Genomic DNA, 57,671 nt, shown 5'->3' on the forward strand with positions numbered 1-57,671 from the left:
TTGTAGCTGCGATTTAGTTTAAGTCACTTTGCATAATAAATTTGTTGGCATAAGAAATGGGACACGGTTTCTGCTTTGAAGCCCGGCAAAAACGTATCTTGATTGATGAAGATTACTTCTTTGCCGACCTTGTGTTCTATCATCGCATCTTGAAATGCCATGTCATTGTGGAATTGAAGATAGACAAGTTCCGACATGAGTATGCTTCACAACTGAATATGTACCTTAACTACTTTAAAGCGGAAGTGATGCAGCCAGACGATAATCCACCTGTCGGTATTCTGCTTTGTACCGAAAAGGGAGATGCTTTAGTAAAGTATGCTACAGCCGGATTAGACCCGAATATATTCGTACAGAAGTATATGATAGAACTGCCTTCGGAAGAAGACATCAAGAAATTTATTTTAAATGTCAAGTAGTAAAGCCATGCAATATCCTTTAATATCCGAATACATAGAAGCTATCCATTCTGCAGAATATAATTTCGATAGACTTAAAAATCTTCGTCCTGTTTTGGATGATGCAGGCATTCCCATAATGAGTAGCGGCAACTTTGCCGTGGTATTCAAAATGACGGACGGGAACAACTATTATGCACTTAAATGTTTTCTTCGAGAACAAAAGGGGCGTGAAGAATCATATAGATTGATAACAGAATATTTAAACACTTATGAAAAGCCATCTTATTTAATATCTGTTACTTATTACGAAAAAGAATTGTTTGTGGATTCTACACAAACAAAAGAAACTGAATTTCCGGTTCTTCTTATGGATTGGGTAGAAGGATTATGCTTGGAAGAATATATACAAAGTATAATTAACAATAAAATGAAATTGAGAAAGTTGGCTGACGATTTTCAGAAATTTATTTGTTGGTTATTACCACAGCATATTGCACATGGCGATTTAAAGCCCGATAATATTATCATCAAATCGGACGGGAGCATCGTTTTAATAGATTATGATGGTATGTTTGTTCCAGTCATGTTCGGACAAAAAGCACGTGAACAAGGAACTCCTATGTTTCAATATAGAGGTCGAAGTATGGATGACTTTGACGAGTATATTGATGATTATCCAGCGGTACTAATATTATTATTATTAAAAGTAATATCAATCCATCCATCAACTATTGATAAATATTTAACACCAAACAATATTGATTTTATTCGACAGTTTGACAATTATTTAGAAGATAAGCGAATTGCACCATTAATATCTGCATATATAATGGTATCCTCTTTTGGCAGGCTTGATAGACAAATTATAAGCAGCTTACTATCTGACAACTCTGCATTTGATACTCGTAAGGAATCACAATTAATACATGCAGCACATAAAGGTGATACTAAAGCAATGATAAAATTAGGAGACTTATATTATTATGGAATTTATGTCCCTAAAAGTTATTCGAAGGCTATACAATGGTATGAACTTGCTATTTCATTAGGAGATATAAAAGCTTCTTGTGGATTATGCAAATGCTATTTTTATGGAGATGATTTTAATAATGAGAAAAACCTATTCATAGACAAATTAGAGAAAAATAAAATCGGCTTTGCTATTTGTCGTAAAGGAGAAGAATTATTAAATATGGATAATGTAAAAGCCAAACAATATTTTTCTTTAGGACATGAAATAAATTTTTCACATGCGACATCATGGCTAGCTTATATTTACGATCAGAACGGAGACGAATGTACAGCGGCAAATCTCTATCAAGAATCAGCATTACAAGGAGACCCCCTTTCCCAATCTAAATTAGGATGGAAATATTACTTTGGAAGAGGCTTAGAAATAAACTATAAAAATGCCGTTAAGTGGTGGACGAAAGCAGCAGAACAAGATGACACCTATGCACAATCAATGTTAGGAGTTTGTTATGAACGTGGAAACGGAGTTCAAAAAGATATATCAAAATCTTTTAAATATTATTCTAAAGCGGCATATAACGGCGATTCATATGCTGAATATAAACTAGAACAATATAACAGACTATACCAGATGAATGATGTAGTCAATATACAACATCATGAATTGCCTTCATCAGTCGGTGAAAGTAATACTGGGACATATAGTATTGATGGAAAAAGATTCTTATGCTACTGGGGTACTTATGGGGAAGAATTTACAGTAAAAGAAGGTACAGAAATATTATGCAATGAATGTTTCAATGATTTGTATAATGAAATAGATGGACATTATTTAAAAACTCTATATTTGCCAAGTTCATTAAAAAGAATTGGCAGTAATGTATTTTGTGCAAGCATTTCAAATATCATATGTAAATCAAAGAGTTTTATAGTTGAAAATGACTATTTTTTATCAGCTGATAAAAAAACACTTATTCGATATTTGGGGAATAAAGATACCATAAACATCCCTGATGGAGTAAAGTATATCAAGGGAGGAGCTTTTAGTGAAATGAACATAATAGAAGTAACTATTCCTAAATCAGTTATTGGTATAGGAGATAATCCTTTTGCAGGAACCAGCGAATTAAAAATAACATCTCTTTCTGACGAAATTAAAATATTGAACGACATACTATATGATATAAAAGAAAAAAGACTTATTTCTTATTTGGGAGATGATGAAAATATTTGCATCCCTAATGGGGTAAAACTTTTAGGCGCAAATTCTTTTTTTGGGAAAACTATGAGACAAATAAAGTTACCACAATCTTTAGAATATATAGATGAAACAGCTTTTTATTGGTGCTTTAACTTGGAACAGATAATAGTACCTAAAGGGATGAAAAATATATCAAGGCTCATTCCAGCCTATCTTCAAAAACTAATAAGAGAAATCTAAAAAAATAATTATGAAATTAGATGACTATGCAATACAGCAATTAGCACCATATATGACTGGTCATACAGATCATGGTGCAAACTTCACAGGAAGGGAACTTATCAGTATTTTTAATAAATATGGTAATTTTCGAGATGTATATGCCAACGGGCTTCCACCAATTAAGGAAGGACAAAACACAGCAAAAAAAACATACGCTGAAGACAGATTAAAAAAAATGAATGAAAATGAAGGTCTCTCCTCATTAATAGAAGAAGTAATTTCAAAATCTACTTGGAAAGAAAAATGTGCAGCAGAAATAAATGATATTATTTCTGCTTGTGGATATAATATAGAAAACAACGATGGGGCTTTTAAAATTACCGGCTTGAGAATTTGTAAAACACCTATTATAAAAAATACTGCCGTTTTTCAAAAAATACAGAATGATATACTCCAAACTTTAGACAAGGCACAAATATCTATAGTTGTTGCCGTTGCTTGGTTTACAAATGATGTCCTGTATAAAAAGTTAATAGAAAAGAAAAATCAAGGAGTTGATGTTCGTGTTGTTATAAATAACGATGGCATAAATAAGAAACATGGTATAGACATTTCTGGCTTAAATGCGGTAAAAGTTAGAAGCGAACAAGGTGGCATAATGCATGAAAAGTTTTGCGTTATTGATAACCAGATAGTTATTAGTGGAAGTTATAATTGGACAGACAATGCGGAGTTAAGAAATGCCGAGCATATTAATATAACTGAGAATGACAACCAGTTAGCTACTAGATTTTCTTTAGAGTTCAACAAATTATATGCTTTAGGAAACAAGAAAAAATAATTAATAATAAAATGATTATCATAGCCTCCAAACGAAAGAAGTCTGAAAGTATTTTGGAGAAATATCCAGATGCAATCATCGCCGATGTTACTTCACAGGCAAAAGATGGACTAGTGAAATTAAGTCCATTTTATCCTCACCATGACATTCCTGTACCTTTTAGCGAAGGTTGGACAGCCTCTTGTGTGGAAGCCATTTGGCAAGGTTTAAAAGTGTTTGAAACCGCTGATGTGGATACAAACCTATTTTTCAACGATACAATGAAGAATATTAAACGGACAGTCAGAAAATACGGTATCCCCTTGGGACATCGCAAGGGAGTTGAGGGGACAGAACTTTTGGGGTATATTGAAGCACGTAAGCTGATATATATCCCCACTTACCGTTGGGTGTTGGAGCATAAAGTTGAAAATATCATTAAGCGTTTAAGTGAAGCAAGTTATACAAAGACAATTGTACTACTCGATTATGAAACGAATAGTGATGTGGAAGATGCAAGTAAACCTCTTTCGCATGCTTTTTTGATTAAGGCATACGTGGAAGGTTTGTATCCATATAACAATATGGCAAACAGAATTTGTCCCCCAACTGATAACACTACGATACAACTTTCATTGTTTGACTAATAAAAATAAATATGGAAAAGAAAACAAACTGGCAAGAATATAAGGCTATACTCGAACAACATGGTATAAAGAAATTATACCACTTTACAGATCGTGATAATTTAGAATCCATAATCAGAAATGGTGGACTATACTCATGGGCAGATTGTGATTCGAAAGGTATCAAAATAGAAAAAACAGGTGGAAGTCAAATATCCAAAACTCTGGATTTACGAGATGGGCTACAGAATTTTGTACGTGTGAGTTTCGTCACACAGCATCCTATGATGTATGCTGCTATGAACGATGGACGTATTTCAAATCCTATCATTCTTGAAATAGACCCAGAGGTGATTTATTGGCAAGAAACATTATATGCAGACCGCAATGCTACTAAAAGCGGAGCTAAAATAGGAGGCAAAATAGAAAATTTTAAGGATATAAATTTTAATGCCGTAAAAGCGAAGAAACATTTCGATTTACCTGAAGAAGAACAAATGTATTACCAAGCAGAGGTGCTTATTAAGAACCATATTCCTTTGCAATACATTAAGAACATCGGAAATTTCGGCATTCCTGTTTCCAATAAGCCTAAACAACTTCTAAGTAAAGCAGCTTATACAGCACAAATTACTCGTAATACGCCTACTGCATTCATTTTTCTTGTAGACCATTCTGTCAGTATGCAAAAGAAAACAATATTGTTTGGAGAAGAAATGACAATGGCAGAAGCAGCTTCTCGTATCGTGAACAGACAAATCAATGAACTAGTGTTACGTTGTATTAAATCCAACGAAGTACGCTATTACTATAGCATTGCCGTCATCGGATATGGAACAGAGGCTTACAGCGGATGGAACGGATGTTTGAAAGGTCGTGATTTCGTTTCGCCAGAAGAGTTACGTAACAATCCGTATAAGAAAATCACTATACGAGAAGAAAAGAGAACTCGAAAAGGAACTGTAGAGAAAGAAGTAGAAAAAGTTCAGTGGGTAGAAGCACGTCACGATGGCAGTTGGACGCATCTACATAAGGCTTTCGGGCGCGCAAAAATGCTACTTGACCAATGGATGGAACAACATAAAGAAAAAGATTGCTATCCTCCTACTATCATTAATATCACAGACGGAGAGTTTAATGGTGCAAGTAAAGACACTGTTCTACAAAATGCCAATGAGCTGAAATCCATGTTTACCAATGATGGTAATGTAATCTTGTTCAATATCCATTTCACCGCAAGCAAGTCTTCCGAAGAAATAATTTGCCCAATAGATAAACGAGAACTCAACGGTAATAGCTATGCAGAAACTCTCTTTGAAATATCGAGTCTGTTACCCTTGCGCTACAATGCAGATATTGAGAAGTATTTAAACGACAATCGTCAGGGACGGCATGTGGCAATGGGCGTGAATGTGGATGCTACCACATTAATCAAACTTATGGATATAGGAACACCAACCAACATTAACCAAAATCAATGAAAAGTAAGTGTATATCCATTAGTAAATTTGAACAAAATTGCATTAACGAAGATGCAGTTTTAGCAAAAGAAAAACGAATTGCTATTTCAGATGGAGCCGGAGGAGGAGGTTTATTTGCTGAGCGTTGGTCACAGTACCTACTTGCACATCTGCCGGATATTCCAATAGAAAATGTGGAAAAGTTTAATACGTGGATTGAACAAATTTGGGAGCCTTTTTATAATGAATGTGAAACAGATGCCAAACAATTAGGTGGGCTTTTGCTAGACAAGTTTTACGATGAAGGCTCGTTTGCCACTATAGTTGCCGTATGGAAAACATCGGAAAATGAGTGCCAATGGATGAGTTTTGGCGATAGCGTAGCTTTCCATTACAACTATATCACACATAAATTACAACATTCATTCACTTCATTGGCTGACTTTAACAAACCGCCTTATTTAATTAATTGCAAGGACGAACTTCTTAAAGATGGTTTTAAGAGTGGCGTATTTAATATTGGCAAACAGTCTGTTGTATTTGTTGCGAGTGATGCATTGGCACATTACATTTTGATGATGTATGAAATAGCCCATTGCGAAGAGTTCGCCCAGGAATTGAATATTGCAGAATCTTATTACACAAAAAATAGTAATTATATCAGAATGGCAAGAAACATCCATTCCATCTATTTTGAACGTGATATACTTGGGAAACTACTAAATTGCGTTGGGCATTCAACAAATTTCCATCGTCATTTAAGTGCTTTAATTCGTAAAGGATTAATTGCTCATGACGATTATTCATTGGCGGTCTTAGAAAATGCTTGGAAAAATAATTACACGAAAAGCAAGATGCTAAGTCAAGATTATAATCACGAATAAGGTTAACAAAACTCAAATTTGGCCTATATGAACTCTTGATTTGAAACTTGAACGTCCTTAAAGACAAAAAGAAGAGTCGCGTCATTACTCAAAACAGAGTTTGATACGACTCTTTTAGGTTCTATAGTTATAATCTGTAATTTTTCCAGCGAGGGGGGCACGAATTTATTATTTACATGCTATACGTACTCCCTCCATATATATAGAATCAGTTACAATTCAACACTATGAATTTATCATTATGTTACTAATATACAGTTGAATATATTATATCGAACTCACGTTATAATATATTTCTAAGAAATTATGGCTTTAACTCTTCTGCCTCCTGCTGCAACAACCTAGCCTTTTCCAACTTTTCAGCTCTTATCCGTGTACGGTATTCAAAATCTTCCACATCATTACGGATGTTTTTAATGACGGTTTTATCCCTGTCCCGATGGAATATCACTTCCAGCGTATCCAATTGATTGCCTGAAATGCCACCATACATTTTGATAAGGCGATATTTCAAATCATTGTCCGACAAGTCCATGTTCCTCTTGAACTGCCAAGCATTGCCGACCAAAAGAAGCAGAATTATCATAGACATGACAGCCTGCCATAAAAAAGGACGTGAAGTCTTAAAGTCAATAACGTGTGTATGGTTATTCTGGACTTTCAGGCTTTGAATCCGTTGCAGTTCCTCGCTGATTCGTTCCTGTCCGGCAAAGATTCTCTCGTTGGTTGTACTCAATGCCGAATACACTTCATTGATTTCTTTGAACCGCAAATTTATGGCAGCGCGGAGTTTATCCCGTCCTTCCCTGTCGGAAGACAGTCCAAGTTTCAATTCCACTATTTCGGCTTGAAGCCGTTGCAGATTGTCGGAAAGCAGGATAACTCCCTCGTTACTTTCTTCTTCATTAGGTGTTTCAACCGAAGTTATCCGTTCCTTAATTTCGGAACAGAGGTTATATACCGCATCCAGCGTGTGGATGAAATCGTTATTCTCCATTTCTTTCATTTTCGTATCTGTTTTTGAATGATTACCAGTTGATTCTTCTCTTTTTCTTCTTTTTCAAATTCCGCCAAAAGGCTGCTTCCGCATTCTCATCGGCATGGTTGTGTGCAGGGTTGAACAGTCCGCCAAACGCTCCGGCAATGCTTTCCACTACATTACCGCCTGAATTACAGGTATTCTCACGCTGCATTGCAGGTTGGCTGCTGGTCGCTATTCCGATACCTTGTTGGTATTGGCTATTGGTTTCTCCCAACTGCCTGTCTAATTTTGAATAGCTGAAACTCCTGTCAATGTCCGAAGCCTTGAACGTAATGCCGTCTTTGGTAAAGGACAAGCCTTGTATGACATTGCTCCTGCCACTATATTTGAACTCCGCTTTTATCCCCTGCTTGGATAGTTCGGAAAAGAATTGTTTCCAGCTATCGGATTTGGTCAGTAAGTTCTTGACGGCATGGTAAATCTCGTACTTCGTCCTATCGTTCCCTTTCAGACGGTGCATCCTTACCCTGTCCTTGCCTTTGCCGAAATAAAGTCCGTACTTTTCTTTCAATTCCTTGCAGACCTTGACATTCCGATAGCAGTCGTTCCTGTCGCTGATGGTGCGCCCGTTGTTGTCCACCCGGTTGAAAACGATATGGACGTGCGGATGCTTTTGGTCATTGTGCCGGGCGATGATATACTGGGTATCTCTGATTCCCATTTTCTGCATATACTCCTTTGCCAGACTGACAAGCATCTCATCCGTCGTTCTCGAAACGTCCTCGGGCGCATAGCTGAGCGAGATATGTCCCACAGGCTGACGGATATTCGGCTTCATCATCCGCTGGGCTTGAAAGCAGTCCGTTATACTCTGAATGCTGTCCGTCAGTACTCCTTCCGCAGCCAGCAGTCTTGCATCGGGTTTGCCCAATACATAATTGACACAGCCCTTGAATCCCGCTCCCTTACTTATTTTTCCAATCATCGGACAACTGCTTTATGATTTGGACTATCTTTTTCTTCAACATCATCAGTTCGGCTGCCACTCCGGCAAATCCTCCAACATTGGCTTTATGGGCAAGCTGATTGATGTTGTTGGCTTCTCCTGCCAATTTACGAAGTATGTCCGCATCCGCCTTGCTAATGCGCTGAACTACTTTACCCGTTAGCAATACGGAATGTACAAACCTGCTGAGGGAAACGCCTGCATCTTTCCTGCGTTTCTCCACCGCTTGGTATTCAATATCTGTAAATCTTGCGCTGACCACACGCACCTTATTGCGTTTGGTCGGTCGTGGTTGTTGTCTATCTTTTTCCATTCTGAAATTCCTTTTTGGCTGCGACCAACGGGAGCGGACTGTCTTTGCCTTTTGGCAAAGCAAGGTCGGAAATGTATACATTTCCATAACCTTGCTCCCTCAGACAATACACCCCACATCGGTACAGCGGTGATACATAATTGATGTTACAGACTTCGCCCTTTCGATTTCTTGGGCGGTGCAATCTGTACGGTTTTCTTCCCCTGCATGGAGCGTTGCCGGACGAGATACTCGTTCAAGTCTTTACAGTCCTTGTAAGTATGGGATGCGTCACGGACACGGTAGGAATACTCGTTTGCAAGTCTTTGGAAAGCTTCCGTTCCGGCACGGTCATTGTCGAAAAAACAATGGATGCGCTCATAGACCGCCAACCCGTCAATCGCCTTGCGGAGATTGGAAACCGAGTTCAATATGATATAGTCCTGCCAGTCCAGACACGGTATCTTGGGACACTTCTCCGTCCGTATGGTCAGAAACGAGAGATAGTCCATAAATCCCTCGAACACGAAACAGGTATCATTCCTTCTGCCTTCATGCCGGATATGGGTGATATCTTTCGGCGCGATGCAGCCCTTGAAGTATCGGTTGCGTATCTCGTAACCTCCATTCATATTCCGAAAACCGATGGCAAAATAACGCTTGCCGTTGTTCTCGAAATGTACCTCATTGCATTCTCTTTTCGCCAGTTCCAAGTTTATTTCCCTGCCTTGCAGATAAGAAAGCAGGACGGGAGAATCAAGTTTCCTTACTTCCATACGCTGAAAATTCGGCTCTGTGGAGGACTGCTTCCGAAAAGAGAAAGACACGGGGCTGATGTGCGGTGTCTGTTCCGCAATCCGTTGCAGCAGGTATGGAACGTAGACAGAACAGTAGAGCTCTGAAGCCAGTGCGATGATGTTGCCACCTTGTCCCAGTCCGAAGTCATACCATTTATTGATTTCGGTATTCACCTTGAAAGACGCTTCGGTCTCTTCCCGAAACGGTGATTTGTACCATAGGTTCACTCCCTGTTGTTTGACAGGAGCATAACCCAAACTGTGCAGATAATCCGCCAGCCTTATATTCTTAGCTTCTTCGATAGTCATTTTCTATACGGATTTGATAGTGAGTAAAAAGCGTTGAATTGTTGAGAGTATCTTGTATCAAGTTGGAAGACAAAGCGGTACCCCCTCAACAGCGGCTCAACAAATGCCTGTGAAAAGAGAAACTATTATTTTTCTTTTCAACAGCGCATCTTGAATGTTGAGCGTTTGTTGAGAATACTACAAGTTAAGTATCAACAGATTACTTCCTTGTTTCAACAATTCAACAAAATAATCAGAGTTCGTCTAGCAAAGTCCTGCTGACGGTGTAAAAGCGTCCCACCCTCTTGATAGGTGCAAATCTGCGTTCCTTATTGTATGCAAACTGGTAGGAAGTATAGGTCAGCCCGTTGGGGGCAGGTGTCAGTTTCCAGCTTTCCGTAACGATTCTGCGCAGTTGGTGCTTTTCGATTTTAACGCCCGAAAGATTCAGCAGGTTAAGCAGGTCGTTCAGGCAAAAAGAGAAACTTTCAATTTCCATGTTGTCCATTATCTCCCTTATCAGCTCCATTGCCTCCACTTCGTGCTTGCCACGGTTACATCGGATAATCCTCTGCAAAGTCGGAGTTTCCGTCAGCTTCGGGGAAAACCACATGCGGCTTTCCTGCCGGGTGGTCAGTTTTCGATGTTGGAGAAAATAAAGGAAAGCCGGAATTTCCGCTGTCAGCTTTTGCAGAAAGTTCGTATCGTCACTTTCAAGGCGGTAGATTTTCCGTACCCAATAGCGTGTCTCGCCCGGGTCAATGATGACGGGCAGGCTCTCGTTATTGGAGCAAAGCACGAACTTGGCGAAGAAAGCAATCTCGTCACGGTCTTTGCCTTTGGCTTCCACCTTGTAGGAAAGCGTGGTGCTCAAATTCTTCAGCCTTTCGCTGTCCTCCCTGCGGTTCAAAAGTACTTCATCCACCACGATGACAAGCTTGCCAGTCCAATCCGCATTGAACTGGCTGCGGAAATCTTCGTTGGTGTTGAAGGTCACGTTGTTGCGGAACACGGCTTTCAGGAAGTTCAGGAACGTACTCTTTCCCGTATTGCGTTCTTCCGATACCAGTAACAGGATAGGCAGCTTTTGTACTGGCTGCAAATAAAGGAGTTGCAGATAGTCCATGCCCAGTTCGTACTGTTCACCGAAGATGTGGCGCACCAATGTCTGAATGTGGGAGAAGTCTCCTTCTTTTGGCTCGTGTCCTATCGGCTCGTACAGATTCAGGAAGTTGTCTATTACCTGACAATAGTTCACATGGTCGGGAACGGTACAGAAACCGTCATACTTTGGAACGTCAGCCAGATAGTCCTTGCCATAATCCTGACGAAGTGTTTCGTTGTTCCAGACAATGCGCTTCTTGATGTGTCCCCCGTTCAATCGGGGCTGGCTCACTATCTTGTAGAGCGTTGTGCCAACTCGGACAAACGGATTTTCGCTTGTCGGTATATCTCTGTTCATAACCTATCGTTTTGCGGGATGATTCATAATATACCGCTGCGCTTCCTGCTCTATCTGCGTTTTCGTCTTGATAGGATTCTGACGAAGCCACGCTTCCAGTTCCGATTTCTCGAAATAGAGCATTTTCCCCTGTGGCTTGTAATGGGGTATAAGGTTACCTGCTGTCAGCTTGTACAGGTAACTCTTTGAGAGATTCAAGAATGTGCTTGCTTCGTCAAAGCTCAACACGTTCTTGGTCAGGAACAACATTCTTTCGAGTTCTTCCACTCGCATTTCCAAAGTCTTTTCCATATTGCTTGAAACTTTTTTGGTGAAACAATATGAAGGTGCGCACCCTCGTTTTATTTTTTGATGAAGCAAAAATCGGCATTCTCCAAAACATCAATACACAAGTTACGAGTGATTCACGTGAAATATTTTTTGTTTTGACCAATGCTGACATCTGTATGCCGCATCATTTTGTTAACGAGGGCAAAGTTAAAGACTTGAAAATGAAGTCTAATTGACCTTTGTTTGAGCGTTCAACCTATGCTCAACCTTTTTTCAGTTGCTTGATGTATTTGTCTATGATTTCGTATCCTTTCGGATAGATGCTTTTAGCTTGGTCTGTCGCGCTCGACAGGTCAGTACGTGTAAGCGGTTCTCCTTTTAACTTGCCCAATACCAGTTTGTTGTGTGCAACGACAGACTGCCATTCGTATGCGATATAGTTGTAGCAACTCAACTGCATCATCAGATAAGCGAACAATCGGGTATTATTGACTTTCAATACTCCGTTCAATTTACAGTTGAAGAAGTCAGTGAGTATTTTAGGGCTGACAGTAGTGGTAAACATACGGGATTCGTTCAGGCATTCGGCTAACAATTTGAGTTCAGCGGATTTTAGTTTGGACTGGAAAGGATTGGACTTGCCCACAATCTTTTTCGGTTTTTCTTCTGTCTGAACTTCTTCTTTTGGCTGGATTATAAATTCTTTGGTAATTTCAACAGGATAAAAGGCTTTTTCATCTTCTTGCAAGTATTCCAAATACTTGGTTGACACCACGAAATCAATGATGACAGAGAAATAAGGAAGTTGTTCATCATAACAGACAGGTTTACGAAGGTATTTGCCCATATCAAAGGACGGACACGAAAAATTGATATACTTCTTTCTTTCCACCGGAGTCAAATCCTCAAAGAAGGCACTTTCCCACAAGAAGTCGGGAATATACATATCCATTCTTACATTCCGCAAAGCACGGTACTTCTGCTGCATGGCAACAAGACTATCGGTTACACGAAAAATTTCTTGTCGCAGATATTCCTTCACTTGTTCTTTGGTAAAATATTCACGTTTCAATGTCAGAGCACGAATTATCTTGTCATACCCATATGCGATACAACCGTCCAACAGTTTCTGTATCTCCCTGAAGTTTTTCTCTCTGCAATCTTCCATAGCCGTAATTGTCTAATCGTTATTTCGCAAAGATAAAGAAGTTGCCCATTCAATCTCATAAAAAGGAAAGAAAAAAGAGGGAAATAGGAAGATTTGCCAAGTAACTATTCAGCGATTAGTCATGTTAAAACGATTATTCTTTTGCCGGAAGTATATCATATTGCCGGAATACATGATAATAAAGAGATAAATAGAAAGTTTGAGTTGCTATTTTGGGTTATTTTTTCTAACAGCTCGTCTGCTTTCCTTATACAAACAGTTGATTTTCAGGTATATTCAATCGCTGAATAGTTACTTTGCCAAGAGAAAGAGTTAATAAACAATAAATATATCGGTTGAAAAACCATGAAAGTACACTTTTCTTTGTTTTCGTCAGAAAGTACACGTTTAGTACGCCTTATAAAAAGCGAAAATCCTGATAATCAGGTGATTATCAGGATTTATTCGTACCCAGACCCGCATTTGAAATATATAAATTGGGAACAATCCTATTAAATAAAAAATCAAAGAAAAATAAAGCATTATACACTAATATCCAATGCATTACAAACACACACTTAGTTAATTCTATTTAATCGGATTGAAATAAATTCGGGATGATTGGGAACAATTTGGGAACAATTTATATATTTGTACCGTTACTAAAAATCCCGATTATGAAAGCAACAGCCTTTATCCGAAAATCCGCAAGTAAAAACGACACCAATAGTGTAGCTACAATCTATTTCCGATTAAGAGATGGTAAAAAGGACATTAAAGCTGCCAGTGAGCTGACAATTAACCCAAATCACTGGAGTAGCGAGAAGCAAGGTTATAAAGACAGAGTAGCCCTTGTTCATGAAGAAAAGAAACTGGCACTGAACAACGAAGTACAGAACATCATCAACCTGATAAGTCAAGAGTACACACCGGAAGCTGACAGCGAATGGCTAAGCACACTCATAGACAAATATCATCATCCAAACAGATATAAAACAGAAGAAGAGATTGCAGCGGAAACCAAACCCACCTTGCTGGATTTGTTTGCTGAATTTCTTGTCAAGCATAAATTATCAGAAGTTCGCATCAAGAACTTTCGAGTAGTACAACGTGCGTTAGCACGTTATGAACTATATGTAAGGGCAACGAAGAGAGGACAAAAGGGCTTTATCCTTGACGTGGATTTGGTAACACCTGACACGCTTCGGGATATGTGGGATTTCTTTCAGAACGAATACCAGTACTATGAACTTTACCCGAGCATTTATGAAGCCATTCCCGAAAAGAGGACACCACAACCCAGAAGCAAGAACACGCTGATAGACTGTTTTTCAAGAATACGTACATTCTTCTTGTGGTGCTTCGATAACAAGCGTACCACAAACAGACCTTTCGACAAATTCCCGATAGAAGAATGTACATACGGTACACCTTATTATATAACACTTGAAGAGAGAGATAGAATTTTCAATGCCGACCTTTCAGCTACCCCACAACTGGCAATACAGAGAGATATATTCATATTTCAGACACTGATAGGATGTCGGGTGAGCGACCTCTACCGAATGACCAAACTAAATGTGGTCAATGAAGCCATAGAGTATATTCCCAAGAAAACCAAAGAGGGGAATCCGGTTACGGTACGTGTTCCACTTAACGACAAAGCGAAGGAAATCCTTGAACGCTACAAAGAATATGAGGGAAAACTGTTGCCGTTCATATCCGAGCAAAAGTACAATGATGCCATAAAAAAGATATTCAAGTTGGCTGGAGTTGACCGCATCGTAACAATCTTAGACCCGTTGACGCACAACGAAATCAAACGACCTATTTATGAAGTGGCAAGCAGCCATCTGGCAAGACGTACGTTTATCGGCAATATCTATAAAAAAGTGAAAGACCCGAACCTTGTTTCCGCACTGTCGGGACACAAGGAGGGAAGCAAAGCTTTCAGACGATACAGGGATATTGACGAAGAAATGAAGAAAGACCTTGTAAAACTATTAGACTGATACTTGTATGGGACAACAGGAATATGACAATTTCAAAAGACTGATAAAGGAATGGCTCGACAGCCATCCGGATGAATATGCTGATTTCGTAGAAGAAATGAACGACAAGAAGTTCAAAGGATTCTTCAATATTTTCAATACGGCTGTAAGGCTTGTTCCAAAATATAAAGAAGCAGCACGAAAGAGAATAGGTGATGATAGAAACCCTGATTTCGAGGAACTGGAAAATGTTCTTTTACAATCAGACCTTGCCGAGAAGATAGTGAATGAGTTTCATACCCCGAATAAGAGAAGCATTGTTCCTGCCATGCTTGCATGGCTCTATTACGGACGAAGCTATGAGTGCATGGTGGAACAGGGTGAGGAACTGACCAAAAGAAAGGATATTCCCACCTTATACAAATGGCTTGTTTCCGGCATGGTCAAATTCATTATCAGAAAAAGCATCGCCAATGGCATGAGAACCAAAGAGGACTGGCAAGTATTCAGGAAGCAACAGAAAGCCATTGAGGAAAACTCTCTTGTGGAATGGGCAATAGAAGAAGATGAAGACATGGACGAGGAAGAAACAGATATGTTGCAGGAAGAACAGCTAAAGACCGCAGGACGCAAAGCCGACACACGCACGTTGCCAGAACTTCTGATAGAAAGGCATGACATACTGATTGAAAGAATTGGCACACGATTGAAAACCCATGCTACGGAAACAGATATAGCACGGCTGTTTATCGCACTGGTGGAATACCGCTTCATGCGGAAGTGCCCCATCAAGACTTTCAGAAACGCACTGCACGAGCAATTCAATGAACAAGAAATCGTCCACGAAAGAGGCATTCAGAAAGCATACAGAAATCTCATTTCACCACTTGGAAACAGCAAGAAACTGGTAAAAGACATTGGTGAAGACCATGAAGCCATCGAGGAATTGAAAGCCTATCTATCCAATTGAAGTTCGTTTAATTCGCTTTTCGTTTTTACGAATTTAACGAATTGAATATCATTGTTTTACGATTGATTTTCATTATATATTTGCGCCACTATCCTAATCGGGGTAGTGGCTTTTCGTTTATAATACTGCCGAAACGGGAAGTCTTACAACCGGCAGTTTCAAGAAGCCTATGACAGACATATTGGCAATTATTCAAAACGGAAACGGCAACATCAAGTTGGAAGTAACAGGAGAAGATTTGCTATTATTCTCCAACCAGTTAATCAGCCGTGCGAAACATGAACTTTCTACCGCCATTGCGGAAGCAAGAAAGGAGAAGTATCTAACCAAAGAGGAAGTGAAAACGATGTGCGGTGTTTGTGATACCACACTCTGGCACTGGTCTAAGAAAAACTATCTGAAGCCTGTAAAGGTTGGAAACAAGGTCAGATACCGACAATCCGACATTCAGAGAATCTTAGGTGAACACAACCCTTTAATCTAAGCCTATGAAGGAGGAAGAATATATGCGCGTAGGAACAACTTTGTACAAGGTAGTCAATCAGCCATGCGCCAATGGCGGTTATGAGAAGAAACGTGTCGTATGGAACAACAGCACATTACGGCAGGACTATGGAAAGAATTATCTTGCCACCGTCCCCAAGTATGACGGCTTTTGCACTGTTCCCAATCATCTGAACTACCAAAAGGAGATTGAGGGGTTTCTGAACCTTTACGAGCCGATAGAGCATAAACCGCAGCAGGGGGACTTCTCCCACATCCAATCCTTGATGCGGCACATCTTCGGAGAGCAATACGAGCTGGGCATGGATTATATGCAACTTCTGTATCTACAGCCGATACAGAAGCTGCCCATTGTCCTGCTTGTTTCAGAAGAACGCAACACAGGCAAAAGCACGTTCTTGAACTTTCTGAAAGCCGTGTTTGAGAATAATGTGACTTTCAATACCAACGAGGATTTCCGCAGCCAGTTCAATTCCGACTGGGCAGGAAAGCTGCTAATCGTTGTGGACGAAGTTTTGCTCAACCGCAGGGAAGACAGCGAACGGTTGAAAAACCTGAGCACCACTTTCACCTACAAGGTGGAAGCCAAAGGCAAAGACCGAACGGAGATTGCTTTCTTTGCCAAGTTCGTGCTATGTTCCAACAACGAATATCTGCCCATACTCATAGACGCAGGAGAAACACGCTACTGGGTGCGGAAGATAATGCCGTTGCAGAGTGATGATACCAACTTTCTGCAAAAGCTAAAAGCGGAAATACCCGCATTTCTTTATTTCCTGACCCAAAGGGAACTATCCACAACACAGGAAAGCCGTATGTGGTTCAACCCAAGACTGACACATACCGCAGCCTTGCAGAAAATAATCCGAAGCAACCGCAACCGACTGGAAATAGAAATGACCGAGTTGTTGCTTGACATCATGTCGAACATGAACGTGGAAAGCGTATCATTCTGCCTGAACGACCTTGTAACCTTGCTACTCTATTCACAGGTCAAGGTTGAAAAGTATCAAGTGAGGAAAGTTGTGCAGGAAGTATGGAAACTTACTTCCGCACACAATTCGCTATCCTACACCGCTTATGAGTTCGCACCCCATCGTGAGTGCCACTATGAGCCGAAAAGGAAAACTGGTCGGTTTTATACGGTAACGAAAGAACAACTGACCGCTATCTAATTATTTTGATGAAATGATGAATAAGGGAAGTAACATATTGCCTTACAGATAGATATGTATTCATCAAACACTCATCAACAACGATTGCTGATGAAAAAAGAAAACATCATTTCTCTTTTGGCAAGCAATCTGATGAGAAAAAGATGAACCGATACAGTTCTGTTTAACAGCGTGTTACATTTCAAATTCATCAAATCATCATTTTTTCATTCACCAACAAATCCGTAAGAAAATGACAATAGAAGAAGCTAAGAGCATACGAATAGCCGACTACCTGCACAGCTTGGGTTATTCACCAGTAAAACAACAAGGTATCAACCTTTGGTACAAATCCCCATTTCGGGAAGAGAGTGAAGCATCGTTCAAAGTGAATACCGAACGTGAACAATGGTATGACTTCGGTTTGGGAAAGGGCGGAAACATCATTGCACTGGCTGCACATCTGTATGCTACCGACCATGTACCTTACATTTTGAAACGGATAGCGGAGCAGACGCCGCACGTGCGCCCGGTATCTTTCTCTTTTGGAAAGCAAAACTCTTCCGAGCCGAGCTTCCAACAGTTGGAGATTCTTCCGTTGTCATCTCCTGCCCTGCTTGCCTACTTACAAGGTAGAGGAATTAACATAGAACTGGCGAAAAGAGAATGTAGTGAAGCCCGTTTCACCCACAACGGCAAGCGGTACTTTGCCATCGCCTTTCCCAATGCTTCGAGTGGGTTTGAGGTTCGCAACCGCTATTTCAAGGGCTGCATCGCTCCAAAGGAAATCTCCCACATCAGACAGTCTGGGAAAGCGAGGAATACCTGTTATGTGTTCGAGGGATTTATGGACTACCTCTCCTTTCTGACATTGAGACAGGAGAACTGCCCAAATTATCCGGAATTGGACGGACAGGACTATATCGTATTAAATTCCGTATCGAACGTGAATAAAGCTCTCTATCCGTTGGGCAGCTACGAACGCATCCACTGTTTTTTTGATAACGACCATGCAGGCATGGAAGCCCTCCAACAAATCCGCAAGGAATACGGCAGAGACCGATACATCCGTGACGCTTCACAGACTTACAGCGGATGCAAGGACTTGAACGAATACTTACAGAAACAGGCTGAGAAAAAAGGGCAGCTCCAATCCGTCAAAGAAGTGAGCAGCCAGTCACCGAAAAAGAAAAACGGCTTTCGGTTATAGCCCACTATAACTACACGCTCCGCTTTCGTAGTTGTGGGCTCTCCCGAGGGGATTAGGGCTTTGCCCTAATGACCCACTCAGGACGTTTCACCCCTGAGAACCCCGAGCAAAGAGTGACCCTCTCTTTGCAATCTCCGCTTATGGGTTACCCCTAAGAAATCTCGTGCAAATGAGAGCAGAGGCAAGCTTGCTTGACCTATGCCGAATGCAGCCGAGATTCATAAAATAACCCCTCTGCGAAAGCGAGCAGAATAATCAATTGCAAACAAAGAAAAGAAGCTATGGCAACAAAATCAAGCATACATATCAAACCTTGCAGAATCGCATCGAGCGAGGCGCACAACCGAAGGACTGCCGAATACATGCGCAATATCGGAGAGTCCAGAATCTATGTCGTTCCCGAACTTTCCACCGATAACGAACAGTGGATAAATCCCGACTTCGGCACTCCCGAACTGCGAACTCATTATAACAATATCAAGCAAATGGTCAAGGAAAAGACCGGACGTGCCATGCAGGAAAAGGAAAGAGAACGTAAGGGAAAGAATGGAAAGATTATCAAGGTGGCGGGATGTTCACCCATCCGTGAAGGAGTATTGCTCATCAGGCCGGACACCACACTAACTGATGTACGCAAATTCGGTGAAGAGTGTCAAAGACGCTGGGGCATCACTCCGCTACAAATTTTCCTGCACAAAGACGAAGGGCATTGGCTGAACGGTCAGCCGAAAGCGGAAGACAAAGAGAGCTTCCAAGTCGGTAACAGATGGTTCAAACCAAATTATCATGCTCATGTCGTATTCGACTGGATGAACCATGAAACCGGAAAGAGCCGAAAGCTCAATGACGAAGATATGGCAACCATGCAGACCTTGGCTTCCGATATTCTCCTAATGGAACGTGGGCAGTCAAAGGCTGTCACAGGTAAGGAGCATTTGGAGCGAAACGACTTTATCATTGAGAAACAGAAAGCCGAACTGCAACGTATAGAGGAAACCAAGCGACACAAGGAGCAACAGGTAAGTCTTGCCGAGCAGGAACTCAAACAGGTAAAAGCAGAGATACGCACCGACAAACTCAAAAGTGTAGCCACTGATGCAGCCACAGCCATAGCAAGCGGTGTCGGTTCTCTTTTCGGCAGCGGTAAATTGAAAGATTTGGAACAATCTAACGAGAATTTACGTCATGAAATTGCCAAACGTGACAAGGGCATTGATGAATTAAAAGCCAAGATGCAACAAATGCAGGAACAGCATAGTAAGCAGATTCGTAACATACAAGGAATACATAATCAAGAACTTGAAGCCAAAGACAAGGAAATATCACGATTGAATACCATTCTTGAAAAAGCGTTCAACTGGTTCCCATTACTCAAAGAAATGTTGAGAATGGAAAGACTGTGCTATGCCATCGGATTTACCAAAGATATGGTAAACAGTCTTTTGACCAAAAGGGAAGCTATCAGATGCAGCGGAAAACTTTACTCCGAAGAACATAGACGAAAATTTGAAATAAAGAATGACATTTTCAAGGTGGAGAAAAGTCCGGTTGATGAAAATAAATTGGTACTGACCATAAACAGGCAGCCGATAGGCGAATGGTTCAAGGAGCAATGGGAGAAGTTACAGCAGAATCTGCGTAACTCGGTGCAGAGAGAACAAAAAAACAGAGGATTCAAATTATAAATTCGTTCAACATAAAACAAAATCTCGATTAAATGACTAATTTTACATTTGGATAGAATCATCTATCCAAGAATAAGAAATCAAAGAAACGGTATGTTCATCTGGTTGCTTAGGATGCAGCATAATTGGTTCACGTTTCTCATAATCCATTTAGCCACTCGAATGGGACCAATAGAGTATATGATACGAATATGAATAAATTGTTCATGCCTTTTATGATGCTTGTCTACCTGCTCTTAACGGCTTGCGACAAGGATGATGTTTTACCAGCAAGACCCATGGAGTGGTCATATGAAATCATTACGCCTGCAAACGTCCAATTTTTAAAATCAACCACAGACGTTTCTCCGTCCTATTTTTTTGAGACGAATGGCAAGGGAGGTGATATGGTAATGACTTGTGAGAATTATGATGTGCTCAACCCCATATCAGGAGATTCTTACGTATACGATTGTGGATGGGCCACCCTCAAGATAGAAGGCAATCAGGTGAAAATTCACTTCGCTCCATCTACTCCTGATGATGTAGCACTAACACACGAAGAAATTCAGATTTCAGCCAATGACGGGGATAGAAAAGTGTATACGCTTATCGGTTTTTCCAGAGTCATTAACGAGGAGGGTCCCACAGACCCACAGCCGGAGGGGTTGCCCGAAGAAGCGAAGTTCAAGATGATAATGTCCGAATATACTCCCTTTATGAAGATTGAAAGTCCGCTGCCGGCACCTCTCGATTTGATTACCTTCCGAATCACGGATATAAACGGTGAATATTCACCCATAGACATCCCTGAGTTCACACACTATTATGATTCTATTGTGTGGAGCGCAGATGATTTTCCTCACACATTCAAAGTGGCTGAAAACAAAGTTTCTGCAGAAAGCGCTGAAACACATATCACTACACAATGGAGTTCGCACTTCTTCAAGAGCGGTACGGTAAAGAGCCATCTGAAAGGCTACCGCGATGGAAAAGTGGAATATGAAACTTCGCATCGCATCACGCTTTATGACCGCGATTTTTTGGGACTTGAATGGGGCGCAATTAATCTACAGAAGCCTACGAATCTGACGGCCTATTGTCTGTTGGATCGAAATTATGAGTACAAGTTGTATGACATTGTTGCCAAGGGCTATAATCCTTATTCTCGATTTGTCCCAGTAAACCATAAATTGCTGCCGGATGCAGACTTTCTGCCGACAACTAAAAAGGCAGTCATGATACTGATGGAAAACAGTCTTGGTACTGGAGAAAATGCCAACGGCAAAGAAAGTCTATTCAAATGTCTGCCTGAAAAAGGTGTAGTGGCTGAAAGGTATTGGGAAAATGAAACCACCCGCATGCTGATGTTGCATCGGCTTCCTGATGAGGAGGGATTGGCAGAAGAAAGCTATTATTTGCATATCGAACCTAAATAAGTATTTATGAATAGAGTAATTATCACATTCCTATTTTTTATCGGAATAGCCGTATCATCTTGCACAACCTCTAAAAGCGTTGTGTCGCAAAATGCAGATTTGTCTAAATATGAATATGCCTCAATCATCAACAATGACACCTATCACATTCCTGCCCAACTGATGGAATACGAAATACAGTTGTTTGATGCAGTAGAAGGCTCTCGTCTTACGTTGGTCAGTGATATGCGTATAAATGAGCTGACTGCAACACAACAGTCAAAACTGCTTATGGTAAAATATGGGGTAGATATTTTAGAAGAAGAATCCATTGTAACTGTGAATTTCATAGATTTCCTCACGGGTCGCCCGATAGCTTCATGTCGTGGTGCATACAGTACATTAGGATTGAGCGTATCTGCAGACATTAGAGGTGCTATAAAACGTGTTGCCAAACAAATTGAAGCCACATTTCCTAAGTAATGCAATGCCACTTAAAAAACTAAAGGTTGCCTATCTAATGCATTCGCATGTACATAGGCAACCTTTGATGTATCTTTGTATTCTAAGAAAAATAGTATCTTGTTTAATAAACCCCAGCTAAAATTCATTTCTTAAATAATACAAAAACACCCAGTTTTACATTCTTGGGTGTAAAAATGGGTATTTATTTTGTAATCTACTGATTTTCAGCATTTATTACAGAGAGACAGGCTCTAACAAAATTCTGCCATTATCATAGGTACATAAAAAACAATAACCCTGAAGTTTGCTTGTTCAGCAGGGACAACAGGGTCTTACGCTTGCAAATATAGGCATTAATTTCTATATTTGCAAGAGAAGTTCCGCTTTTAAACTTATACCAAATGAAATATGACGAATGTTTGCAGGTACTATCCCCTGCAAGATTAAATAAATACGCACAAGCAAGCGGCAATGAAAAAGCCAAGGCCTTGCGTCTATACCAATATAACATCAAGTTAAGCCAACGTTTTTATGGGGTTATCGGTATGTTTGAGATAATGCTACGCAATGCCATAAACACTCACTACAAACAATATTTCAATGATGATAATTGGATAATCAACCAAGCAAGACCCAATGGATTACTTGAACAGGAAGCTTCCGAAATAGTACGCATACAGCGTACTTATACCAATATGGGAGTGTACAACAACGATAAGATGGTAGCTTCCTTTACATTTGGTTTCTGGACTTATCTGTTTACAAGACGCAATTATCGCATAGGAGGAAAAACACTTCTTCAAATATTTCCCAACAAAGCGCATGGCTTAAAACAAACAGACATCTACAAACAATTGACTGCCATCCGTGAATTTCGTAACCGAATAGCACATCATGAACCTATCTGCTTCAACGCTACACGTGCGATAGATACAAAATATGCCAAAGAGCATTATGAGTTAATACGAACCTATATAGAATATATGGGATTTGATTCGGATTCTGTATTGCGAATGGTAGAAAAGCCCGATTCTATACTAAAAGTAATAGATGGCATGAAATAAATGCCCCATCTTTGGTGGAATACATAAGGATGATTGGGAACAATTTGGGAACATCTCCGATAAAAAGAAAAAGCTAAGTATTGAATTATCAATTACTTAGCTTTTATCCTCGTACCCAGACCCGGGGTCGAACCGGGATGGAAGTGAATCCACTGGTGTTTGAGACCAGCGCGTCTACCGATTCCGCCATCTGGGCATGTTTGATTTCTCAAATGCGGTGCAAAGATACAGCTTTTTTCTAAACCTGCAATACTTTTCCTAAAAAAAGGCGAAAAAAACGATAAAACCGACTTGAATCATTCCTTGTTTGTAAAATATGCAGTACATTAGCAGAAACTTTTAAAATCAATAGCATGGTAACCAATAAGGATAATTTCTGTGTAATTATGGGCGGAGGAATCGGCAGCCGTTTCTGGCCATTCAGCCGCAAGACACTTCCAAAACAGTTTCTGGATTTCTTTGGTACGGGACGTTCCTTGCTGCAGCAAACCTTCGATCGCTTCAAGCAGGTAATCCCCATGGAAAATATACTTATCGTAACAAATGACTTATATGCCGACCTTGTAAAAGAACAGCTTCCCGAACTTAAACCCGAACAGATTCTACTGGAGCCGACACGCAGGAATACAGCTCCCTGCATCGCGTGGGCTTCCTATCATATCCGCGCCTTGAATCCGGACGCCAATATAGTGGTAGCTCCTTCGGACCACTTAATTCTGAAGGAAGGCGAATTTCTGGCCGCTATCGAAAAAGGACTGGACTTCGTTTCCCAATCCGATAATCTGCTGACACTCGGTATCAAGCCCAACCGTCCAGAAACTGGATATGGTTATATACAAATAGCCGAAACCGCTGGTGATAACTTCTACAAGGTAAAAACCTTCACTGAAAAGCCCGAACTGGAACTGGCAAAAGTATTCGTGGAAAGCGGAGAATTCTATTGGAACTCCGGTCTGTTCATGTGGAACGTAAATACCATCATTAAGGCAAACGAAGCCCTGCTGCCCGAGCTGACATCCAAACTGGCCCCTGGCAAAGATGTGTACGGAACAGCCCAGGAGAAACAATTCATTGATGAGAACTTCCCGGCTTGCCCCAATGTATCTATAGACTTCGGCATCATGGAAAAGGCTGACAATGTATATGTATCATTAGGCGATTTCGGTTGGTCTGATTTAGGAACCTGGGGGTCTTTGTATGATTTGTCTCCTAAAGATGAGGCAGGCAATGTAGCTCTAAAATGTAAATCACTCATCTATAACAGCAAGGACAATATCGTGGTGCTGCCCGACAACAAACTTGCAGTTATCGACGGTTTGGAAGGTTATCTCATAGCCGAGTCGGACAATGTATTACTGATTTGCAAGAAGGATGAAGAACATACCATCCGCAAATATGTGAATGACGCCCAGATAAAATTGGGAGAAAAATACATTTAAATTAAGAATTAAAGGATAGGTGCCGAAGGTAAAAATAGCGGGAGTTGGATGAGTTCCAACTCCCGCTTCCGTTTATTTAGGGGAGGAAAATAAACCGGTTAAAGCGCTGCACGGATGGCTTCCGCCACAGCTTTGAATTCTTCGTCCGTCAGTTTCAGTTTGGGATTGGAAAAAAGCATATCTTTTTCGTTCTGCATAGGAATCAGATGTATGTGCGCATGAGGCACTTCCAGCCCCAATACCGCTTCTCCTACCTTTCTACACGGGAAGGCCTTGCCAATGGCAAGCGCCACTCTCTTGGCGAAAACATGCATCGCCGCCAAATCCTCATCATTCAAATCGAAAATATAATCTACTTCCTGCTTGGGAATGACCAATGTATGACCTTTTACCAACGGATTGATGTCAAGGAACGCAAAGAATCTGTCATCCTCCGCCACCTTGTAGCAAGGTATTTCACCTGCGATAATTCTACTGAATATTGTTGCCATAGCTATAAATTATAAAATAAGGCAAGCCCGTATGCGGACCTGCCTTCCTTTAAAATGATATGTTCACTACTTCCAGGTTAATCATGCCCTGCGGAACTTTGATTTCTGCGATGTCACCTACTTTCTTGCCAAGCAGACCTTGTGCAATCGGAGTATTCACGGAAATCTTTCCTTCCTTCAGATTGGCTTCACTTTCGGAAACGATGGTATAAACCATCTTCATGCCATTCTTCACGTTCTTAAGCTCTACTTTATTAAGAATCTGTACAGAATCGGTTTTCAACTTCGACTCATCAATAATCTTGGCGTCGGCAATGGTCAGCTTCAAATTGTTAATTTTCATCTCAAGCATACCTTGAGCTTCCTTGGCAGCGTCATACTCTGCATTTTCCGACAAATCACCTTTGTCACGCGCTTCGGCAATGGCAGCCGATATTTTGGGACGTTCCACCGTCTCCAGATGTTTCAATTCGGCCATTAATTTCTTGTAGCCGTCTTCTGACATATAAGCCATACTTTTTCCTCCTTAAATGTTATGTTAGTTTTTAATGGTACTATAAACAAAAAAGAATTCCAACATGGTCAGCATGCTGGAACCCTCTTTCCGATTTTCCTTTGCAAAGATAGCCTTTTATGCAATGCGTGTCAAGCATAAAAGGCTGCTTTGTAACATATTTAAACGAAAACTTCTTATTTATAACATGTTACAGCAATGCTTTCACTGCCGCCTCCAAGTCTTTAATACTCTCTCCACGGGCACTCAGCTCATTGTTCTTGTTGACCAGGAACACAGAAGGCACATTCTTCACATTATAAGAAGCCGCTATAGACGAATAGATTCCATTGCCGTCGCGCACACAAATCCAAGGTAGATTATCGGCAGTTGTTTTCCAATAGTGCTCGTCTGCATCCAGAGAAACCTGATAGATCTCCAATCCCTGGGCAGCATACTTGTCGTACAAGTCGCGCAACATATAATTATGTGTAGCAGAAACGGCACTCTGATAAACAGTGAAATCCACAATAACAGCCTTGCCTTTCAATTCGCTCAACTTACGTGTGTTACCCTTCATGTCACGTAGGCTAATGTCGATAACGCCGGTTTCGGAAATTACCTCTTCAGGGATTTCCACCACCTTCTGTTGCGGAGTACGGGTATTCTTCATTCCCTTTATTACAATGTTGTAGAGGTTCTTGGAGCGGTCTGCATCCGGATAATAATTGTTCAGGCTGGTTGCCACGGCTGCAAAACACTTAACGTCTTCCTTATTGTTCAAGGGGTCGAAAATCAAATAATTATTCAGCTTCTGAAACAAGGCGAAATAGGCGGCAGCCGTATTGGGAGCGGCAAAAATATAGCTGATTTTCACTTCATCCTTATAGTTCTTCAATAAAGAGGCAAGGCTGTCCTCAAAAACATCAGCGCCTATCTTATGCGCTTGCACCGACTGCAGCAATGCATTCACATTGTCCTGAAGCTTCATCTGTTTCAGCGTCAAGTCCTTTATCTTCAAGCTGTTCGGAGAACCTTCGACCGTATAGGCAGTGGCAAAATCGGTATAAGGTGCCCTTACCAAAACCGTTTCCGTCGAATCTACCGAGAAATTAATAACCTTGTCATCTACCCGCAAACGATAGAATTCCGGAGACACCGGACGTACCTGCTTGAAGTGGAAAGAACCATCCCCTTTCAGTTTTACAGAATCCAAAGGAACAATACCTTCCAATGCCGAGGCTTCCAAATAAAGCATCTTGCCGTCGGCACCAGACACTTCACCCTCTACTTTGAATTTAGGTTCGGAATTACATGCACCCAATGCTATTGCAGCAAGTGCCATAAAAAAGATTTTCTTCATATCGTATCTTCAGTTTTGTTTTGCAAACGTGCCTGCAAATATACTTCTTTTCAAGTTCAGTCAAAGCATTTTCCCACGTTCTTACATATAGAAAACAGCAAAAAACAACTAAATACAAACTTTTTATCTCATTCCCACCATTTTACATGAATAAATTATGTATCTTTGCACGAATTTTGAAAGAAAATTAGATATAAAACATTTTTTATGATTAACCCAATTGTTAAGACGATCGAGCTTCCTGATGGCAGAACCATCACGCTCGAAACGGGAAAGCTGGCAAAACAGGCAGACGGTTCTGTAATGCTTCGTATGGGCAATACCATGCTTTTAGCTACTGTTTGTGCCGCCAAGGACGCAGTTCCCGGAACAGATTTCATGCCATTACAAGTAGAGTACAAAGAAAAATTCTCCGCATTCGGACGTTTCCCCGGCGGTTTCACAAAACGTGAAGGACGCGCTTCTGACTACGAAATCCTCACTTGCCGCCTCGTTGACCGTGCTCTCCGCCCCTTATTCCCTGATAATTTCCATGCAGAGGTATACGTAAACATCATTCTTTTCTCGGCAGACGGCGTAGATATGCCCGATGCTCTGGCCGGACTCGCTGCTTCTGCCGCACTTGCAGTTTCAGATATCCCCTTCAACGGACCTATTTCCGAAGTACGCGTAGCACGCATCAACGGACAATTTGTCATCAACCCTACCTTTGAGCAACTGGAGCAAGCCGATATGGATTTGATGGTGGGCGCCACTTATGAAAACATCATGATGGTGGAAGGCGAAATGGACGAAGTTTCCGAGCAGGACTTGCTGGAAGCTATGAAGGCCGCACACGAAGCCATTAAGATTCAGTGTAAGGCACAGATGGAACTGGCAGAGGAAGTAGGCTCTACCGTGAAACGCGAATATTGCCACGAAGTGAACGACGAAGAACTTCGTAAAGCCGTTCACGACGCTTGCTACGACAAGGCTTATGCCATCGCCGCTTCCGGAAACAAGAACAAGCACGAACGCATGGATGCTTTCGATGCCATCCGCGAAGAATTCAAGGCACAGTTCTCCGAAGAAGAATTGGAAGAAAAGGCAGCCCTCATCGACCGTTACTATCATGATGTGGAAAAAGAGGCGATGCGCCGTTCCATTCTGGACGAAGGCAAGCGCCTTGATGGACGTAAGACCACCGAAATCCGTCCTATCTGGTGTGAGACCAGCTACCTGCCCGGCCCTCACGGCTCCGCTATTTTTACACGTGGCGAGACACAGTCTTTGTCTACAGTGACTTTAGGTACCAAGTTGGACGAGAAGATTATCGACGACGTATTGGAACACGGAAAAGAACGTTTCCTTCTGCACTATAACTTCCCTCCATTCTCTACAGGCGAAGCTAAGGCACAACGCGGTGTAGGCCGCCGTGAAATCGGTCATGGGCACTTAGCATGGCGTGCCTTGAAGGGACAGATTCCCGCAGACTATCCGTACGTAGTACGCGTAGTATCCGACATCCTCGAATCAAACGGTTCTTCTTCCATGGCTACCGTATGTGCCGGAACTTTGGCATTGATGGATGCAGGTGTGAAAATCAAAAAACCGGTATCAGGTATCGCCATGGGATTGATTAAGAATGCAGGCGAAGACAAATATGCCGTATTGTCCGACATCCTCGGTGATGAGGACCACTTGGGCGACATGGACTTCAAAGTGACCGGAACAAAAGACGGTATCACCGCCACTCAGATGGATATCAAAGTGGATGGTCTGTCATACGAAATCCTTGAAAAGGCTTTGCTGCAGGCTAAAGAAGGCCGCGAATATATCTTGGGAAAAATTACCGAGTGCATCGCCGAGCCTCGCGAAGACCTGAAACCTCACGCTCCGCGTATCGAGACAATGACCATTCCTAAAGAATTCATCGGTGCTGTCATCGGTCCTGGTGGAAAGATTATCCAAGGTATGCAGGAAGAAACCGGTGCCACCATCACAATTGAAGAAGTGGACAACATCGGTAGAATCGAAATCGCCGGTACCAACAAGAAGAGCATCGATGATGCTATGCGTATCATCAAAGGCATTGTGGCTGTCCCTGAAGTAGGCGAAGTCTACAAAGGCAAGGTACGCTCCATTATGCCTTACGGCGCATTCGTTGAATTCCTGCCGGGTAAGGACGGTTTGCTCCATATCTCCGAAATCGACTGGAAACGTCTGGAAACAGTGGAAGAAGCCGGTATCAAGGAAGGTGACGAAATCGACGTAAAACTTCTCGACATCGACCCGAAGACCGGAAAATTCAAGCTGTCACGTAAAGTATTGCTTCCAAGACCGGAAAGACAAGAAAGACCGGAAAAGAAATAAGAAATCTCTTATTCTTTAAGCATATAAAGCCTGGTGGAGCTCCATCAGGCTTTCTTTTTGTCCATACAGCCAGAATGGCTCCGAAAAAACAAGGCACAATGCTTGCATATTCCAAAAAGATTATGTTTTTTGCTATATAAAGCCTTATATTCCATAAAGAACCTCAATTAATGTCCGGTTTAAGGAGCCTACATACTATGAATCTTTTCTCACGCTTTTTCCAGGAAAACCAAGAAAAGTTTTTGGCCTTTGCTTATTCTTATCTCAGGGATAAAGCGGAAGCGGAAGACGTTGTGATGGAATCCATGATTGCCCTATGGGAAAATCGAGACCGCTGGGAAGAAAATAGTAACCTGCATGCCCTGCTGCTGACCATCATAAAGAACAAAGCCCTGCACGTACTCGAGCACAAGCAGGTGCGTCTACGGGCGGAAGAAACCATCAGTAGCCACAACCTGCGCGAATTGGACTTACGTATCTCCACCCTGAAAGCCTGCGAACCAGACAAGATATTCAATACGGAAATACAACATATCGTAAATAAGACCTTGCAGGAAATGCCCGAACAAAGCCGGAGGATATTCATGTTGAGCCGATACCAGAACCTGGCAAACAAGCAGATTGCCGATAGCCTGAACATATCACTTAAGACCGTAGAGGCACACATCACCAAAGTGCTGCGAATTCTCCGGCTGAGACTGAAAGATTATCTTATAACTATACTCATTATATTAATATCCTAAAAAGATGCCTCTACGGAATAGGGTTACCGCCCACTTTCCGGTTATATATACAAAAGGTAAAAAGAGCACATTTTAGAAAAGAAACAAATTATTGACAATGAACCAAGAGCTATTATATAAATATTTCAAAGGTATTACTTCCATTGAAGAAGAAAAGATGATACTCGACTGGGTAGACGCCTCGGATGAAAACCGGGACACCTTCCTGAAAGAGCGCATGATATATGACATTTCCTTGTTCTCGGACAAACAGGACAACAATGAAAAGAAAACGGTGCGCATCATGCCGATGCTCCGCTGGACGGCCCGCATAGCCGCCGTCACCATTGTCGCCATAGCCGGTTATTTCATCACCTCCGACTTTCTATATAACAAGGAGGTACAATTGCAAACAGTCACCGTGCCTGCCGGACAACGGGCGCAGATTACCCTTGCCGATGGAACGCGCGTATGGCTGAACTCCAAGTCTACCATGAAATATGCCGCCAACTTCGGACGCAACGAACGGAATGTGGAGCTGGACGGAGAGGCCTACTTTGAAGTAGCCAAAAACAAGAGTATCCCATTCTATGTACATACAGAAACGAACAAGGTAAAAGTTGTAGGAACGAGTTTCAATGTTTGTGCCTATAGTGGGAGTCATGAGTTCGGAACCACATTGGTAGAAGGTGTCGTCGATATCTATCCGGCCAACAGCAGCCAGATAATCACCAGGTTGCAGAAAGACGAGGTATTTCTCAATGAAAATGGAAAATGCAGAAAGACCGTCCTTCCTTCCTATGAATATCTACGCTGGAAAGAGGGACTATACTGTTTTGACGACGCCCCATTCAGCGGCATCCTCAGTAGACTGGAGAAATACTATAACGTAAAAATAACCGTTGCCAGTCCCCAACTGCTGAACTACAGCAGCTTTACCGGCAAGTTCAGAGAGCAGGACGGTGTCGAACACATACTGCGGACCATCTCGAAAGACCATCCTTTCAAGTTCCGCATCAACGAAGAAAAGGACTCAATTGTTATATATGAGTAAGAAAAAAGATCGGAAAGTACCCCCATACTTTCCGATCCGAAACAGTCAAAAATCGACCTTAATCAATTTATTAACTTAACACAGTGACAAAGATATGAGAAAAATTTTGTTGATGAGGCTTTTTTATCTAAAAAAATTAGATTTTAAGCAATTATTGCAAACCTATGAAAATCACATTATTCCTTCTCCTGCTTGTTATATTTCAGGTATACAACGGGAACTGCTACTCTCAGAATGCCAGGGTCAGCATTCAAAATGCCCGGCTGAGGGTAGGGCAAGTTCTCGAGCAAATTGAGTCGCAAACAGAATACTTATTTGTATATAACAAACAGAACGTCGATGTACACCGTACCGTCGACATCCATGCAAGTAACCAAACTGTTTCCGAAGTACTTGACCAAATGTTCAAAGGGACAGACATCAAGTATGTGATGGAAGGCAAAAACATCGTTTTAACCAAAAACAGCAGGAGTGCTGAGGATAAGACAGACACTCTGCAGGAAATGGCTACTGTAAGAGGAAAGGTGACGGACTCCAGAGGTGAACCGATTATCGGTGCCAACATTCTTGAAAAAGGGACCGCCAATGGTGTTATCACCAATACCGAAGGAGAATTTAGCATGAATATCCCTCCTTATGCCACTATTGTCGTATCCTACATCAGTTATGAACCGCAAACCATTGCCCTGAACGGTAGAAACAATCTCCACATCCGGATGGAAGAAAAGAACCTCACCCTGGAGCAGGTAGTGGTAACCGCCATGGGTATCCAGAAGAAAATGTCCTCATTGACCTATTCTACCCAACAGATAAGCAGCAGTGAGCTGACCCGTGCCAAAGAACCGAACATGATTAATACACTGGCAGGAAAGACGGCCGGAGTACAAATCAACAAAACCGCCAATTTAGGAGGTTCTGCCAAAGTCGCCATCCGCGGTGCACGCTCTGCATTTGCCAGCGGCAACAACCAGCCCTTGTACGTAATTGACGGTGTTCCTATGCTGAACAGCTCAACAGAATCCACCTCCACCGTAATCGGCGGTAACAACGATGGATTGAACCGTGATGCCGGTGATGGGATTTCCAACCTGAATCCGGACGATATAGAAAGCATAAACATCCTGAAAGGTTCTTCTGCCGCCGCACTTTATGGCTCGCAGGCAGCTAATGGTGTCATTCTGATCACCACTAAAAAGGGAAAAGCCGGACTGCAGCGCGTTACATTCTCCTCCAACCTGACCGTGAGTCACGCCATCAGTACCCCCGAATTCCAAAATACATACGGTCGCAACGAAGATGGCGGTACGGCAAGCTGGGGTACAAAAAGCAATGTAACCGACTATGACAACATAGGCGAGTTCTTCAGCAATGGCATCACGACTTTCAATTCGCTGGCCATCACTACCGGAAATGAAAAAGTACAAACTTATTTCTCATACGCTAACACCACGGCTAAAGGAATTGTGGACAACAACAAGCTACAGAAGAATAACCTAAACCTACACGAAACGGCCAGCCTCTTCAACAACAAGCTGAAACTGGACGGCATTGCAACACTAATAACCCAAACCGTCAAGAACTCCCCTGCTACCGGCGGCTATTATCTGAATCCGCTGGTCAGCTTGTACAGTTTCCCACGTGGCGTAGATATGAGCACTTACAGAGAAAACTTTGAAACGTGGAATGCCGACCGCAATATGATGACACAAAACTGGATTGAAAAGAATGGAGATGGTACCGTCAGTGAATGGGGACAGAATCCCTACTGGTTGAAAAAACGCGTGCTCAGTAGCAACAAGCGATATCGCGCTATCGCATCGGCCAGCGCCAATCTGCACATTACGGATTATTTCAGCCTGCAGGCACGGGGTAATGTGGATTATATCAGTGATAAATTCGACAATAAGATGTATGCCACTACAGCTCCCAACATCGCCGGCAAATACGAGGACAAGGAAAACGGACGTTACATCTGGTCGGACAGCCAAGAAATCCAAGTCTACGGTGACGTAATGGCCTTGTTCAACAAGGAATTTGATGACTTCTCCCTCAACACGGCACTGGGTGCCAGCATCAACATGAGTAAAGTCAACTCCCTGACAATAGACTCAAGGCTTGCTTCCCTCTACAAACCGAATGTATTTACCGTCCCCAATGTAGTGATGGACTCCAAAGCAGCCGTAAACCAGAGCATCGACAGCAAACGCACGCTCCAATCAGTATTTGCCACCATGCAGTGGGGCTGGAAAGGATTACTATACCTGGACATTACCGCACGTAACGACTGGTCATCCACACTGGCCTACACGGACAGCAAGAATACCGGATTCTTCTATCCCTCCATAGGGGCTACCTGGATTCTTAACAAAGCCTGCTCCCTACCCCAATGGATAAGTTTTGCCAAAGTGCGCGCTTCGTGGGCGGAAGTCGGTAATGACCTTCCGATAGGAATCACCAATCCGGTAGACATCATCATGGTAGGCGGCAGTATCAATGTAAATACCGTAGAACAGCGTGGTGACCTAAAACCGGAAATCAGCAGCTCCATCGAATTCGGTACAGAATGGCGTTTCTTCCACCACCGATTCGGGATGGACTTCACTTGGTATCAGACCAATACCAAGAATCAGTTATTGAGAATGGACAACCCCACGGGCTCCACCTACAAATACCGGTATGTCAATGCCGGAAAAATACGCAACCAAGGCTTTGAGCTGACGGTAGACGCCACTCCGCTACTATACAGAAACTTTTCGTGGAAGAGTCTCATCAACATGTCCGCCAACAAAAACAAAGTAGTGACCCTGCATCCTGACTATCCGGAATTTTCCTACTACGAAGAAGGTTTCAATGCTGGCTATCAGATGCGCGTCAAAGAAGGAGGTAGCCTGGGGGATATTTATGGAAATGCTTTCCGCCGTAATGAGGATGGCAGCATCATGGTTGATGAAACCAGCAAAAGGCCTTTGGGAAATACCGGAAACAAGGATTTGCTTGGGAATGCCAATCCTGACTTCACGATGGGATGGAGCAATACACTTACCTACAAAGACCTGGAGCTCTATTTCCTGATAGATTTCCGCTTCGGCGGCGAAGTCATGTCACTGACACAGTCCGAACTGGATGCCAACGGCGTGACCAAAGTCACCGAAGAGGCCCGAACCCGGGGATATGTAGAATACCAAGGACAGAAGTTCAACGACCCGAGAGCATTCTACAGTGCAGTAGGCGGCAGAAATGCCATCTCCGAATATTATATGTACGACGCAACCTGCATCAGACTCCGTGAAGTATCACTGAGCTATTCTTTCCCGAAAACGATACTGGAAAATAGCAGATTCATAAAGGGAATCGACGTATCATTGGCAGCGCGCAACTTGTGCTTTTTCAAGAAGGAAGCACCGTTCGACCCCGATGCAGTGATGTCCGTAGGCAACAACAATCAAGGAGTAGACGTGTTTGGCATGCCTACTACCCGGAATATCGGCTTTAACCTAAGATTTACCTTTTAAAATGAATACCTTATGAAAAACAAGTGCATCATATTCCTTTTCTGCCATAGCATGCTGCTGCTTACAGCTTGTACCGGTGGTTTTGAGAATGACAACGAAATCAAAGGAGGTTTCTCGGATGACAAAAAGGAAATAGACTTCCAGAACTTGACTGCTCCATTCGAACCCATACAGTCGGGTATCTACTTCAATATAGGTTCTGTAGGCTTGAACTGGGTATGGCAGATGACACAATCCCTAAACCACGACATGTTCTCCGGCTACTTCATGGACCCTATTCCTAAATTCATGAAATCCAACGCCTGCTACAACCTGAACTCCGGCTGGACCAATGCTGCATGGCAATATACTTACGGATATGTCTACACGGAAGTGCAGAAGGCAGAAAAGAACTTTTATGGCAATGACAACCTGAAAGGCTATCTCGGCATTACTGAAATCTTGAAAGTAGAACTGATGCACCGCATTGCCGATACATATGGTCCGCTGGTCTACCACCAATTGGGTGAGGTACCCCGGGTTTACGGACTGCAGGAAGCCTATACACGTTTCTTTGCAGACCTGGACGAAGGGCAGCAATTGATAAGGGAATACCTGGACGAAGGAGGTGACAACAACAAATTCAAAGAGTATGATATGCTGACCAACGGCAAGACCTTGAAGGACTGGTTGAAGTTTGCCAACTCACTGCGTTTGCGCCTTGCCATGCGCATCTCCAATGTGGATGCAACTCTTGCCAAAGACCAAGCAACCAAAGCACTGAATGACAATCAAGGTGTACTGGAAGGTGCAAGGGAAACCATCGCTGTAATGGGCAAGAACTATATCAATCCTTTGTGTGCCGTTGCCGGTTGGGGTGAAGTCTACATGAATGCCTCGATGGAATCCATTGTCAACGGTTATGAGGACCCGCGTGGCAAGAAATGGTATAACACCGCCCTGCTCGAAGGTTGTAGAGAGCAATTGTTAGGCATTCCCATCGGCTTACCCATGAAAGACGGTGACGCCAACATTTACAGTTCCTGCTCTTCCCTCAGCACAAGCACCATCGGCGAAAAGACCGGAGCCGTATTGATGAGTGCGGCAGAAGTCTGGCTACTCAGGGCCGAAGCAGCCCTCCGCGGCTATACCAAAGAAAATCCCCGCACATGCTATGAATACGGTGTAAGTACTTCATTTACACAATGGGACTGTGCCGGTGCCTCCGAATATCTGGAAAGCAATAAAACCCCTGCCGATTATAAAGATGTAGTCTCAGGCGGCAAGGTGGGCAAGGACATGAAAGCCTTGATTACCATCTCCCCAAAATGGGAAGAAGATGCAGACATAGAGACAAAACTCGAAAAGATTATTACCCAGAAGTGGCTGGCATGCTGGCCCGAAAGTTATGAGGCATGGGCCGAGCAACGCCGTACCGGATACCCAAAACTTTTCAAGGTCCAAAGCAACACCGGAAAAGTGATTGATACGGATATCATGATCCGCCGCCTTCCGTTCTCGACGGACGCCGCCACTGCCGACCCGGCACAATACGCCACCCTCACGGAAAAACTGGGTGGCGCAGACAATGGCGCCACCCGCCTTTGGTGGGATACGGGGAAAAACTCTTTTTAGAACAGACTCCACGCAACCGTAAGCCCTGCCATCACAATGGCTACCATGCTCATCAGCTTGATCAGGATATTCAAACTCGGACCGGATGTGTCCTTGAACGGGTCTCCTACGGTGTCACCCACGACTGTAGCTTTGTGGACTTCACTGCCTTTGCCGCCAAAGTTGCCTTCTTCCACATATTTTTTGGCATTATCCCATGCACCACCGGCATTTGCCATGAAGATAGCAAGCACGAAACCGCTACTCAATCCGCCAATCAGCAGGCCGAGCACACCGGGAACACCGAAAATAAGTCCCGTCGCAATCGGAGTAATGATAGCTATCAGTGACGGAACCACCATCTCGCGTTGCGCCCCTTTCGTCGAGATTGCCACACAACGCTCATAATCAGGCTCCGTCTCTCCCGTAAGGATTCCCTTGATTTCGCGAAACTGGCGGCGCACTTCGTCTACCATATGGGCCGCCGCACGACCTACCGCATTCATCGTCAATCCACAGAAAAGAAATGCCATCATCGAACCCAGGAACATACCGGAAAGAACTTTTGGATTCATCAACGTCACATCATAGTGATGCATAAAGTCGAAGAAAGTGGCATCTTGAAGAGCCACGGCATCGCCATGAGGAAGCGACAATTCGGTAGCCCCGAGGCGGGTCAGCCCAATACGGATTTCCTCGACATAAGAGGCCAGCAAAGCCAATCCCGTCAAAGCGGCGGAACCGATGGCAAAGCCTTTGCCCGTAGCAGCTGTAGTATTACCCAAAGAGTCGAGCGCATCGGTACGCTTGCGCACCTCCTCACCCAGACCGGACATTTCCGCATTGCCACCCGCGTTGTCGGCTATCGGTCCGTAAGCATCTGTAGCAAGCGTGATGCCCAATGTAGAAAGCATACCTACCGCAGCAATGCCAATACCATAGAGCCCCAGACCCACATTAGAGAAGTCGAAGCCCGAAGCAAAGAGATAAGAAGCAATAATACCCATCACCACGGCAATCACCGGAATAGCCGTAGATAGCATTCCCAAGCCTATACCGGAAATTATAACTGTTGCCGGACCAGTCTTTCCGCTTTCACTCAGCTTTTGGGTAGGACGGTAGGATTGGGAAGTATAGTATTCCGTAGAACGCCCAATAATAATGCCTACTATCAAACCTACTATCACGGAGCAGGAAATCCACAGCCAATTGTCCAGTTTCAGCAACCACAAGATAAAGAAAGTGGCAATGACTATCAGAATAGAGCTGAGATTAGTACCGAAAGCCAGTGAGTTCAGCAAGTCCTTCATCTTCGCATTCTCTTTGGTACGCACGGAGAAGATGCCAATAATGGAAAGCAATATTCCGACGGCTGCAATCAGCATCGGAGCGATTACGGCCTTGAACTGCATCAGCGTATCACCCGAGTGGATAAAAGCCGCAGCACCGAGGGCAGCCGTAGCAAGGATAGAACCGCAATAACTTTCGTACAAATCAGCCCCCATACCTGCCACGTCGCCTACATTGTCGCCTACATTATCCGCAATCGTGGCAGGATTACGCGGGTCGTCTTCGGGGATACCGGCTTCCACCTTTCCCACAAGGTCGGCACCTACATCGGCAGCTTTTGTATAGATACCGCCACCTACGCGTGCAAACAATGCCTGCGTGGAAGCGCCCATGCCGAAAGTCAGCATGGTAGTGGTAATGATGCAGAGTTTATGGGTGGGAGTCATTACATCTTCCGGAATTACAGCATTCAGCAACAGATACCAGAAAGATATATCAAGCAAGCCAAGGCCAACCACTACCAGTCCCATCACCGCACCGCTACGGAAAGCCACGCGTAGTCCGGCATTCAGCGATGTGCGTGCCGCATTGGCAGTGCGAGCCGATGCGTAGGTGGCCGTCTTCATACCCAGAAAACCGGAAAGTCCGGAAAAGAATCCTCCGGTAAGGAAAGCAACCGGTACCCAGGAGTTCTGCACTCCGAAACCGTATGCCATAATGGAGAAAAGGATAACCAGCCCCAGAAATACCCAGCCCACAATCTTGTATTGTTGGCGGAGGTAAGACATAGCACCTTTGCGCACAGCAGCGGCAATCTTAATCATCTGAGGGGTACCCTCACTTTCTTTCATCATCTGACAATGGAAATACCAGGCAAAGTAAAGTGCCAGAACGGAAGCGGCTGGAACCAGCCAAAATAGGATTTGGTCCATAGCATTTATTCATATTAAAAGGTTGAACGAAAGCCTAAAATTATTGATTTGAAGCGAAATATGCAAACAATTAGGCTCTTTTATGCACTAGTTCCATTTCTATAAATAATAAAGACCTCTATCTATAAAAAAATAGATGATGTATCCCCCTAAAATGTATCGTTCATTCTTGGGAAACACATCATCTGTTCAGGTCAAATACATCATCTGTTCGATTAAAATAGATGATGTATTTTATTATTCCACCGTTACAGCCGTACCGCAGGCTGTAACCATCAGCATGCTGCCACTACCTCCTACCGTTTCATAATCCAGATCTACACCAATCACGGCATTGGCACCCATAGCACGGGCATTTTCCTGCATCTCACGCAAAGCTGTCTCCTTAGCTTCGCGTAGCACTTCTTCATAAGAGCCGCTTCTCCCACCTACCACGTCACGGATGCTGGCAAAAAAATCGCGGAATACATTGGCACCGATAATCGTCTCACCGGAAACGATGCCATAATAGCGGGTGATACGTCCACCCTCAATAGTCGGGGTTGTTGTTACTAACATAATTCATTTTTTTTAGTTGTTGATATATTAGACGCAAGGAATGGAAGAAAGGTTGCAAAGCTTTGCTTGGGTCAGAACATCCGGCTGACACGAACTATACCTGCCACCAGCGCATCTATCTCCTCCCGGGTATTGTAAAGTCCGAAAGATGCACGCACCGTTCCTTCGATACCAAGACGCTGCATCAATGGTTGGGCACAATGATGTCCCGTGCGTACGGCAATGCCAAGACGGTCGAGCAATGTACCCATATCAAAATGATGGATATCACCTACCAGAAACGATATGACACTACCCTTGTCTTCTGCCTCGCCGAAGATACGCATACCGGGAATCTCTTCCAGCCGTTGCATGGCATACTGGGTCAATTCGTGTTCATAGGCGGCAATCTTGTCCATCCCAACCAGCGAAACATAGTCCAAAGCTTTGGCAAGTCCGGTAGTACCGATATAATCCGGCGTACCGGCTTCAAACTTGAACGGCAATTCATTGAAGGTAGTCTTTTCAAAAGAGACATGCTGAATCATCTCTCCACCACCCTGATAGGGAGGTATCCTATCCAGCCACTCCTCTTTACCATAAAGCACCCCTACTCCCGTAGGACCATACACCTTGTGAGCGGAGAAAACGAAGAAGTCGGCATCCAAGTCCTGCACATCCACCGGCATGTGGGGAATGGACTGGGCACCGTCCACAAGCACCGGAACACCCTGCTCATGGGCAAAAGCAATCATCTCCTTGACGGGATTGACCGTGCCCAGCACATTGGAAACATGTGCCACACTGACAATCCTGGTACGTTCGGAGAACAACTGCCTATATTCGTCCAATAAGAGTTCGCCCTTGTCATTCATCGGAATCACTTTGATGGCTATTCCACGCTTGGCGGCAAGCAGCTGCCAGGGAACAATGTTACTATGGTGCTCCATCACAGAAAGAATCACCTCATCCCCCTCCTGCATAAATTCCTCACCAAAGCTGGAGACAAGCAGGTTGATACTCTCCGTCGTACCACGGGTAAAGACAATCTCATTCGTACTACGGGCATTGATGAAACGTCGCACCGTCTCACGCGAGGCCTCGTGCAGCTCTGTAGCCTGCTGCGAAAGGAAGTGCACCCCGCGATGCACATTGGCATTCACCGAATAGTATTCGTCCGTAATGGCATCTACTACCTGGCGGGGTTTCTGCGTAGTCGCGCCGTTGTCCAGATAGACCAACGGCTTGCCATATACCTCACGGGAAAGGATGGGGAAATCAGCTCGAAGCCTCTCCCCCAGCCCCTCCCCCGTAGGGAGGGGAGCCAAGATACTACTCTTATTTATATCGTTGTTCATAATGAATCGAAATTATAAGCTATCACTTGCAGATGGCACATCCCTGGCATTTGTTCAGTTCTCCCCGGAAACGCTTCTCTACCAGCAGATGCAGACGGTCCTTCAAAGCATCCAAACGGACGGTGTCGATGACTTCGTTGACAAAAGCGAACATCAGCAGCAGGCGCGCCTCACGCACCGGGATACCACGCTGCCGCATATAGAAGAGAGCGCTTTCATCGAGCTGCCCCACCGTAGCACCATGACTGCACTTCACGTCATCTGCATAAATCTCCAGCTGAGGTTGGGTGTACATATGCGCATCGCGGGTAGCACAAAGATTGCGGTTGGTCTGTTGCGAACTGGTGTGCTGTGCGTCAGGGCGCACTAAAACAAGACCGGCAAAGGCACCTACAGCCTGCTCGTCAAGGACATACTTATAAAGCTCATTGCTGGTACAGTTGGGCACAGCATGGTCGATAGTCGTATGATTGTCCACATGTTGGTTCTTGTCTGCAATGGCCATACCGCACAGATTCAGTTCCGCATGTTCACCGGCGAGCGTCACACGGGTTGTATTCCGCGTAGTTCCGTTGTGCAGGGTCATACCATTCAGCAGTACATTGCTATTGGCTTCCTGCCTTACATACATATTGCTGATACGCACCGTACTGGTGTGGGTCTCCTCCAGTTCATAAAAATCGAAAACAGCATTTTCACCGGCAAAAATTTCTATTACCTGCGTTGCCAGGAAGTTCACACTGTCCATTGCATGGTCACATACTAGCAAGCGGGCTTGCGCCCCCTCCTCCAGGATAACCAGCACACGACGATTTATCATAAAATTGACGTCACCACGCAGGATATTCACCAACTGAATAGGTTTCTCTACCACCACATTCTTAGGAACATAAAACAGAACGCCGTCTTGTACAAAAGCAGTGTTGAACGCCGTCACACCATCCTCTGCCGTATCAGCCAGCTTACCGTAGTATTTCCTCACCAATTCAGGATTCTGTTCGGCCACTTCCTTCAGGCTACCGAAGATAACCCCCTCAGGCAGATGGGATTTGGGCAAAGCTCTGCCATAGAAAGCATCGTTCACCACAAAATAAAGAGCAGTGCTCATATTGGGAACATCGCACTTGAACACTTCATAAGGATTCACCGGGATTTCCAACCGGTTCAAGTTCAAGCCATAATCCGGCTCAAAGAACTTACTGATATCCGTATATTTATATTTCTCCTCCTTACGGGTAGGAAAGCCCAAGCGCTCAAAGTCGGCAAAAGCAGCTGCACGCGGCGCATTCAGCACCTCGGCACTATGCCGGCATATCATCGCCTCCGTTTGGGAGAAAAGGTCTATATATTGTTGCTCTACACTCATGTTTTCAGATTATGAGTTTATAATTCACTTGCTTCTTTCTTTATCCAATCGAAGCCACGTGTCTCAATCTCCTTCGCCAATTCCGGTCCACCGGTCTTTACGATACGTCCGCCCAGCAATACATGTACCGTATCGGGTTTGATATAGTCCAACAAGCGCTGGTAGTGGGTAATGACCATAGCACTGGTTTCCGCTGTCTTGAGTTTATTGAAACCATCGGCCACAATGCGCAGGGCATCTACATCCAGACCGGAGTCCGTTTCGTCCAGAATGGCGAAAGTCGGTTCCAGCATAGCCATCTGGAATATCTCGTTGCGCTTCTTTTCACCGCCACTGAAACCTTCGTTCACGCTACGGTTAGCAAGCTTATTGTCCAGTTCCACAATGGCACGTTTCTCGCGCATCAGCTTCAGGAACTCGCTGGCCGACAAAGCAGGCAGATGGCGGTACTTGCGTTGCTCATTCACGGCAGCACGCATGAAGTTTACCATCGAAACACCCGGAATCTCTACCGGAGTCTGGAAAGAAAGGAAAATTCCTTCATGCGCACGGTCTTCAGGGCTCATGGCAAGCAAGTCCTTGCCATTAAAGGTGATGGAGCCGCGTGTCACTTCGTAAGCCGGATGGCCTACCAACACATTACTCAACGTACTTTTACCGGCACCGTTCTGTCCCATCAGTGCATGTACTTCTCCATCACGTATGGTCAAGTTGATGCCTTTCAATATTTCTTTGCCATTGATGCTGGCATGTAGGTCTTTTATCTCTAACATCTTTATATTTACTATTTGACTATTTACAATTTACAATTTAATCACCCCACGCTTCCTTCCAGCGAAATGGCAAGCAATTTCTGCGCTTCTACGGCAAACTCCATCGGCAACTTGTTCAGCACTTCCTTGGCATAACCATTCACAATCAGCCCCACGGCATCTTCCGTAGAGATACCGCGTTGGTTGCAGTAGAATATCTGGTCCTCACTAATCTTACTGGTGGTGGCTTCATGCTCCACGATGGCCGTTTCGTTTCGGATGTCCATGTAAGGGAAAGTGTGCGCACCGCATTTGTCGCCAAGCAGCAAGGAGTCGCACTGGCTGTAATTACGGGCATTATCCGCTTTCTGTGCCACGCGTACCAGACCACGGTAAGAGTTCTCACTCTTACCGGCAGAGATACCTTTGCTCACAATAGTGCTACGGGTATTCTTGCCCAGATGAATCATCTTTGTTCCCGTGTCTGCCTGCTGATGGCTATTGGTTACTGCCACACTATAGAACTCCGCTGTCGAATTGTCGCCGGAAAGGATGCAAGACGGATACTTCCAGGTAATGGCTGAGCCTGTTTCCACTTGTGTCCAAGACAGTTTACTGTCCACCCCTTTACAATGGCCACGCTTCGTCACAAAGTTATAGACACCACCCCGGCCCTCGGCATCACCGGGATACCAGTTCTGCACGGTGCTGTATTTCACTTCTGCACGGTCGTGCACCACAATTTCCACAATGGCCGCGTGCAACTGGTTCTCGTCACGCATCGGAGCCGTACACCCTTCCAGATAGGAAACGTACGAATCATCATCCGCCACAATCAAGGTTCTTTCGAACTGCCCCGTATTGCGGGCATTGATGCGGAAATAGGTGGACAACTCCATCGGACAACGTACCCCCTTCGGGATATAGACAAAAGAGCCGTCGGAGAACACCGCCGAGTTCAGTGCCGCAAAGAAGTTGTCGCGATAAGGCACCACCGAACCGAGATATTTCTGTACTAAATCGGGATGCTCGCGTACAGCCTCACTGAATGAGCAGAAGATGATTCCTTTCTCCATCAGCGTCTCCTTGAAGGTAGTCTTTACAGACACCGAGTCCATAACGGCATCCACAGCCATACCGCTCAATGCCATCTGCTCTTCCAGCGGAATGCCCAGTTTATTGAAAGTCTTTATCAACTCAGGGTCCACCTCATCCATGCTCTTCGGGCCCTCCTTCTTCTTCGTAGGGTCAGCATAGTAGGATATGGCCTGATAATCTATTTCGGGAATGCGGAGATGTGCCCATGTAGGCATCTCCAACGTCAGCCAGTGGCGATATGCCTTCAGGCGGAACTCCAGCAACCATTCCGGTTCTCCCTTCTTCTCAGAGATAAGCCGCACAACATCTTCATTCAGCCCACGCTCAATGATGTCCGTATGCACGTCGGTCGTGAAACCATACTTATACTTTTCCTGAGTGAGTTCCTTTACATATTTATTGGGTTCTTCTTGTTGCATCACTTCTATAATTACAAATTATGAATTACAAAATCACGGCTCACGGTATCAGTCAAAGTCTCCGTTTACAATCTGCTCCGTAACCGCCTTTGCCGCGGGAAAGAATATCCCGGCAAACTCTTCCATAGGATAATATAACACTGATTCTTTCTTTTTTGTTTTGCCAATCAGCGTATTGTCTCCGTCTATAAATTCGATGACACCAATCAGCAGGCTCGTCAACAGGAGGTACTTCAAAGCCCCCAGACCGGCTCCCAACCAATGATTGAGCCAGCCCAGCGAGACGGCCTCCATTGCCCGGGTCAGCAGAGAAGCCACCAGGGAGAAGAGCAAGGGAACAGCCAGCCAGATGAGGACAAATGCCAGTACTTGCGCCACTGTCATAGAGTCTGTCAATGTGGGGCACAGCTTCGCTGCCAACGAGGCATACAAAGCCTTTGCTGCCAGCAGACCGACAATCAGCCCCAGCAGAGAGGCCAATTGCTTCACAAAACCTTTCATGAAGCCAATGATTGCGCCCAAGCCAAAAGCTACCAATATGATGATATCTATAATTGCCATAGATTAATGTGATAATGTGGTAATGTGCCAATATGCTAATGAGCAAATGGCTGATATGCAAAATGTGCCAATTGCCCTGCGGCATTTTCTTTACGCGCAGCCAATTGGCACATTAGCATATTTGCACATTATTCAATTATAATGTTTGCTTCACTTCTATTTCTTCGTAAGATTCGATAATATCGCCCACCTTGATGTCGTTGCAATTTGTCAGGCTGATACCGCACTCGAAGTTGGTACCTACCTCCTTCACGTCGTCCTTGAAGCGCTTCAAGGCATTGATGGCACCCGTAAAGATTACGATACCGTCGCGTATCAAGCGGGCCTTGTCGCTGCGTTTCACCTTTCCGGTCTTGACCATGGCACCTGCCACCAGTCCCACCTTCGTGATGTTGAACACCTCGCGCACCTCGATGGTTGCTGTAACCTGCTCCTTCAATGTTGGTGCCAGCATACCTTCCATGGCAGCCTTCACCTCTTCGATGGCATCGTAGATGACGGAGTACTTGCGGATATCCACCCCCTCCTGCTCTGCCATCTTGGCGGCAGCACCCGAAGGACGTACCTGGAAACCGACGATAATCGCATCCGAAGCGGCAGCCAGCGAGACATCCGATTCGGAAATCTGACCGACACCCTTGTGAATTACGTTTACCTGCACCTGCTCCGTAGACAGCTTGATTAAAGAGTCGCTCAACGCTTCCACAGAACCGTCCACGTCACCCTTCACAATCACGTTCAGCTCATGGAAGTCACCCAATGCCAGACGGCGGCCCACTTCGTCGAGCGTCAGCATCTTCTGCGTACGCAGACCTTGTTCACGCTGCAACTGTTCGCGCTTGTTGGCAATCTCGCGTGCTTCCTGCTCCGTCTCGATTACGTGGAACGTGTCGCCAGCAGCAGGCGCACCGTTCAAGCCCAATATCAGGGCAGGTGTAGAAGGACCGGCTTCCTTCATGCGCTGGTTACGCTCGTTGAACATAGCCTTTACCTTACCGTAGTTAGTACCTGCCAGCACGATGTCGCCCATCTTCAAAGTACCGTTGGAAACAAGCACCGTAGCCACATAGCCACGCCCCTTATCCAATGAGGACTCAATGATGGAACCGGTAGCACGGCGGTTCGGGTTTGCTTTCAGCTCCAGCATTTCCGCTTCGAGCAACACTTTCTCCATCAGCTCGGGTACACCGATACCCTTTTTGGCAGAGATATCTTGCGACTGATACTTACCGCCCCACTCTTCCACCAGGAAGTTCATGGCAGCCAGCTCTTCCTTAATCTTGTCGGGGTTGGCAGTCGGTTTATCAATCTTATTGATTGCAAATACGATGGGAACACCCGCAGCCATGGCATGGTTGATGGCTTCCTTTGTCTGCGGCATCACGTTGTCGTCAGCAGCCACAATGATAATGGCAATATCCGTAGCTTTGGCACCACGGGCACGCATGGCAGTAAACGCTTCGTGACCCGGAGTATCGAGGAATGTAATCTTACGCCCGTCGTCCAGCGACACGTGGTAGGCACCGATGTGCTGTGTGATACCACCCGCTTCACCGGCAATCACATTCGCCTTACGGATATAGTCGAGCAATGAAGTCTTACCGTGGTCTACGTGCCCCATCACCGTTACAATCGGAGCGCGAGGTTCCAAATCTTCCTCATCATCCTCTTCCTCTACGATGGCCTGCGCCACTTCTGCACTTACATATTCTGTCTTGAAACCGAATTCCTCAGCCACCAGGTTGATGGTCTCGGCATCCAGACGCTGGTTGATGGATACCATCATACCAATACTCATACAAGTGGCAATGACCTGAGTAACTGAAACATCCATCATGCTTGCCAACTCATTGGCCGTCACGAATTCCGTAATCTTCAGTACCTTGCTTTCTGCCATCTCCATGTCTTCCAATTCCTGCATACGGCTGGAAGCCATGTCACGTTTCTCCTTACGATACTTGGCACCTTTGTTCTTTCCTTTGGAAGTGAGGCGTGCCAAAGTTTCCTTTACCTGCTTTGCTACATCTTCCTCGCTAACCTCCTGCTTGATGACCGGCTTCTTGAAGCGGTCCTTATTGCGGTTGCGGTTATTATTGGCATTGTTTCCACCAGGCTGGTTTCCACCTTGCGGGCGGCCCCCCTGACCTTGCTGGGCACCTGCGTGTCCACGATCGTTACCACCACGTTGGAAGTTGGAAGCATTGTTGATGTCCACTTTCTCCTTATTGATACGGACACGTTTCTTTTTGCCATTGGCATCGCCGGCAGCGGTATCCTTCAGCTTGCTATCATCACGGCGGATTTCCTTGATGATAGCTTCCTTCATCTGCTTCTTCTGATCCTGGCGAATCTTTTCCTTCTCTTCACGCTCCTTGCGTTTCTCCTCTTTCGATTTCTTCTTCGGACGTGTGGACTGGTTCAAGGCAGCCAGGTCTATCTGTCCGATGACATTAATCTTCGAAACAAACTCAGGCTGATGTATCTTGAAGATTTCTTCCCCTTCTTCTTTCCCCTCTTTTTCAACCGGTGCTTCTTCAGCCGCCGGTGCGGGAGCAGGCGCTTCTATCATTTCTTCCTTTTTAGATTCTTGTTGAGCCTCTGACACCGGAGCAGGCTCTTCCTTGACAACGGGTTGGGGCTGCGGTTCCGAAACGGATTGCAGTTCGGGTTCAGATGCCGGCTGTATCTCCGGTTGAGGAGCTGGTTCCGGTTTCGGTGTTTCTACAACTGCCGGTTCCTCCACCTTTTTCTCTTCTATTGCTTTTTCCGTTTCTTTCTCTTTTTCTTGAGCAGGAGCAGGTCTACGGTTCAGTTTGTCCAAATCAATCTTGCCTACCGGCTTGAACTTCGGACGTACGTCTTCCGGAACAACCGTCTTAATCTCCTCGGGCTTCGCTTTCTCTTGCGTTTCCTTATAGCCGTCAATAGACACGGACGCCTTGTTGCGGTCCTTGCTCTGACGTTCCTGGCTGAAACGCTCCGACTTTATCTTAAGGTCCTTATCTGTACTAAACTCCTTTTTGAGCAGTTCGAACTGTTCATCCGTAATTTTTGTGTTCGGATTTGCCTCAACGGTAAATCCCTTCTTTTGCAGGAACTCGACAGCCGTCGTAATTCCTACATTTAAATCTCTTGTTACTTTGTTTAACCTTATCGTCATACTAATTTAATGAATTAATGTGCCAATATGCTAATGTGCTAATTGGCTGAGAAAAAAGGAGTGTGCACTTCATCCGATATGCTATCTGCATTGGCACATTAGCATACTACCCACATTACCACATTACTGCTCCTCCTCTTCAAACTCTTGTTTCAAAATGCGCAATACCTCGTCCACCGTCTCTTCTTCGAGGTCCGTCTTCTCAATCAACATCTCACGGGGAGCGTTCAACACAGCCTTAGCCGTATCGATACCGATAGCCTTGATGGCATCGATAACCCAACCGTCTATTTCATCACGGAATTCGTCCAAGTAGATGTCTTCATCCTCTATGGCCTCATCCAACTCACGGAACACGTCGATGGTGTACTCAGTCAACATACTGGCAAGCTTGATATTCAAACCGCCTTTACCGATAGCCAGCGACACCTCTTCGGGTTTCAAGAACACTTCAGCCTTGCGTTCTTCCTCGTTCAAGCGGATGGAAGAAATCTTGGCAGGGCTCAAGGCACGCTGTATAAACAACTGGATATTCGACGTATAGTTGATAACGTCGATATTCTCGTTGCGAAGCTCGCGGACGATACCATGAATACGGCTACCCTTCACGCCCACGCAGGCACCTACCGGGTCGATACGGTCATCGTAGCTCTCAACGGCAATCTTGGCACGCTCGCCAGGGATGCGGGCAATCTTCTTGATGGTAATCAGTCCGTCATTGATTTCGGGTACTTCCATCTCGAACAGACGTTGCAGGAAGACGGGCGACGTACGGCTCAGGATAATCTTCGGATTATTATTCTTGTTGTCCACACGTGCCACTACGGCGCGGGCGGTCTCGCCCTTGCGGTAGAAGTCACTCGGTATCTGTTCGGTCTTGGGCAGCAACAGTTCGTTGCCTTCATCATCGAGCAGCAGCATCTCTTTCTTCCAAATCTGGTAGACTTCCGCATTGATGATGGTACCCACTTTATCAATGTATTTGTTGTAAATACTATCTTTCTCCAGTTCCAATATCTTGGAGGCCAGTGTCTGGCGCAAGTTCAAGATGGCACGGCGACCGAAGTTCGCGAAGATAACTTCATCCGTCACTTCCTCGCCCACTTCATAAGAAGCATCAATCTTTTGTGCTTCGGACAATGCAATCTGCAGGTTCGGGTTTTCCAAATCCTCGTCTGCCACTACCTCACGGTTACGCCATATTTCGAAGTCACCCTTGTCCGGGTTTACAATTACGTCGTAATTCTCATCGGTACCGAACATTTTCGCAATCACACTACGGAACGACTCCTCGAGTACGCTTACCATCGTGGTTCTGTCGATATTCTTCAGTTCCTTAAATTCCGAAAATGTATCTATCAAGCTGACAGTTTCTACTTTCTTGGCCATAGTCTTATTTAAAACTGATTAAGTATTTAGTGTATTTTATCTCTTCATACGCAAAGGTCAAGTCTTCATCCACCAGTTTGGGACGCTTGGCACCTTCCTCTTTCACTTTCTGCTGAATGGTCACGACGAAATGCTGTTCGTCGGCTTCCTTCAACACGCCGCTGAGCTTGCGGCCGTCCTTTGTCAGCACTTCCACTTCCTTGCCGATGTGGTTAATGTACTGCTGCAGTACCTTGAAGGGCTGTCCGATGCCGGCCGAACCGACTTCCAACTCATAATCCTCATCCTCACGGTTCAACTTGGACTCGATGTAGCGGCTCAGCTCTACGCAGTCCTCAATCCAAACACCTTCTTTGTGGTCTATTTCCACCAAAATCTTGTCATCCGGGCTGATTGTCACCTCCACAAGGAAGTAGTCCTTTCCTGCCAGCCACTCGTCAACAATCTGACAAACAGTTTTCTTTTCTATCATAGATTAACCATTAGGAACAAAAAAGAGGAGCTTAATCGCCCCTCCACCTTTCATCCGTTTTCGGTTGCAAAGATATAAATAATCTGTTCGACTACAAAATATTAGAGAAAAAAAGATTGATTTAACGGTTCAAACGGGAATTATATTACAAACACACCCTTTCAACACTTCAAGATAAGGGGTAAAACATATAATCTTATGAGACAGAAGCTTATACTTTATGAAATGAATTATCACGTTCCATACTGCATGAGATGCACATGTCAAGCACAACGAGATGTGCATCTCGGACAACATGAGATGTACATCTCAAGCATACAATCTCTATTGTTTCAGGAAAAGAAGTAAGGAGATACAAACGGAAAGAAGATACTGTTGAAAGACAACGCGGAAAAATAAAAGGCCGATAGCTTGTTTCATGCTATCGGCCCTTTTACTATGGTTCTAAAGGTCTAAAAGACCTTGTCGTATCACTTATTCGGAGTCTCCCACTTCTTGGTATCCGTACAAACCACGTTCACAGTCTGGTCACCCGTCTGGATGCGGAAGTCACCTTTCTCCAGAATCCACTTGCCATCATAGCCTACGAAAGCAAGGTCGGAGCCTTTCAGTTTCAGAGTCACGGTCTTTGTCTCGCCCGGTTTCAGTTCCACTTTCTCGAAAGCGCGAAGACGGCGGGTATCGGGAGTAAGGGAGGCAACGAGGTCACTGCTGAAGAGCAACACGCTCTCCTTGCCGACACGGTCACCGGTATTCTTCACATCTACAGTGAAAGTAAGCACATCATCAGCGGTAAAGTCCGACTTATCCACCTTGAGGTTACTGTATGCAAAAGTAGTATAACTCAATCCATAACCGAACGCCCACTGTACGGACACTTGCGCATCGTAGTTATAAGCACCTTCCATCTGCTTGCCGATGTGTTCGCACGGTTTGTAGTCGTACGTAATCAGAGAGTTGATTTCCTTCGGATAAGTGAAAGGCATCTTTCCGCTGAAGTTGGCGTCGCCGGCAATGAGGTTTGCCAACGCATCACCGCCGTAATTGCCCGGAAGCATAGTATTGACAACAGCCTTAGCCAAAGGCTCGATGTCAGCAATCAGGCGAGGACGGCCTTCATTCAACACCAGAATGATGGGCTTCCCGGTTTTGGCAAGAGCCTTCACCAAATCGAGCTGGTTCTGGGAGAGGAAGAGGTTCGTCAGGTTACCCGGAGTCTCGCAGTAAGAGTTCTCACCGATGCAGGCAACGATGTAGTCGGCACCGGCAGCGGCTGCTACAGCTTTCTCTATCTCCGGAGTGTTTTCTTCCCACCAGTTGCCACCTTGCTTATAAGTGACACCGGCTTCGTAGATGATATTGTCCGCACCGAATTTATTGGTGAAAGCCTCGAGAATGGTATTATATTGACCTGCATGCTCGTCGGCTTTGTCGCCCTGCCATGAATAAGACCAGCCGCCATTGAGGCAACGCATGGAGTTGGCATTCGGACCGGTAACCAGCAGTTTCTTGCCTTTTGCCAACGGCAATATACCGTCTGTATTCTTCAGGAGTACCAAAGACTCTTCGGCAGCCTGCAATGCAGCAGCGGCATGTTCCGCACTACCGAACAACGGGAAGTCTTTCAAGTCATAATAGGGCTTTTCAAATAGGTTGAGACGGCATTTCAAACGCAGCACACGACGCACAGCATCGTCTATACGGCTCATGGGAACTTCACCTTCTTCCACCAGTTCTTTCAAGAGTGTACAGAACTTCCAGTCGTACGGGTCCATAGACATGTCGATACCGGCATTGATGGCGAGCTTGATGGCTTCCTTCTTGTCCTTAGCAATGTGGTCGCGGCTATAAAGGTTGTTGATGTCCGCCCAGTCGGTCACAATCATACCGTCCCAGTTGAGGTCTTCTTTCAGCCACTTGGTCAGCAGCTCATAGTTGGCATGGAAAGGCAGACCGTTGTTCATGGCGGAGTTCACCATCACGGAGAGGGCACCTGCCTTCACCATTTCCAGATAAGGAGCGAAATGCTTCTCACGCATATCCTGCTCGGTGATGGAAGACGGCGTACGGTCCTTACCGGAAACGGGAACACCATAACCCATATAGTGCTTCATACAAGCGGCAACGTTGTTCCCGCCAATCAGGTTGGGGTTCTCTCCCTGGAAACCGATAACGGCTTCACGTCCCATTTCGGCATTGACGTAGGCGTCTTCACCATAGTTTTCCCACATACGCGGCCAGCGCGGGTCACGCCCGAGGTCAGTCACCGGGGCATACGTCCAGGGGATGCTTCCCGCCTTTGTTTCGTAGGCAGAGATACGTGCACCCTCACGTGTCAGTTCACGATTGAAGGTAGCTCCCATATTGACGCCTTGCGGAAAGAAAGTACCGCCCAGCGTATAGGTAGTTCCGTGTATCTGGTCTACACCGTACACACAAGGAATACCCATCACCTCCATGGATTTCTCCTGAATGCGTTTGATGATTTCCTGCCACTTCTCCACGCTCTGTGCCACACCGTTGGGCACGTTCAAGATGGAGCCTACTTTGTATTTTCCGATGACAGAGTCGAGCATCGCCTCGTCCAACTGGAAGCCCTTGGCATTCTCAATGCCTTGGATACGCATATAGAGCTTCATCATCACATCCTGCGAAGGCATCTCCTTGCCCAGCTTGAATTCCTTTTCAAGCTTGTATCTCTTGATGATTTTTTGCAGGTCCTTCACCGTGATGTTCTTCGGGTCGAGGCCGGCAAAGGGATTGGCGCGTTTCTGCAGGAGGTCGATAGTGAGTTCGCACATCTGACCGACTTTCTCGTCAAGCGTCATCTTCTTCAGCAAAGTCTCAATCTGCTGTTCTATTTTCTCGTCTCTTGGAATGGCAGGCGCAACAGTGGTCTGCGCCGTAGCAGTAAGTACTAACCCTGATAGGGCTAAAGATAAGATTAACTTTTTACTCATGGTTGTGATATTGGTTTATAATAGTTGCACTATCTGTTTATACGAGGCACAAAGATAAGAACATCCTGCCATACCAAAGGATACAACAGGATGTTTTTTAGGGTATGATTTGTTATCTTTTCAGACAATCCTACTCTCATCTCTTCAAGAGGTTCATCGGTTCCTGAAGTTTCAGGATGTCGTTCGTCTTCTGCGTTGCGGCAGCTACTTCAGCCTCCAGCGTAGCCTTGATGTCGCGTGAGGAAGCCCCGACGAGGAACTTGTAGTTTCCGGGAGTTACCACCCATGCCGATGCAGCCTCATCATAGGAAGCCAGGTCGGCAGCATTCACTTTCAGCGTCACCACAGTAGTTTCGCCCGGTTTCAGTTCCTTAGTCTTGGCAAAAGCTTTCAGTTCCTTTTCGGGTTTGTTGGCGTCTGCAGCATCGGGAGCGGATACATAAAGCTGAACCACTTCCTTACCTGCTACCTTACCGGTATTCTTCACTTACACAGATACGGTATAGACGCCGTTGTCTGCCTTGACAGCAGCCTTGTCATAAGCAAAAGTGGTATAGGAAAGACCGTAACCGAAAGGATAGGAAACCTGCTTGCCAAAGGTGTCAAAGTAACGGTAACCTACGTAGATATCCTCCTCATAATTGGTATAATCCACATCCTTCACGTCGTTCTTCTTCCCGCCCTTGTTCACGAGGTCGGTGCTTACGCGCATGTCTATCGGGAAGTTGGCGGAAGAAGCGGCATCTTCAAACTTCACCGGGAAAGTCATTGTCAGCTTGCCCGAAGGAGAAACCTTGCCACTCAGCACGTCAGCCACACTGTTCCCTCCCTCCTGGCCTGCCTGCCATGCACAAAGGATGGCATCGGGAACAGACTTCCAAGAAGCAGTTTCAATCACACCACCGATATTAAGTACCACCACTACCTTCTTTCCGGCAGCGTGGAAAGCATCGGACACTGCTTTCAACATGCTCTGCTCCTCTTTGGTGAGGTTGAAGTCGGCTACCATACGGTCGAGAAACTCACCGGAGGTACGTCCCAGCGTCACCAGTGCCACATCGGCCTTGGCAACCTGCTCGCGGATAACTTGTGCGGACACAGCCATCTCAGCAGGACGCTCGTCGGGCATAAACCACTCTTTCTTATCTTTGGCCAGACGTTCTTTCTCTGCTTTCAGGTAAGCTTCATAGCTATTCTTCAGCGCTTCATCCACCACATAGCCGGCATTCTTCAAGCCGTCCAATAGCGAAACGGTATAAGCGCGGTTCACGTTGCCCGAGCCCGTACCTCCGGCAATGAAGTCATAGGAAGTACAACCAAAAAGTGCCACGTTCTTCACGTCGGCTGCCAGTGGCAGAGCACCGTTATCGTTCTTCAGCAATACCATACCTTCTGTCGCGGACTGGCGGGTAACGGCAGCATGTGCTTTCAAATCAGGCTTATTGGAATATTTATATCCCTTGAAATGGGGAGTCTGGAGAATCATTTCCAAAATGCGCTTCACATTCTGATTGAGAATGGCTTCGTCCAACGCTCCGTCCTGCACACCCTTCACGATGGCTTCGTACTGCTTGGGCAGACCGGGCTGCAACATGTCGTTGCCCGCCACCATCTGTGCCACAGCATCTTTACCACCGAACCAGTCGGTCATCACCATACCCTTGAAGCCCCATTCGTCACGCAGCATCGTTGTCTGCAACTCCTTGTTTTCCGAAGTATAGACACCGTTCAGGTAGTTGTATGAGGACATCACGGTCCAAGGAGCGGATTCCTTCACGGCAATCTCGAATCCTTTCAAGTAGATTTCGCGCAAGGCGCGTGGGGATACATGCGCATCCGTAGCCATACGGTTAGTTTCCTGGTTGTTCACAGCAAAGTGCTTGATACTGGTACCCACACCGTTGCTCTGCACACCACGTACGTAGGCGGCGGCAATCTTACCCGACACTAACGGGTCTTCGGAATAATACTCGAAGTTACGTCCGCAAAGCGGGTTACGATGAATGTTCAGCGCCGGAGCCAACAGCACGTCCGCACCGTATTCCAGCACTTCGTTACCGATAGACTGACCTACACTTTCCACCAGTTCCTGGTCCCAGGTAGAGGCGAGCAAAGTTCCGATAGGGAAATGAGTACAATAGTACGTAGCAGAATCTCCCTCACGCTTGGGGTCGATACGCAGTCCAGCGGGACCATCAGCCAGCACCACAGCGGGAATGCCGAGGCGCTCAATCGGATATGTGGTTCCTGCCGCACCCGGCACCAGCTTTCTCGTTGCACCGATTACGGCACTGTCACCCGAGAAACCTGCCATACCGGTACCCACTACCAGATGCGCCTTTTCTTCCAAGGTCATGGCGCCAATCACCTCATCCAGAGAGGACTTTCCAAGCTGCGGCACACCCGGTCCGCAAGCTGACAAAACAGCCATTGCTGCTGCCATGGATATAATATTCTTCTTCATAATCTTATTTAAATATCTTCGGTGCGAATTCAGTCAGGTAAATACGCCAGTTCTTCCAGATATGACCTTCTCCGGTTTCATAATATTCATATTTGTAACCCTTCTCGTCCAACATCTTGCGGTAGTCGTTATTGGCCTGGAACAAGAAGTCTTTATTACCGATAGCGATGTAATAGAGTGCCGGTTTCTTGGCAAACTGGGTTTTCAGTTTGGCTTCAAGGTTGTCATAAATCGGAGACTTCACATCTTTGTTGGGCATGATGGCAGCCGAGAACAGCCCTACATAGTCGAACATGTCCGGATATTGCTTGGAGATGTGCATGGAGTGGAAACCTCCCATAGAGAGACCAGCAATGGCACGCCCCTTCTTGTTGGCCTGTGTACGGTAAGTCTTATCAATGAATTTCACCACGTCGGGGAAAGCCGTTTCGAAAGAACCTTCCATTGTCTTGGGCAGATTCATGCTGGGAGCGGCAAAACCCAGTGACGATTCACCCGGAGCAGCCTCCAACGCAGCGTTACCGTTGGTCATTACTACAATCATCGGCTTGGCCTTGCCTTGGGCGATGAGGTTATCCAGAATCTGTGCCGTACGTCCCAGTTCGCTCCATGCGTTCTCGTCGCCACCCATACCGTGCAGCAGGTAGAAGACAGGATAGCGCTTGCCGCTTGTCTCATATCCGGCAGGCGTATAGACAGTCAGACGGCGGTCCATACCCAGCGTAGGGCTGTTGTACCATACCTTAGACACCGTTCCATGAGGAACTTTATTCACTTTGTAAAGATCGATGCGCTCGTCACCACCGATGATGAATACATTCGTCACGCTTGCCACGTCTCGAATCATATAGACGTTGGCAGGGTCGTTAATCTTCAGTCCGTCTACCAGGAAAGTGTAGCTGTAGAGTTCTGGTTTCAGCGGTTCGGGAGTAGTGAATTCCCACACACCGTCCTTGTTCTCTTTCAAATCTGCCACACCCGGACCATCAAACTCACCAAAAGGAGTCTTGATTTTCTGCGTAGGCAGGAAGTCGCCGGTTACTTGCACCTTTACGGCTTTCGGCGCCTTCAAGCGGAAAGTTACTGTATTGTTGTCGTGTATCTCAGGTGAGACCACAGGAGCGCCTCCCCAGAGAGCTTGTTGCGCGAAAGTCATCGCACACATCAGCAACAGAGCTGACAAAATAGAAATTCTTTTCATGATACGTATGTTATCTTGTTATTAAATTAGTTATACCGAATCCTCTTATTTGAACAACTTCGGCGCGAACTCCGTCAGATAGATGCGCCAGTTCCTCCAGATATGGCCCTCGCCCGTTTCAAGATACTCGTACTTATAACCATTGTCATCAAGCAACTTGCGAAAGTCGGCCACACCTTTATAAACAAAGTCCGTCTTGCCGCATGCGATGAAGTAAAGGGCCGGTTTCTTGGCAAACTGAGTCTTCAGCTTACCTTCAAAGTCGGTATAGACCGGACAAGTTGATTTATCGTTTCCGGTACTTGCACCGGAGAAAAGACCTACATAGTCGAACATGTCCGGGTAATACTTGGAAATATTGCAAGAGTGGAAACTACCCATAGAAAGCCCGGCAATGGCACGGTTCTTCTTATTGGCAAGAGTGCGGAAATTCTTCTCTACGAACTTCACGATTTCGGGGAACGAGAGTTCAAAAGCACCTTCTGCCACTTTCGCTCTTTCGTCGGGACGCATGGATGGGGCAACAAACCCCTTGGGAGACTCACCTGCAGCAGCATCTTGCCAAGCATTGCCGTTGGTCATCACTACAATCATAGGTTGAGCCTTGCCCTGTGCGATAAGATTATCCAATATCTGCGAAGTACGGCCAAGAGCAATCCAAGCTTCCTCATCACCACCTGCACCATGAAGCAGATAGAATACCGGATAACGCTTGCCGCTGGTTTCATAACCAGCCGGAGTGTAAATCGTCAGACGGCGGTCCATTCCCAGCGAAGGACTATTGTACCACATGCGACTTACCGTTCCATGAGGTACCTTATTCACTTTATACAAATCGGCACGGTCCCCACCGATGATAAATACATTGGTCACGGTAGCCACATCCCGAATCATGTAAACATTGCTCGGGTCCATCATTCTCAATCCGTCTACAATAAAGGAGTATCCATAAAGTTCCGGCTTCAACGGTTCGGGAGTAGTAAATTCCCAAACGCCGTCCTTCCCCTCTGTCAAATCGGCAATGCCCGGTGCATCATAATCGCCACGAGGAGTCTTAATAGTTTGTGGAGGCAGAAAATCACCGGTAATCTGCACCCTTACAGCCTTAGGAGCTTTTAAGCGAAAAGTAACCGTGTTGTCTTCATGAATATCAGGAGAGACAACTGCCGCACCTCCCCAAAGAGCTTGCTGTGCAAAAAGGGTGACACAGCAGACCAGCAGCATAGCTGCCAAACTTAATAATCTTTTCATAATTTCTTATATTGAATGAATTAGATTTTTATTATTTAGCAAAGTTACGACTTACAAAAGGCAGGCACATATAAAGCGCCGAATGCCAATATTCGCTGGTATGTCCGCCATCCCGCACACGGAACTGGCAAGGGATACCGGCATTACGCATCGCCTGGAAAAACTCGATATT

At 44.9% G+C, this 57,671-nt stretch carries 44 protein-coding genes, 1 tRNA gene and 2 pseudogenes (1 of these 47 running past the window's edge); 21 read left to right on the forward strand and 26 right to left on the reverse strand.

What is annotated here, in order from left to right; genetic code table 11:
• Positions 1-53: 53 nt before the first annotated feature.
• The 6 genes and pseudogenes from DWY57_RS10415 to DWY57_RS10440 all read left to right on the forward strand — a co-directional run.
• A pseudogene (locus DWY57_RS10415) lies at positions 54-419 on the forward strand (PDDEXK nuclease domain-containing protein); the annotation flags it as partial.
• A complete protein-coding gene (locus DWY57_RS10420; protein WP_119961699.1) occupies positions 409-2,814 on the forward strand; it encodes a leucine-rich repeat protein in 2,406 nt (801 codons plus the stop codon). The pseudogene DWY57_RS10415 and the gene DWY57_RS10420, both read left to right, overlap by 11 nt.
• Before the next feature lie 10 nt (positions 2,815-2,824).
• Positions 2,825-3,637, forward strand: a complete 813-nt coding sequence (locus DWY57_RS10425) for a phospholipase D-like domain-containing protein (protein WP_119961700.1) — start codon at positions 2,825-2,827, stop codon at positions 3,635-3,637.
• Positions 3,638-3,648: 11 nt separating this feature from the next.
• A complete protein-coding gene (locus tag DWY57_RS10430; RefSeq protein ID WP_119961701.1) occupies positions 3,649-4,263 on the forward strand; it encodes a hypothetical protein in 615 nt (204 codons plus the stop codon).
• Positions 4,264-4,274: 11 nt separating this feature from the next.
• Positions 4,275-5,723, forward strand: coding sequence for a DarT ssDNA thymidine ADP-ribosyltransferase family protein (locus DWY57_RS10435; protein ID WP_119961702.1), 1,449 nt, complete (start codon positions 4,275-4,277; stop codon positions 5,721-5,723).
• Positions 5,720-6,586, forward strand: coding sequence for a hypothetical protein (locus DWY57_RS10440; protein WP_119961703.1), 867 nt, complete (start codon positions 5,720-5,722; stop codon positions 6,584-6,586). The genes DWY57_RS10435 and DWY57_RS10440 overlap by 4 nt, the downstream gene beginning before the upstream one ends.
• Before the next feature lie 304 nt (positions 6,587-6,890).
• Here DWY57_RS10440 and DWY57_RS10445 read toward each other — a convergent pair whose 3' ends face one another.
• The 7 genes from DWY57_RS10445 to DWY57_RS10480 form a co-directional block, all read right to left on the reverse strand.
• Positions 6,891-7,592, reverse strand: a complete 702-nt coding sequence (locus tag DWY57_RS10445) for a hypothetical protein (protein WP_119961704.1) — start codon at positions 7,590-7,592, stop codon at positions 6,891-6,893.
• A 22-nt stretch (positions 7,593-7,614) separates the two neighbouring features.
• Complete coding sequence (locus DWY57_RS10450) at positions 7,615-8,553, reverse strand: relaxase/mobilization nuclease domain-containing protein (protein WP_119961705.1); 939 nt, start codon at positions 8,551-8,553, stop codon at positions 7,615-7,617.
• A complete protein-coding gene (locus DWY57_RS10455) occupies positions 8,534-8,887 on the reverse strand; it encodes a MobC family plasmid mobilization relaxosome protein (RefSeq protein ID WP_119961706.1) in 354 nt (117 codons plus the stop codon). The genes DWY57_RS10450 and DWY57_RS10455 overlap by 20 nt, the downstream gene beginning before the upstream one ends.
• A 146-nt stretch (positions 8,888-9,033) precedes the next feature.
• Positions 9,034-9,972 (reverse strand): toprim domain-containing protein, encoded by a 939-nt coding sequence (locus DWY57_RS10460; RefSeq protein WP_119961707.1) that lies wholly within the window; start codon positions 9,970-9,972, stop codon positions 9,034-9,036.
• Between the two features lie 232 nt (positions 9,973-10,204).
• Entirely contained in the window at positions 10,205-11,413 is a 1,209-nt protein-coding gene (locus DWY57_RS10465) for a primase-helicase family protein (protein ID WP_119961708.1), read from the reverse strand.
• A gap of 3 nt (positions 11,414-11,416) precedes the next feature.
• A complete protein-coding gene (locus DWY57_RS10470; RefSeq protein WP_119961709.1) occupies positions 11,417-11,704 on the reverse strand; it encodes a helix-turn-helix domain-containing protein in 288 nt (95 codons plus the stop codon).
• A gap of 241 nt (positions 11,705-11,945) precedes the next feature.
• Positions 11,946-12,851, reverse strand: a complete 906-nt coding sequence (locus DWY57_RS10480; RefSeq protein ID WP_119961711.1) for a hypothetical protein — start codon at positions 12,849-12,851, stop codon at positions 11,946-11,948.
• Between the two features lie 656 nt (positions 12,852-13,507).
• Here DWY57_RS10480 and DWY57_RS10490 point away from each other — a divergent pair.
• The 9 genes from DWY57_RS10490 to DWY57_RS10530 all read left to right on the forward strand — a co-directional run bounded on the left by DWY57_RS10490 (position 13,508) and on the right by DWY57_RS10530 (position 23,270).
• Complete coding sequence (locus DWY57_RS10490; protein ID WP_007763430.1) at positions 13,508-14,842, forward strand: site-specific integrase; 1,335 nt, start codon at positions 13,508-13,510, stop codon at positions 14,840-14,842.
• A 7-nt stretch (positions 14,843-14,849) separates the two neighbouring features.
• Positions 14,850-15,791 (forward strand): DUF6043 family protein, encoded by a 942-nt coding sequence (locus DWY57_RS20890; protein ID WP_165853597.1) that lies wholly within the window; start codon positions 14,850-14,852, stop codon positions 15,789-15,791.
• 169 nt (positions 15,792-15,960) lie between these two features.
• Positions 15,961-16,275 (forward strand): helix-turn-helix domain-containing protein, encoded by a 315-nt coding sequence (locus tag DWY57_RS10500; protein WP_117859757.1) that lies wholly within the window; start codon positions 15,961-15,963, stop codon positions 16,273-16,275.
• 4 nt (positions 16,276-16,279) lie between these two features.
• Positions 16,280-17,470 (forward strand): primase-helicase family protein, encoded by a 1,191-nt coding sequence (locus DWY57_RS10505; protein WP_119961713.1) that lies wholly within the window; start codon positions 16,280-16,282, stop codon positions 17,468-17,470.
• Between the two features lie 232 nt (positions 17,471-17,702).
• Complete coding sequence (locus DWY57_RS10510; RefSeq protein WP_119961714.1) at positions 17,703-18,659, forward strand: toprim domain-containing protein; 957 nt, start codon at positions 17,703-17,705, stop codon at positions 18,657-18,659.
• Between the two features lie 281 nt (positions 18,660-18,940).
• Positions 18,941-20,344, forward strand: coding sequence for a mobilization protein (locus DWY57_RS10515; RefSeq protein WP_119961715.1), 1,404 nt, complete (start codon positions 18,941-18,943; stop codon positions 20,342-20,344).
• Positions 20,345-20,550: 206 nt separating this feature from the next.
• Positions 20,551-21,762 (forward strand): hypothetical protein, encoded by a 1,212-nt coding sequence (locus tag DWY57_RS10520; protein WP_119961716.1) that lies wholly within the window; start codon positions 20,551-20,553, stop codon positions 21,760-21,762.
• Positions 21,763-21,768: 6 nt separating this feature from the next.
• On the forward strand, positions 21,769-22,224 hold the full coding sequence (locus tag DWY57_RS10525; protein WP_005940157.1) for a hypothetical protein: 456 nt from the start codon (positions 21,769-21,771) through the stop codon (positions 22,222-22,224).
• 383 nt (positions 22,225-22,607) lie between these two features.
• Entirely contained in the window at positions 22,608-23,270 is a 663-nt protein-coding gene (locus tag DWY57_RS10530; protein ID WP_119961717.1) for an Abi family protein, read from the forward strand.
• Between the two features lie 112 nt (positions 23,271-23,382).
• Here DWY57_RS10530 and DWY57_RS10535 read toward each other — a convergent pair.
• Positions 23,383-23,466, reverse strand: a tRNA-Leu gene (locus DWY57_RS10535).
• 157 nt (positions 23,467-23,623) lie between these two features.
• Here DWY57_RS10535 and DWY57_RS10540 point away from each other — a divergent pair.
• Positions 23,624-24,709 carry a mannose-1-phosphate guanylyltransferase gene (locus DWY57_RS10540; RefSeq protein ID WP_117599773.1) on the forward strand — a complete coding sequence of 362 codons (1,086 nt, stop codon included), beginning with the start codon at positions 23,624-23,626 and terminating at the stop codon, positions 24,707-24,709.
• 98 nt (positions 24,710-24,807) lie between these two features.
• On the opposite strand, the gene DWY57_RS10545 is transcribed toward DWY57_RS10540, so the two are convergent.
• From DWY57_RS10545 to DWY57_RS10555, 3 genes are all read right to left on the reverse strand, one after another.
• The gene (locus DWY57_RS10545; protein ID WP_117599774.1) at positions 24,808-25,200 is read right to left on the reverse strand and encodes an HIT family protein; all 393 of its coding nucleotides are present in this window, start codon (positions 25,198-25,200) and stop codon (positions 24,808-24,810) included.
• 49 nt (positions 25,201-25,249) lie between these two features.
• The gene (greA, locus tag DWY57_RS10550; protein WP_005824394.1) at positions 25,250-25,714 is read right to left on the reverse strand and encodes a transcription elongation factor GreA; all 465 of its coding nucleotides are present in this window, start codon (positions 25,712-25,714) and stop codon (positions 25,250-25,252) included.
• Positions 25,715-25,904: 190 nt separating this feature from the next.
• On the reverse strand, positions 25,905-27,056 hold the full coding sequence (locus DWY57_RS10555; RefSeq protein ID WP_119961718.1) for a thioredoxin-like domain-containing protein: 1,152 nt from the start codon (positions 27,054-27,056) through the stop codon (positions 25,905-25,907).
• A 207-nt stretch (positions 27,057-27,263) separates the two neighbouring features.
• Between DWY57_RS10555 and pnp the strand changes: the two genes are divergently transcribed.
• The 5 genes from pnp (at position 27,264) to DWY57_RS10580 (ending at position 36,310) form a co-directional block, all read left to right on the forward strand.
• Positions 27,264-29,408 (forward strand): polyribonucleotide nucleotidyltransferase, encoded by a 2,145-nt coding sequence (pnp, locus tag DWY57_RS10560; protein WP_117599776.1) that lies wholly within the window; start codon positions 27,264-27,266, stop codon positions 29,406-29,408.
• Between the two features lie 170 nt (positions 29,409-29,578).
• Positions 29,579-30,151 (forward strand): RNA polymerase sigma-70 factor, encoded by a 573-nt coding sequence (locus DWY57_RS10565; protein WP_117599777.1) that lies wholly within the window; start codon positions 29,579-29,581, stop codon positions 30,149-30,151.
• A gap of 97 nt (positions 30,152-30,248) precedes the next feature.
• Positions 30,249-31,184 (forward strand): FecR family protein, encoded by a 936-nt coding sequence (locus DWY57_RS10570; protein ID WP_119961719.1) that lies wholly within the window; start codon positions 30,249-30,251, stop codon positions 31,182-31,184.
• Positions 31,185-31,348: 164 nt separating this feature from the next.
• Complete coding sequence (locus DWY57_RS10575) at positions 31,349-34,696, forward strand: SusC/RagA family TonB-linked outer membrane protein (protein ID WP_119961720.1); 3,348 nt, start codon at positions 31,349-31,351, stop codon at positions 34,694-34,696.
• Between the two features lie 12 nt (positions 34,697-34,708).
• Positions 34,709-36,310: a SusD/RagB family nutrient-binding outer membrane lipoprotein gene (locus tag DWY57_RS10580; protein ID WP_119961721.1), complete on the forward strand. Its 1,602-nt coding sequence runs from the start codon at positions 34,709-34,711 to the stop codon at positions 36,308-36,310.
• On the opposite strand, the gene DWY57_RS10585 is transcribed toward DWY57_RS10580, so the two are convergent.
• The 15 genes and pseudogenes from DWY57_RS10585 to DWY57_RS10655 all read right to left on the reverse strand — a co-directional run.
• Positions 36,307-38,511 carry a sodium-translocating pyrophosphatase gene (locus DWY57_RS10585; protein ID WP_117599781.1) on the reverse strand — a complete coding sequence of 735 codons (2,205 nt, stop codon included), beginning with the start codon at positions 38,509-38,511 and terminating at the stop codon, positions 36,307-36,309. The two genes, DWY57_RS10580 and DWY57_RS10585, sit on opposite strands and share 4 nt — an antisense overlap.
• A 237-nt stretch (positions 38,512-38,748) precedes the next feature.
• Positions 38,749-39,069, reverse strand: coding sequence for a heavy metal-binding domain-containing protein (locus tag DWY57_RS10590; RefSeq protein WP_117599782.1), 321 nt, complete (start codon positions 39,067-39,069; stop codon positions 38,749-38,751).
• 71 nt (positions 39,070-39,140) lie between these two features.
• Positions 39,141-40,406 carry a cysteine desulfurase gene (locus DWY57_RS10595; RefSeq protein WP_165853598.1) on the reverse strand — a complete coding sequence of 422 codons (1,266 nt, stop codon included), beginning with the start codon at positions 40,404-40,406 and terminating at the stop codon, positions 39,141-39,143.
• A gap of 22 nt (positions 40,407-40,428) precedes the next feature.
• Positions 40,429-41,772 carry a Fe-S cluster assembly protein SufD gene (sufD, locus tag DWY57_RS10600; RefSeq protein WP_119961722.1) on the reverse strand — a complete coding sequence of 448 codons (1,344 nt, stop codon included), beginning with the start codon at positions 41,770-41,772 and terminating at the stop codon, positions 40,429-40,431.
• A 17-nt stretch (positions 41,773-41,789) separates the two neighbouring features.
• Positions 41,790-42,545: a Fe-S cluster assembly ATPase SufC gene (sufC, locus tag DWY57_RS10605; protein WP_117588596.1), complete on the reverse strand. Its 756-nt coding sequence runs from the start codon at positions 42,543-42,545 to the stop codon at positions 41,790-41,792.
• A 41-nt stretch (positions 42,546-42,586) separates the two neighbouring features.
• Positions 42,587-44,041: a Fe-S cluster assembly protein SufB gene (gene sufB / locus DWY57_RS10610; protein ID WP_119961723.1), complete on the reverse strand. Its 1,455-nt coding sequence runs from the start codon at positions 44,039-44,041 to the stop codon at positions 42,587-42,589.
• Positions 44,042-44,089: 48 nt separating this feature from the next.
• Positions 44,090-44,602 carry a CvpA family protein gene (locus tag DWY57_RS10615; protein ID WP_016272036.1) on the reverse strand — a complete coding sequence of 171 codons (513 nt, stop codon included), beginning with the start codon at positions 44,600-44,602 and terminating at the stop codon, positions 44,090-44,092.
• 136 nt (positions 44,603-44,738) lie between these two features.
• A complete protein-coding gene (gene infB / locus DWY57_RS10620) occupies positions 44,739-47,762 on the reverse strand; it encodes a translation initiation factor IF-2 (protein ID WP_117964267.1) in 3,024 nt (1,007 codons plus the stop codon).
• A gap of 123 nt (positions 47,763-47,885) precedes the next feature.
• A complete protein-coding gene (nusA, locus tag DWY57_RS10625; RefSeq protein ID WP_005824354.1) occupies positions 47,886-49,151 on the reverse strand; it encodes a transcription termination factor NusA in 1,266 nt (421 codons plus the stop codon).
• Between the two features lie 4 nt (positions 49,152-49,155).
• Positions 49,156-49,623 carry a ribosome assembly cofactor RimP gene (rimP, locus tag DWY57_RS10630; protein WP_119961724.1) on the reverse strand — a complete coding sequence of 156 codons (468 nt, stop codon included), beginning with the start codon at positions 49,621-49,623 and terminating at the stop codon, positions 49,156-49,158.
• A gap of 470 nt (positions 49,624-50,093) precedes the next feature.
• Positions 50,094-52,583, reverse strand: a complete 2,490-nt coding sequence (locus DWY57_RS10635; protein WP_119961725.1) for a glycoside hydrolase family 3 N-terminal domain-containing protein — start codon at positions 52,581-52,583, stop codon at positions 50,094-50,096.
• A 136-nt stretch (positions 52,584-52,719) separates the two neighbouring features.
• A pseudogene (locus DWY57_RS10640) lies at positions 52,720-55,047 on the reverse strand (glycoside hydrolase family 3 C-terminal domain-containing protein).
• Between the two features lie 4 nt (positions 55,048-55,051).
• Positions 55,052-56,248, reverse strand: a complete 1,197-nt coding sequence (locus tag DWY57_RS10645; RefSeq protein ID WP_119961726.1) for an esterase — start codon at positions 56,246-56,248, stop codon at positions 55,052-55,054.
• Between the two features lie 45 nt (positions 56,249-56,293).
• Positions 56,294-57,499, reverse strand: a complete 1,206-nt coding sequence (locus DWY57_RS10650) for an esterase (RefSeq protein ID WP_119961727.1) — start codon at positions 57,497-57,499, stop codon at positions 56,294-56,296.
• A gap of 31 nt (positions 57,500-57,530) precedes the next feature.
• Positions 57,531-57,671 carry the 3' end of an alpha/beta hydrolase-fold protein gene (locus DWY57_RS10655; protein WP_119961728.1) on the reverse strand. It continues 744 nt past the right edge of the window, so 141 of the gene's 885 nt are visible here — the last part of the coding sequence; its start codon lies off the right edge, out of view; its stop codon occupies positions 57,531-57,533.

It is taken from the genome of Bacteroides sp. AF25-5LB, from assembly GCF_003602965.1.
Lineage (GTDB): Bacteria > Bacteroidota > Bacteroidia > Bacteroidales > Bacteroidaceae > Bacteroides > Bacteroides uniformis.

What these genes read in the sequence shown, in the direction of transcription:
- DWY57_RS10420 (WP_119961699.1), top strand. Translation starts at nt 409, where the DNA reads ATGTCAAGTAGTAAAGCCATGCAATATCCTTTAATATCCGAATACATA.
- DWY57_RS10425 (WP_119961700.1), top strand. Translation starts at nt 2,825, where the DNA reads ATGAAATTAGATGACTATGCAATACAGCAATTAGCACCATATATGACT.
- DWY57_RS10430 (WP_119961701.1), top strand. Translation starts at nt 3,649, where the DNA reads ATGATTATCATAGCCTCCAAACGAAAGAAGTCTGAAAGTATTTTGGAG.
- DWY57_RS10435 (WP_119961702.1), top strand. Translation starts at nt 4,275, where the DNA reads ATGGAAAAGAAAACAAACTGGCAAGAATATAAGGCTATACTCGAACAA.
- DWY57_RS10440 (WP_119961703.1), top strand. Translation starts at nt 5,720, where the DNA reads ATGAAAAGTAAGTGTATATCCATTAGTAAATTTGAACAAAATTGCATT.
- DWY57_RS10445 (WP_119961704.1), bottom strand. Translation starts at nt 7,592, where the DNA reads ATGAAAGAAATGGAGAATAACGATTTCATCCACACGCTGGATGCGGTA.
- DWY57_RS10450 (WP_119961705.1), bottom strand. Translation starts at nt 8,553, where the DNA reads ATGATTGGAAAAATAAGTAAGGGAGCGGGATTCAAGGGCTGTGTCAAT.
- DWY57_RS10455 (WP_119961706.1), bottom strand. Translation starts at nt 8,887, where the DNA reads ATGGAAAAAGATAGACAACAACCACGACCGACCAAACGCAATAAGGTG.
- DWY57_RS10460 (WP_119961707.1), bottom strand. Translation starts at nt 9,972, where the DNA reads ATGACTATCGAAGAAGCTAAGAATATAAGGCTGGCGGATTATCTGCAC.
- DWY57_RS10465 (WP_119961708.1), bottom strand. Translation starts at nt 11,413, where the DNA reads ATGAACAGAGATATACCGACAAGCGAAAATCCGTTTGTCCGAGTTGGC.
- DWY57_RS10470 (WP_119961709.1), bottom strand. Translation starts at nt 11,704, where the DNA reads ATGGAAAAGACTTTGGAAATGCGAGTGGAAGAACTCGAAAGAATGTTG.
- DWY57_RS10480 (WP_119961711.1), bottom strand. Translation starts at nt 12,851, where the DNA reads ATGGAAGATTGCAGAGAGAAAAACTTCAGGGAGATACAGAAACTGTTG.
- DWY57_RS10490 (WP_007763430.1), top strand. Translation starts at nt 13,508, where the DNA reads ATGAAAGCAACAGCCTTTATCCGAAAATCCGCAAGTAAAAACGACACC.
- DWY57_RS20890 (WP_165853597.1), top strand. Translation starts at nt 14,850, where the DNA reads ATGGGACAACAGGAATATGACAATTTCAAAAGACTGATAAAGGAATGG.
- DWY57_RS10500 (WP_117859757.1), top strand. Translation starts at nt 15,961, where the DNA reads ATGACAGACATATTGGCAATTATTCAAAACGGAAACGGCAACATCAAG.
- DWY57_RS10505 (WP_119961713.1), top strand. Translation starts at nt 16,280, where the DNA reads ATGAAGGAGGAAGAATATATGCGCGTAGGAACAACTTTGTACAAGGTA.
- DWY57_RS10510 (WP_119961714.1), top strand. Translation starts at nt 17,703, where the DNA reads ATGACAATAGAAGAAGCTAAGAGCATACGAATAGCCGACTACCTGCAC.
- DWY57_RS10515 (WP_119961715.1), top strand. Translation starts at nt 18,941, where the DNA reads ATGGCAACAAAATCAAGCATACATATCAAACCTTGCAGAATCGCATCG.
- DWY57_RS10520 (WP_119961716.1), top strand. Translation starts at nt 20,551, where the DNA reads ATGCCTTTTATGATGCTTGTCTACCTGCTCTTAACGGCTTGCGACAAG.
- DWY57_RS10525 (WP_005940157.1), top strand. Translation starts at nt 21,769, where the DNA reads ATGAATAGAGTAATTATCACATTCCTATTTTTTATCGGAATAGCCGTA.
- DWY57_RS10530 (WP_119961717.1), top strand. Translation starts at nt 22,608, where the DNA reads ATGAAATATGACGAATGTTTGCAGGTACTATCCCCTGCAAGATTAAAT.
- DWY57_RS10540 (WP_117599773.1), top strand. Translation starts at nt 23,624, where the DNA reads ATGGTAACCAATAAGGATAATTTCTGTGTAATTATGGGCGGAGGAATC.
- DWY57_RS10545 (WP_117599774.1), bottom strand. Translation starts at nt 25,200, where the DNA reads ATGGCAACAATATTCAGTAGAATTATCGCAGGTGAAATACCTTGCTAC.
- greA (WP_005824394.1), bottom strand. Translation starts at nt 25,714, where the DNA reads ATGGCTTATATGTCAGAAGACGGCTACAAGAAATTAATGGCCGAATTG.
- DWY57_RS10555 (WP_119961718.1), bottom strand. Translation starts at nt 27,056, where the DNA reads ATGAAGAAAATCTTTTTTATGGCACTTGCTGCAATAGCATTGGGTGCA.
- pnp (WP_117599776.1), top strand. Translation starts at nt 27,264, where the DNA reads ATGATTAACCCAATTGTTAAGACGATCGAGCTTCCTGATGGCAGAACC.
- DWY57_RS10565 (WP_117599777.1), top strand. Translation starts at nt 29,579, where the DNA reads ATGTCCGGTTTAAGGAGCCTACATACTATGAATCTTTTCTCACGCTTT.
- DWY57_RS10570 (WP_119961719.1), top strand. Translation starts at nt 30,249, where the DNA reads ATGAACCAAGAGCTATTATATAAATATTTCAAAGGTATTACTTCCATT.
- DWY57_RS10575 (WP_119961720.1), top strand. Translation starts at nt 31,349, where the DNA reads ATGAAAATCACATTATTCCTTCTCCTGCTTGTTATATTTCAGGTATAC.
- DWY57_RS10580 (WP_119961721.1), top strand. Translation starts at nt 34,709, where the DNA reads ATGAAAAACAAGTGCATCATATTCCTTTTCTGCCATAGCATGCTGCTG.
- DWY57_RS10585 (WP_117599781.1), bottom strand. Translation starts at nt 38,511, where the DNA reads ATGGACCAAATCCTATTTTGGCTGGTTCCAGCCGCTTCCGTTCTGGCA.
- DWY57_RS10590 (WP_117599782.1), bottom strand. Translation starts at nt 39,069, where the DNA reads ATGTTAGTAACAACAACCCCGACTATTGAGGGTGGACGTATCACCCGC.
- DWY57_RS10595 (WP_165853598.1), bottom strand. Translation starts at nt 40,406, where the DNA reads ATGAACAACGATATAAATAAGAGTAGTATCTTGGCTCCCCTCCCTACG.
- sufD (WP_119961722.1), bottom strand. Translation starts at nt 41,772, where the DNA reads ATGAGTGTAGAGCAACAATATATAGACCTTTTCTCCCAAACGGAGGCG.
- sufC (WP_117588596.1), bottom strand. Translation starts at nt 42,545, where the DNA reads ATGTTAGAGATAAAAGACCTACATGCCAGCATCAATGGCAAAGAAATA.
- sufB (WP_119961723.1), bottom strand. Translation starts at nt 44,041, where the DNA reads ATGCAACAAGAAGAACCCAATAAATATGTAAAGGAACTCACTCAGGAA.
- DWY57_RS10615 (WP_016272036.1), bottom strand. Translation starts at nt 44,602, where the DNA reads ATGGCAATTATAGATATCATCATATTGGTAGCTTTTGGCTTGGGCGCA.
- infB (WP_117964267.1), bottom strand. Translation starts at nt 47,762, where the DNA reads ATGACGATAAGGTTAAACAAAGTAACAAGAGATTTAAATGTAGGAATT.
- nusA (WP_005824354.1), bottom strand. Translation starts at nt 49,151, where the DNA reads ATGGCCAAGAAAGTAGAAACTGTCAGCTTGATAGATACATTTTCGGAA.
- rimP (WP_119961724.1), bottom strand. Translation starts at nt 49,623, where the DNA reads ATGATAGAAAAGAAAACTGTTTGTCAGATTGTTGACGAGTGGCTGGCA.
- DWY57_RS10635 (WP_119961725.1), bottom strand. Translation starts at nt 52,583, where the DNA reads ATGAGTAAAAAGTTAATCTTATCTTTAGCCCTATCAGGGTTAGTACTT.
- DWY57_RS10645 (WP_119961726.1), bottom strand. Translation starts at nt 56,248, where the DNA reads ATGAAAAGAATTTCTATTTTGTCAGCTCTGTTGCTGATGTGTGCGATG.
- DWY57_RS10650 (WP_119961727.1), bottom strand. Translation starts at nt 57,499, where the DNA reads ATGAAAAGATTATTAAGTTTGGCAGCTATGCTGCTGGTCTGCTGTGTC.